Source organism: Chloroflexota bacterium, assembly GCA_020850535.1.
GTDB lineage: Bacteria > Chloroflexota > UBA6077 > UBA6077 > JACCZL01 > JADZEM01.
The window spans coordinates 115,344-171,435 of the sequence record JADZEM010000013.1; the positions used below are offsets into that span (position 1 = coordinate 115,344).

General features: G+C 69.2%; 54 protein-coding genes (2 of these 54 only partly in view). 28 read left to right on the top strand and 26 right to left on the bottom strand.

Translation table 11 applies throughout. The features are described 5' to 3' along the window. Positions 1-138 carry the 3' end of a LysE family translocator gene (locus IT306_02115; GenBank protein ID MCC7367186.1) on the top strand. The gene continues 573 nt to the left of window position 1, outside the view, so the window shows 138 of its 711 coding nt (coding positions 574-711); the start codon falls outside the window, past its left edge; it ends in the stop codon at positions 136-138. Positions 139-245: 107 nt separating this feature from the next. Here IT306_02115 and IT306_02120 read toward each other — a convergent pair whose 3' ends face one another. Together IT306_02120 and IT306_02125 are read right to left on the bottom strand one after the other, a co-directional pair. Further along, positions 246-461 (bottom strand): hypothetical protein, encoded by a 216-nt coding sequence (locus tag IT306_02120; GenBank protein ID MCC7367187.1) that lies wholly within the window; start codon positions 459-461, stop codon positions 246-248. Positions 462-672: 211 nt separating this feature from the next. Then, a complete protein-coding gene (locus tag IT306_02125) occupies positions 673-2,403 on the bottom strand; it encodes a hypothetical protein (protein MCC7367188.1) in 1,731 nt (576 codons plus the stop codon). Between the two features lie 525 nt (positions 2,404-2,928). Between IT306_02125 and IT306_02130 the strand changes: the two genes are divergently transcribed. Next, the gene (locus IT306_02130) at positions 2,929-3,897 is read left to right on the top strand and encodes an HlyD family secretion protein (protein ID MCC7367189.1); all 969 of its coding nucleotides are present in this window, start codon (positions 2,929-2,931) and stop codon (positions 3,895-3,897) included. A gap of 195 nt (positions 3,898-4,092) precedes the next feature. Further along, positions 4,093-5,715 carry a DHA2 family efflux MFS transporter permease subunit gene (locus IT306_02135; protein MCC7367190.1) on the top strand — a complete coding sequence of 541 codons (1,623 nt, stop codon included), beginning with the start codon at positions 4,093-4,095 and terminating at the stop codon, positions 5,713-5,715. 4 nt (positions 5,716-5,719) lie between these two features. Here the strand turns inward: IT306_02135 and IT306_02140 are convergent, their stop codons facing one another. After that, positions 5,720-7,048 (bottom strand): M20/M25/M40 family metallo-hydrolase, encoded by a 1,329-nt coding sequence (locus IT306_02140; GenBank protein ID MCC7367191.1) that lies wholly within the window; start codon positions 7,046-7,048, stop codon positions 5,720-5,722. A 265-nt stretch (positions 7,049-7,313) separates the two neighbouring features. Here IT306_02140 and IT306_02145 point away from each other — a divergent pair, with 265 nt between their 5' ends. From IT306_02145 to IT306_02180, 8 genes are all read left to right on the top strand, one after another. Next, positions 7,314-9,083, top strand: coding sequence for an ABC transporter substrate-binding protein (locus IT306_02145; GenBank protein MCC7367192.1), 1,770 nt, complete (start codon positions 7,314-7,316; stop codon positions 9,081-9,083). A gap of 101 nt (positions 9,084-9,184) precedes the next feature. After that, positions 9,185-9,859: a hypothetical protein gene (locus tag IT306_02150; GenBank protein ID MCC7367193.1), complete on the top strand. Its 675-nt coding sequence runs from the start codon at positions 9,185-9,187 to the stop codon at positions 9,857-9,859. Then, positions 9,856-10,458, top strand: coding sequence for a hypothetical protein (locus tag IT306_02155; protein ID MCC7367194.1), 603 nt, complete (start codon positions 9,856-9,858; stop codon positions 10,456-10,458). The genes IT306_02150 and IT306_02155 overlap by 4 nt, the downstream gene beginning before the upstream one ends. A 70-nt stretch (positions 10,459-10,528) precedes the next feature. After that, positions 10,529-11,509, top strand: a complete 981-nt coding sequence (locus IT306_02160; GenBank protein MCC7367195.1) for an ABC transporter permease — start codon at positions 10,529-10,531, stop codon at positions 11,507-11,509. Next, the gene (locus IT306_02165; protein ID MCC7367196.1) at positions 11,509-13,290 is read left to right on the top strand and encodes a dipeptide/oligopeptide/nickel ABC transporter permease/ATP-binding protein; all 1,782 of its coding nucleotides are present in this window, start codon (positions 11,509-11,511) and stop codon (positions 13,288-13,290) included. Before IT306_02160 ends, IT306_02165 begins: the two co-directional genes overlap by 1 nt. Then, the gene (locus tag IT306_02170) at positions 13,287-14,102 is read left to right on the top strand and encodes an ABC transporter ATP-binding protein (protein MCC7367197.1); all 816 of its coding nucleotides are present in this window, start codon (positions 13,287-13,289) and stop codon (positions 14,100-14,102) included. The genes IT306_02165 and IT306_02170 overlap by 4 nt, the downstream gene beginning before the upstream one ends. A 32-nt stretch (positions 14,103-14,134) precedes the next feature. Then, a complete protein-coding gene (locus tag IT306_02175; protein MCC7367198.1) occupies positions 14,135-14,764 on the top strand; it encodes a phosphate starvation-inducible protein PhoH in 630 nt (209 codons plus the stop codon). A gap of 89 nt (positions 14,765-14,853) precedes the next feature. Further along, complete coding sequence (locus tag IT306_02180) at positions 14,854-15,480, top strand: hypothetical protein (GenBank protein ID MCC7367199.1); 627 nt, start codon at positions 14,854-14,856, stop codon at positions 15,478-15,480. A 68-nt stretch (positions 15,481-15,548) separates the two neighbouring features. Here IT306_02180 and IT306_02185 read toward each other — a convergent pair whose 3' ends face one another. Further along, a complete protein-coding gene (locus tag IT306_02185; protein ID MCC7367200.1) occupies positions 15,549-16,253 on the bottom strand; it encodes a hypothetical protein in 705 nt (234 codons plus the stop codon). 123 nt (positions 16,254-16,376) lie between these two features. On the opposite strand from IT306_02185, the gene IT306_02190 reads away from it, so the two are divergent. Beyond that, on the top strand, positions 16,377-17,516 hold the full coding sequence (locus IT306_02190; GenBank protein MCC7367201.1) for a mandelate racemase/muconate lactonizing enzyme family protein: 1,140 nt from the start codon (positions 16,377-16,379) through the stop codon (positions 17,514-17,516). A 23-nt stretch (positions 17,517-17,539) separates the two neighbouring features. Here the strand turns inward: IT306_02190 and IT306_02195 are convergent, their stop codons facing one another. The 10 genes from IT306_02195 to IT306_02240 all read right to left on the bottom strand — a co-directional run bounded on the left by IT306_02195 (position 17,540) and on the right by IT306_02240 (position 25,565). Continuing rightward, a complete protein-coding gene (locus IT306_02195) occupies positions 17,540-17,923 on the bottom strand; it encodes a DUF5615 family PIN-like protein (protein MCC7367202.1) in 384 nt (127 codons plus the stop codon). Beyond that, positions 17,923-18,366: a ribbon-helix-helix protein, CopG family gene (locus IT306_02200; GenBank protein ID MCC7367203.1), complete on the bottom strand. Its 444-nt coding sequence runs from the start codon at positions 18,364-18,366 to the stop codon at positions 17,923-17,925. The genes IT306_02195 and IT306_02200 overlap by 1 nt, the downstream gene beginning before the upstream one ends. Before the next feature lie 156 nt (positions 18,367-18,522). Next, positions 18,523-19,362: a protein-glutamate O-methyltransferase CheR gene (locus IT306_02205; GenBank protein MCC7367204.1), complete on the bottom strand. Its 840-nt coding sequence runs from the start codon at positions 19,360-19,362 to the stop codon at positions 18,523-18,525. Between the two features lie 4 nt (positions 19,363-19,366). Next, complete coding sequence (locus IT306_02210) at positions 19,367-20,758, bottom strand: chemotaxis response regulator protein-glutamate methylesterase (GenBank protein ID MCC7367205.1); 1,392 nt, start codon at positions 20,756-20,758, stop codon at positions 19,367-19,369. After that, positions 20,755-21,249 (bottom strand): chemotaxis protein CheD, encoded by a 495-nt coding sequence (locus IT306_02215; protein MCC7367206.1) that lies wholly within the window; start codon positions 21,247-21,249, stop codon positions 20,755-20,757. The genes IT306_02210 and IT306_02215 overlap by 4 nt, the downstream gene beginning before the upstream one ends. Beyond that, complete coding sequence (locus IT306_02220) at positions 21,246-21,914, bottom strand: chemotaxis protein CheC (GenBank protein ID MCC7367207.1); 669 nt, start codon at positions 21,912-21,914, stop codon at positions 21,246-21,248. Before IT306_02220 ends, IT306_02215 begins: the two co-directional genes overlap by 4 nt. Then, entirely contained in the window at positions 21,868-23,973 is a 2,106-nt protein-coding gene (locus tag IT306_02225; GenBank protein MCC7367208.1) for a chemotaxis protein CheA, read from the bottom strand. The genes IT306_02220 and IT306_02225 overlap by 47 nt, the downstream gene beginning before the upstream one ends. After that, positions 23,973-24,503 carry a chemotaxis protein CheX gene (locus tag IT306_02230; GenBank protein ID MCC7367209.1) on the bottom strand — a complete coding sequence of 177 codons (531 nt, stop codon included), beginning with the start codon at positions 24,501-24,503 and terminating at the stop codon, positions 23,973-23,975. The genes IT306_02225 and IT306_02230 overlap by 1 nt, the downstream gene beginning before the upstream one ends. A gap of 37 nt (positions 24,504-24,540) precedes the next feature. Next, positions 24,541-24,897, bottom strand: coding sequence for a response regulator (locus IT306_02235; GenBank protein MCC7367210.1), 357 nt, complete (start codon positions 24,895-24,897; stop codon positions 24,541-24,543). A gap of 200 nt (positions 24,898-25,097) precedes the next feature. Then, entirely contained in the window at positions 25,098-25,565 is a 468-nt protein-coding gene (locus IT306_02240) for a chemotaxis protein CheW (GenBank protein MCC7367211.1), read from the bottom strand. A 726-nt stretch (positions 25,566-26,291) separates the two neighbouring features. Between IT306_02240 and IT306_02245 the strand changes: the two genes are divergently transcribed. The 9 genes from IT306_02245 to thiD all read left to right on the top strand — a co-directional run bounded on the left by IT306_02245 (position 26,292) and on the right by thiD (position 32,990). Beyond that, positions 26,292-26,501: a flagellar FlbD family protein gene (locus tag IT306_02245; GenBank protein MCC7367212.1), complete on the top strand. Its 210-nt coding sequence runs from the start codon at positions 26,292-26,294 to the stop codon at positions 26,499-26,501. A 20-nt stretch (positions 26,502-26,521) separates the two neighbouring features. After that, positions 26,522-27,325, top strand: a complete 804-nt coding sequence (locus IT306_02250; protein ID MCC7367213.1) for a flagellar motor protein — start codon at positions 26,522-26,524, stop codon at positions 27,323-27,325. A gap of 187 nt (positions 27,326-27,512) precedes the next feature. Next, entirely contained in the window at positions 27,513-28,379 is an 867-nt protein-coding gene (locus IT306_02255) for an OmpA family protein (GenBank protein MCC7367214.1), read from the top strand. Continuing rightward, positions 28,376-28,903: a flagellar basal body-associated FliL family protein gene (locus tag IT306_02260; protein MCC7367215.1), complete on the top strand. Its 528-nt coding sequence runs from the start codon at positions 28,376-28,378 to the stop codon at positions 28,901-28,903. The genes IT306_02255 and IT306_02260 overlap by 4 nt, the downstream gene beginning before the upstream one ends. A 227-nt stretch (positions 28,904-29,130) precedes the next feature. After that, on the top strand, positions 29,131-30,198 hold the full coding sequence (fliM, locus tag IT306_02265) for a flagellar motor switch protein FliM (GenBank protein MCC7367216.1): 1,068 nt from the start codon (positions 29,131-29,133) through the stop codon (positions 30,196-30,198). A 20-nt stretch (positions 30,199-30,218) separates the two neighbouring features. Next, positions 30,219-30,677, top strand: coding sequence for a flagellar motor switch protein FliN (gene fliN, locus IT306_02270; protein MCC7367217.1), 459 nt, complete (start codon positions 30,219-30,221; stop codon positions 30,675-30,677). 20 nt (positions 30,678-30,697) lie between these two features. Next, positions 30,698-31,255, top strand: coding sequence for a flagellar biosynthetic protein FliO (fliO, locus tag IT306_02275; protein MCC7367218.1), 558 nt, complete (start codon positions 30,698-30,700; stop codon positions 31,253-31,255). Positions 31,256-31,393: 138 nt separating this feature from the next. Further along, a complete protein-coding gene (locus tag IT306_02280) occupies positions 31,394-32,068 on the top strand; it encodes a hypothetical protein (GenBank protein MCC7367219.1) in 675 nt (224 codons plus the stop codon). 127 nt (positions 32,069-32,195) lie between these two features. After that, entirely contained in the window at positions 32,196-32,990 is a 795-nt protein-coding gene (gene thiD, locus IT306_02285) for a bifunctional hydroxymethylpyrimidine kinase/phosphomethylpyrimidine kinase (GenBank protein MCC7367220.1), read from the top strand. 71 nt (positions 32,991-33,061) lie between these two features. On the opposite strand, the gene IT306_02290 is transcribed toward thiD, so the two are convergent. Both IT306_02290 and IT306_02295 read right to left on the bottom strand, forming a co-directional pair. Continuing rightward, positions 33,062-34,681, bottom strand: coding sequence for an MFS transporter (locus IT306_02290; protein ID MCC7367221.1), 1,620 nt, complete (start codon positions 34,679-34,681; stop codon positions 33,062-33,064). Next, complete coding sequence (locus IT306_02295) at positions 34,678-34,899, bottom strand: hypothetical protein (protein MCC7367222.1); 222 nt, start codon at positions 34,897-34,899, stop codon at positions 34,678-34,680. The genes IT306_02290 and IT306_02295 overlap by 4 nt, the downstream gene beginning before the upstream one ends. A gap of 387 nt (positions 34,900-35,286) precedes the next feature. On the opposite strand from IT306_02295, the gene IT306_02300 reads away from it, so the two are divergent. Beyond that, on the top strand, positions 35,287-36,993 hold the full coding sequence (locus IT306_02300; GenBank protein MCC7367223.1) for an ABC transporter substrate-binding protein: 1,707 nt from the start codon (positions 35,287-35,289) through the stop codon (positions 36,991-36,993). Between the two features lie 51 nt (positions 36,994-37,044). Here IT306_02300 and IT306_02305 read toward each other — a convergent pair whose 3' ends face one another. Continuing rightward, complete coding sequence (locus IT306_02305; GenBank protein ID MCC7367224.1) at positions 37,045-37,839, bottom strand: DUF5612 domain-containing protein; 795 nt, start codon at positions 37,837-37,839, stop codon at positions 37,045-37,047. Positions 37,840-38,202: 363 nt separating this feature from the next. Here IT306_02305 and IT306_02310 point away from each other — a divergent pair, with 363 nt between their 5' ends. After that, complete coding sequence (locus IT306_02310; protein ID MCC7367225.1) at positions 38,203-38,823, top strand: sigma-70 family RNA polymerase sigma factor; 621 nt, start codon at positions 38,203-38,205, stop codon at positions 38,821-38,823. Positions 38,824-39,431: 608 nt separating this feature from the next. On the opposite strand, the gene IT306_02315 is transcribed toward IT306_02310, so the two are convergent. Both IT306_02315 and IT306_02320 read right to left on the bottom strand, forming a co-directional pair. Beyond that, positions 39,432-40,319, bottom strand: a complete 888-nt coding sequence (locus IT306_02315; GenBank protein MCC7367226.1) for a hypothetical protein — start codon at positions 40,317-40,319, stop codon at positions 39,432-39,434. Between the two features lie 186 nt (positions 40,320-40,505). Further along, positions 40,506-40,907, bottom strand: coding sequence for a hypothetical protein (locus IT306_02320; GenBank protein ID MCC7367227.1), 402 nt, complete (start codon positions 40,905-40,907; stop codon positions 40,506-40,508). Between the two features lie 434 nt (positions 40,908-41,341). Between IT306_02320 and IT306_02325 the strand changes: the two genes are divergently transcribed. After that, positions 41,342-42,451, top strand: coding sequence for a zinc-binding dehydrogenase (locus tag IT306_02325; GenBank protein MCC7367228.1), 1,110 nt, complete (start codon positions 41,342-41,344; stop codon positions 42,449-42,451). A gap of 126 nt (positions 42,452-42,577) precedes the next feature. Here the strand turns inward: IT306_02325 and IT306_02330 are convergent, their stop codons facing one another. Further along, positions 42,578-43,063 (bottom strand): cupin domain-containing protein, encoded by a 486-nt coding sequence (locus tag IT306_02330; protein ID MCC7367229.1) that lies wholly within the window; start codon positions 43,061-43,063, stop codon positions 42,578-42,580. A 128-nt stretch (positions 43,064-43,191) separates the two neighbouring features. Next, complete coding sequence (locus IT306_02335; GenBank protein MCC7367230.1) at positions 43,192-44,757, bottom strand: trypsin-like peptidase domain-containing protein; 1,566 nt, start codon at positions 44,755-44,757, stop codon at positions 43,192-43,194. A gap of 407 nt (positions 44,758-45,164) precedes the next feature. Here IT306_02335 and IT306_02340 point away from each other — a divergent pair, with 407 nt between their 5' ends. Continuing rightward, entirely contained in the window at positions 45,165-45,335 is a 171-nt protein-coding gene (locus IT306_02340; protein ID MCC7367231.1) for a type II toxin-antitoxin system HicA family toxin, read from the top strand. Position 45,336: 1 nt separating this feature from the next. Further along, positions 45,337-45,837, top strand: coding sequence for a type II toxin-antitoxin system HicB family antitoxin (locus IT306_02345; protein MCC7367232.1), 501 nt, complete (start codon positions 45,337-45,339; stop codon positions 45,835-45,837). Between the two features lie 106 nt (positions 45,838-45,943). Here IT306_02345 and IT306_02350 read toward each other — a convergent pair whose 3' ends face one another. The 3 genes from IT306_02350 to IT306_02360 all read right to left on the bottom strand — a co-directional run bounded on the left by IT306_02350 (position 45,944) and on the right by IT306_02360 (position 51,509). Further along, the gene (locus IT306_02350) at positions 45,944-47,686 is read right to left on the bottom strand and encodes an AAA family ATPase (protein ID MCC7367233.1); all 1,743 of its coding nucleotides are present in this window, start codon (positions 47,684-47,686) and stop codon (positions 45,944-45,946) included. A 58-nt stretch (positions 47,687-47,744) separates the two neighbouring features. Further along, complete coding sequence (locus IT306_02355) at positions 47,745-48,854, bottom strand: metallophosphoesterase (protein MCC7367234.1); 1,110 nt, start codon at positions 48,852-48,854, stop codon at positions 47,745-47,747. Positions 48,855-49,013: 159 nt separating this feature from the next. Continuing rightward, positions 49,014-51,509, bottom strand: a complete 2,496-nt coding sequence (locus IT306_02360; GenBank protein MCC7367235.1) for a UvrD-helicase domain-containing protein — start codon at positions 51,507-51,509, stop codon at positions 49,014-49,016. A 267-nt stretch (positions 51,510-51,776) separates the two neighbouring features. Between IT306_02360 and IT306_02365 the strand changes: the two genes are divergently transcribed. After that, a complete protein-coding gene (locus tag IT306_02365; protein ID MCC7367236.1) occupies positions 51,777-53,039 on the top strand; it encodes a CoA transferase in 1,263 nt (420 codons plus the stop codon). Between the two features lie 16 nt (positions 53,040-53,055). Here the strand turns inward: IT306_02365 and IT306_02370 are convergent, their stop codons facing one another. Further along, positions 53,056-53,610 (bottom strand): hypothetical protein, encoded by a 555-nt coding sequence (locus tag IT306_02370; GenBank protein MCC7367237.1) that lies wholly within the window; start codon positions 53,608-53,610, stop codon positions 53,056-53,058. Then, a complete protein-coding gene (locus IT306_02375; GenBank protein ID MCC7367238.1) occupies positions 53,610-54,131 on the bottom strand; it encodes a decarboxylase in 522 nt (173 codons plus the stop codon). Before IT306_02375 ends, IT306_02370 begins: the two co-directional genes overlap by 1 nt. 252 nt (positions 54,132-54,383) lie before the next feature. Here IT306_02375 and IT306_02380 point away from each other — a divergent pair, with 252 nt between their 5' ends. After that, a protein-coding gene (locus IT306_02380) for a hypothetical protein (GenBank protein ID MCC7367239.1) crosses the window boundary here: on the top strand, positions 54,384-56,092 show its 5' portion. 106 nt of this gene lie beyond the right edge of the window; 1,709 of the gene's 1,815 nt are visible here — the first part of the coding sequence; the start codon lies at positions 54,384-54,386; its stop codon lies off the right edge, out of view.

Here is a 56,092-nt window from a genome sequence, read left to right on the forward strand (position 1 = left end):
CTCGGGTACTTCGGGCTGCGTCTACTCTGGGAGACGCTCGTCACCGTGTTGGAGCGGCCGGGCACGGCAGCAGGATGGTTGCGGCGCACCGTTGCGTTTGCGGTCAGCCTCCGCGAGACGCGGCGGCTCGTCGTGTAGACCACCCGTGCCGTCGTCAGGGCCTTGACGCGGATGCACCCGTACACGCAGAGACGCGGCCCGCGGCCATGGCCGCGGGCCGCGTCTGTTGCTGTCGCCGTCAGTCGCTACGGGAAGCCGAACGTGAAGCTCGAGTTTTCCTCGTCGGGAGCGGTCCCGTTGAAGCGGTACGCATCGAGCGGGGTGCTCGGGTCGTAGTTCTGCGCCTCGACCATGATGCCTCGCAGGCTCGACGCCTCTGCGATGAAGATGCCAACCCCGCCAAGGATGATGAGCAGCGCCGTCAAGAGCGCCAGAATCAGTGTTTGCGTCTGTCGGAACATCCCTGAGCCTCTACCTGTGCACGCGCCGTCTCTGCAGGTGGCCGCCGTCATCGTGAGGGCTGCATGGCCACGGGCGCGACTGCGTCTTCTCTCTGTACTACGTTCCTTGTAACAGGAAGGACGCACCAGGGATTCCCGCGGGGACCGAACTGTCTCCAGATGGACACGCTCAGGGCGGGCGAAACGGCAGGCGACGAAGCTGCCGGCGGCGTTACCGCCGAGCGCCCGCCGTCGACGCGGTCTCAGGCGGACCGATCCGGTACGCGCGGTAGCTCGGGCTGTCCTTGCCGTTCGCACGCTTGCCGTCGAGCGGCTCCAGGCGCAGCGTGTCGTCCAGGCGGTCCGCCGTCGAACGGTGCAGGATCGCCAGCCGCCCGGGCAGGCTCGTGGCGGCCGTCGCGGGGTCCAGTTGCTCGGCCGGCACGTCCCCCAGCGCCAGCAGGAACGTGAAGCTCGACGACGCCTTGCCGCCGCCCGTGCTCTTGACCGTGACGAGCTGTGGATCGAGCAGGACCGCCTCGTCTCCCACGCGGGCCGCCTCGACCTGCCGCACCGTGCGGAAGTAGAGCGCGTTGCTGAAGCCGTCCTCCTGGCTCTCCTCGTAGAAGGTGTCCAGCAGCGAGAGCGGGTGCACCGCCAGCATCGCCACGCCGCCACCTATCGCCAGCAGGACGACCGCCTGTGCCAGCCGCGTGACGACCCCCTCCGTCGGCGCGGTTCGTGCGATGGCGCGGGCCGCGGCCGCCACCGCCAGCCCGAGTGCCACGAACAGCACCGGCACCAGCGGCATCAGGTAGCGGCCGTCCAGCATCGGGCGGTACTTGCCGCTGAAGGCCGGCGGCAGCGCGACGGCCAGCAGGACGCCGCCCACCAGCCACCAGGATCGCTGCCTGATCGCCACGCCCAGGCCAGCCAGCACCAGACCCGCCGTCAACGCGATCCACGGGTCGGCCAGGTAGGCGATGGTCTGGTGGCGGTCTTCCAGCGCGCCGCTCACCAGGCGCACCGTCGAGATGCCGAGCTGCTCCAGGTTATTCACGTAGACGCCGTGGTCTGCCGCTTCGCCAGCGTCCTGATCGGCGTCGAGGTAGCGCTTCTGCTTGCTCTCGACATCGGCGATCACCTCGAAGCGGCTGGTGACGTGGTAGTACAGCAGGCTGCTGTACCCGACCAGTACCAGGGCCACGGCCATGACCGGCCAGCGGGTCCGGAGCCATGCCGGCCGCATCAGCAGCGCGCCGAGCGCCGCGCCAACCAGCAACGGAGCAGCGGTCGGGTGGGTCTGGAGCGCCAGCCCCGAGAGCAGCCCGCCAGCCGCCAGCAGCCGCCCACCCCGGGCCAGCCCATCGAGCGTCAGCCCATCGAGCGTCAGCCCATCCCGCCCGGAGACGCGCACCGCCCGCGCCACCAGCCAGAGCGCCGTGGTCGAGACCAGCGGCGTCAGCGAGTGCGACAGCGCGACGTGGCTGGTGATCACCGTGTGCGCGCCAGAGGTCGCCAGGAACCCGGCTGCCGCCAGCCCGGCGAGCCGCCCACCGACCTCGCGGCCTAGCAGGTAGGTCGGCACGATGGTCAGCGTGCCCAACGCCCAGACCAGGATCTGCGTCGCCTCCAGGCTCGGCCCAAAGACCTTGTAGACCAGCGCCAGCAGCCAGAGGAACGGTCCGCCCAGGTACGGCGCGGAGTCCGCGAAGTAGAACGCCCGCCCCTGCGCCATGTCGAGCGCCATCATGATGGTGTCGCCGACGGACGGGAACTGCGGCGAGAGCAGCAGGTGCGGCCAGCGGACCGAGCCTGCCAGCCCCGCCAGCATGCCGATCAGCAGCACGTCGGCCCAGACGCCGACAGCAGTCAGGCCAGCTACCCGCCCGAGCAGCCGTTCCAGAGGAGACGTCGCCAGCGCCGGGCGTGCCGTCACCGAGCGTGCGGGAGAGATCGCCATGCCGATGTACTCCAGGCGTCCTGAGTCTCGACCCGGCAGTGCTCTCGACAGTGCGAGCATCACTGGATCGGACGCGACGGCTCAGCCGGTGCTGACGGGGGTGGGCATGACGAGCCGCAAGCTGCCGTCTGTCGATGACGGTGCAGGAGTAGAACGGACGAGCAGCGACAGCCGCAAGACTTTCGCGACGAAATGGCCGTCCCGGCGCCGCGCAAACAGGATGAGTTCGCGTGCTTCTTACCAGCATCACCGCCGCGCCACTCGAAGGGGCTTGACGAAACACGGCCAACATGAACGGACGATGAAGGATCAAGGTGTCAATCTGCCGACATTTCGGCCAACCTGACCCTGGCAGCCTCGATGTTGGGGGGAAAGCGTCGCATGCGCGTGGTGATGCGGCCGCCGGTGTGCTGTCGTTGCGCGACAGTGCTACTATCGGGCTGCGCGCACTGCCGCCCGCATCAGTTGCACTCTGGCGTGGTTGGCGCGGCGGTGTTGCCGGCACCTCACTGGGGAGTAGCCCGGATGGCGACACCGACGTCGAACCCGCCCACAGACGCGCAGGCCGCGCGTGTCGGTGTTGCTCCTGAACCGGCCCCCACCGCGACCAATGGCCATGCGACGGGTGCACCGACGGCCAGTCCGCCTCCCGCGGCCGGCGCTGCGTCCGCCCGGCCAGCCGGCCCGGCTGTCGCGCCGACCCTGCACGGACGCGGTGGCCCGGAGATCGAGTCGGCAGCCGCCTTCCGCGCGAAGACCCGCGCCCGCCGCAAGCGCTTCCTGCTCCTGCTCCCGATCCTGGCCATCGCGCTCTGCGCCGTCGTCGTGTTTGGCTACCGCTACTGGTACCAGCACACCTACTTCGTCTGGACCGAGAACGCTTCGGTGACCGGCGATCTGGTGCAGGTCGGCTCGCTCAACGCCGGGCGCATCGTGGCGACTCGCGTGGACGTCGGGCGGCCGGTCCAGGCGGGTCAAGAGATCGCCGTCGTGGCGATGCCCCAGGATGTCGGAAGCGGTGGCATGGGCGCGGCTCCGCGCCTGGGGATCACTGGCTCGACTGACACGCTGGTGCCCGTCTACTCGCCGCTGACAGGCGTCGTGGCGGCGCGGACCGGGTTCGTGGGCGGGACGGTCACCGCCGGCCAGCCGATCTACTCGCTGGTGGATCCGCGCCAGGTCTGGATTCGCGCCAACATCGAGGAGGCGATGGCCTGGCGGGTGGAGGTCGGGCAGGTCGCCGAGATCCACGTGGACGCCCTCAACCGCGACTTCATCGGGCAGGTGGACGCGATCACGCCGGCCAGCGCGGCCACGTTCTCGCTGCTCCCCACGAACAACGCCTCTGGCAACTTCACCAAGGTCACCCAGTACGTGCCGGTCAAGATCGTGGTGGACACGCGCGGCGTGATGCTGCCGCTGGGCACGTCCGTCGAGGTCACGATCCGCGTCCGCGAGCCCCGCAGCGAGTATCCGCTGCCCTGGGAGCCGTAATCCCGTGGGGCGTCACACGCCTGACCTTCTGGTCGGGTCGGGGGTTGAAACCCCCGCCTACCGTGCACCGTCGCGCTGCGACGGGGCGGGTGGGCGACGTGTGGCTCGATGTACTGAAGGCGTCGCGAAGCGACAGCATGATGGTAGGCGAGGGTTTCAACCCCCGACGCTCTGCCCTGGCGTCAGGCCACGCTGATGGCGACCGTCGCGCAGCCGCTCGGCGGGCCGCCTCTGCTCGGTGCGCGGGGCCGCGTCGCCCACCTGACCAGCGTCGTTCCGTACCACTGGCAGGTGCTGCTGGTCATCTCGGTCGGCGCGTTCATGGTGATCCTCGACACCACCATCGTGAACGTGGCGCTGCCGCGCATCATCACTGTCTTCCAGACCAACATCAGCACCGGGCAGCTGGTGCTGGCAGGCTACCTGCTGGCGCTTGCCGTGGTCGTCCCGACCTCCGGCTACCTCTCGGACCGCTTCGGCGCGAAGCAGACCTACCTGATGACGATCATCCTCTTCACGCTCGGCTCGGCGCTGTGCGGCCTCTCGCCGAACGTCGAGGGGCTGATCATCTTTCGGGTGATCCAGGGCCTCGGTGGCGGCATGCTGATGCCGCTCGGGATGAGCCTGCTGTTCCAGGTGGCCCCGCCAGAACAGCGCGGCCGGATGATGGGCATCTTCGGGCTGCCGCTGCTGGTGGCTCCGATGATCGGGCCGACGCTCGGCGGCTACCTCGTCGAGTACGTGGACTGGCGGCCGATCTTCACCCTCAACGTGCCGTTCGGCATCCTGGCCACGGTCATGGGCGCCGTGATCCTGCGGGAGACGCCGAAGCGGCCGGGTGCGCGCTTTGACTGGGCCGGCTTCGTCCTCTCGGCGCTCTCGTTCTCCACGGCGATGCTGGCCCTGGAGCAAGCGCCCCACGAGGGCTGGGATGCCCCGCACGTCATGGTGCTGTTGCTGGTGGCCGCCGTCTCGTTCCCCTGCTGGATCGTGGTCGAGCTGGCGCAGGAGCAGCCCCTGCTCGACCTGACCATTCTCCGCCACCGGACCTACGCCGTGGCGATGCTGGTCAACTTCGTGGCGACCACGGCGATGTTCTCGTCGATGTTCCTGCTGCCGCTCTTTCTCCAGGGCGTGCGCGGCCTCGGCGCGATGGAGGCCGGCATGCTGCTGCTGCCGCAGGCCATCGCCGCCTCGCTGATGATGCAGGTGTCCGGGCGGCTGCTCGACCGTTTCGGCCCGAAGCCGGTGGTGATCCCGGGGCTCTGTCTCCTGGCCTACGCCACCTGGCGACTCAGCAGCCTGGATCTCTACACGCCCGACAACACCATCCGGCTGACGCTGCTCCTGCGCGGCCTGGCGATGGGCATGGTCATGATGCCGGTCACGGCGGTCTCGATGGATGCCATCCCGCGCCACCTGATCCCACGGGCCACGGCCCTCCAGAACGTGCTGCGGCAGTTGTACGCGGCCTTTGGTACGGGCATGTTCGCCACGGTGCTGACGTTCCGCGAGACGTACCACACCGCCAACCTGATGCAGGACGTGACGCCTGCCAACCTGGCGGCTGTCCGCATCCTGACCACCGCCCAGGCGATGCTGATGGAGCGCGGTATGTCGGAGCCGGCGGCGTACGTCAACGCGCTCAATACGGTGATGAAGCAAGTCGTCCAGATGTCGAAGGTGATGAGCTTCAACGACTGCTTCACCATCGCGACGTACATCGCGCTCCTGGGCGTCATCCCGGCCCTGTTCCTGAAGCGGGAGCACAAGCCAGCCGCCGGCGCACCCGCCCGCCACGCGCCCGCCGAGGAGTAGCGGGTCACGCCCGCGCAGCCGCGCGCAGCGTCAGGTCCAGCATGATCCTGGTCCCGAGCAGCAGGTTCTCCACCGCCAGCCGCTCATCCAGGCCGTGGAACCCCTTGCGATCCTCGGCGGTCAGCATCGTCGGGACCAGCCCGTAGGCCGGGACGCCCTTCTCGCGGAAGAAGCGGGCATCCGTCCCGCCCACGCAGATGGTCGGGACCGGCAGGCTGCGCGGCATGTGCGCCTTGCAGGCCGCCTCCAGCGCCGTGAACAGGCCGCCATCGGTCGGTGCGAAGGCGACGTCGGCGTCCGGCCACTCCACGTCGAAGGTGATGCCAGGGTCGTTCACCAGTTGTTCCAGGTTGGAGACGAACGCCCGGGCGTCGGTGTCTGGCAGCAGGCGGCAGTCGAAGCTCATCTCCGCCTTCTCGGGGATGATGTTGATCTTGTAGCCGGCCTCTACCAGCGTCAGCGCGATGGTGTCGTGGAGCAGCGGCCGGGTGGCCCGGTGCGAGGCCATCTCCTGACGCGCCGCGTCCCCGCCCAGTCGGCGGATCAGCTCGGCAACGGGTGGGCACTCGCGGTCCTCCGTCCCGACGGTCAGCACCCGGTCCACCGCCCGCACCAGCCGATGCGTGGCCGAGTCATCCCAGGGCTGCGAGCCGTGCCCTGGCTCGGCCCGCGCGATCATGGTGACGCGGCAGATCTTCTTCTCGCCCACGGCGATGCCGTAGACGTCGCCGGCGCTGTAGAACCCACGCTGGCCGCCGCCGCCCTCGTCCAGCACGAACGCCGGGTCCATATCCGCGAAGTGGTTGTCCACCATGAACTTCGCGCCGAGCGTGCTGCCGATCTCCTCGTCGCAGGTCGCCAGCATGACGACATCGCGGTCCAGCTCGACGCCGTGCCGCTTCAGGAGCAGCATCGTCAGCAGCACCATGACGCCCATGCCCTTGTCGTCCAGGCTGCCGCGCCCGTAGACGTACCCGTTCGCCACCTCGCCGGAGTACGGGTCAAACGTCCAGTCCGAGGCGACGGCCGGCACCACGTCCATGTGGTGGCTGAGCACCAGGGCCTTGCCGGATGGGTTGGCGGCCTGCAGCCGGGCCAGCAGGTTGACCTTGTTCGGGTCCGGCGTGGTGTAGATCCTGGCCTCGATGCCCTCGGTGGCGAGGTGATCGGCCAGGAGCCGGGCGGTCTCCACCGTCCGGCCGACCGGGTGCGAGCTGTCGAGCTTGACGTACGCGGAGAGGATGCTTGTCGCCTCGTTCTGGATGGCGCTCCAGTCGATGCGCTCGAGCAGGGCATGCGGCGTGGGTGCTGGGGCTGACGGCTGACTGCTCACGGAAGGTGCTCCAGGTGGGCTGGCCGCGTGGGTGCGACCACCCAGGATCGCCGGAACCGGTCAGGGCGCATGCCGTGAAGGCACTGGCAAGGGCAGTGGCATGATGCGCTCACCTGCACTGACACGTCTGGCCAGGATGATACTGCGCCGCCCTTGACCATCTGATCTGATTATCCTATCCTTCGCCTGAGTATTAGGACGGACTAATACATTGCTTACGCACTCACTACGGCGAGTGCCGCTTCCGCGCCCCGGAGGGTCTCCTATGGTCCATCGTCCCCTGGCGTTCCTCTTTGCCAGCCTGCTGGGTGCGTCCACCGTGCTGGCGGCCTGTGCTCCGCAGGCGCCGCGGCCCGGCCCGGCCCCGACGGCCGCGCCCAGCAAGCCTGCCGCCCAGCCGACGACCGCTGCAAAGCCGGCCGAGGCCGCGAAGCCAGCGGCAGCCGAAGCCGCGAAGCCAGCCGCCGCGAAGCCAGCCGCCGCGAAGCCAGCGGCCACCGCGCCCATCGCCGATAAGCGCGCCCAGAAGCTCACCGTTGCCATTCCGGCAGACACCGGCCCGCTCAACATCTACAGCAGTGACAGCAAGTTTGACTGGATGGTCGAGCTGGTCTTCGACAAGCTGCTCTCGCCGTCCCCGTACGCCGAGAAGCCGCTGCCCGCCCTCGCCGAGAGCGCCACGCAGATCGACCAGAGCACCTGGGTGGTGAAGGTCCGCGATGGCGTCACCTGGCACGACGGCAAGCCGTTCACCGCCGAGGACGTGGTCTTCACCTACACCTCGTTCCGCGATGGCTCGCCGAACCGCCACACCCACCACGTCAACGACGTGCCGAAGATCGACCGGATTGTTGCTGAGGATGCGCGGACGGTCCGCTTTGACTGCGGCTACCCGTGTCCATCCCTCGGCACCGTGACCTTCGCCGATCTGCCGATCCTCCCAAAGCACATCTGGGAGAAGGTTGACAAGCCGCAGACGTTCCAGGATCTCCCCATCGGTACGGGGCCGTACAAGCTCGTGGAGCTGCGCCCGGACCAGCAGTATCGCTTCGTTGCCAACGAGTCGTACTTCCTGGGCAAGCCGCTCGTGGACGAGCTGGTGATGCCGATCATCAAGGATCCGACCACCACCTTCACGGCGCTTCGGACGGGCGAGATCGACGTGGCCGCGCGCGACGTGCCGCCGGAGCTGCTGGCTGAGCTGGGGCGGCTGCCGGGCGTCGCGCTGGCCCAGACAACGCCGCTCTCCCTGGTTGAGCTGCGCGTCAACTACGAGCGCCCGCCCTTCGACAAGCCCGAGTTCCGCCGCGCCTTCTCGCAGTTCATTGACCGCAAGGCCATCGTAGACACCGTGCTGCTTGGGCACGGCGAGCCGGGGCTGAAGGGGTACACCCACCCGAACTCACCCTGGACCCGGCCGGGCGAGGCCACTCCGTTTGACCGCGATGGTGCGAAGAAGCTGCTGGACGACCTCCAGTTCACCGACCGCAACGGCGACGGCGTCCGGGAGACGCCTGATGGACAGGCGCTCGAATTCGGGCTGATCGTGCCCTCGAACGAGCCGGTCTGGATGCGCGTCGCCGAGCTGATCTCGAAGCAGGCCACCGAGGTTGGCATCACCCTGACGGTGCAGCCTCTTGACGCGGGCACCGTTCGGCGGATCGGCTCCACGCGCCAGTTCGACGTGTATGTCAGCGAGATCGGCCCGCACGGCGTGGCGGACCCGGACCAGTTCATCATGTCGCACCGCTCGGGCTATCTCTGGAAGGCGGGCCTGCCGTACCCCGCGTTCGACGCCCTCTGGGAGGAGTGGAAGAGCACCGCCAGCATCGACGCCCGCAAGCAGGTCTCCTTCAAGATGCAGGAGCTGCACAACAAGCAGCCGGTCAGCGTGCCGCTCTACTACCCGCAGACGACCACGGCGTACCGGACGGCCAACTTCGATCAGTGGCAGGAGTCCCGTGGGTACGGCATCGTCCACAAGTGGTCGCTGCTGCCAGCCGCCGCCCGCAACGGGGCGGTCGTGACGCCGTAGTCGTCAGGCTGCCGCGCGCCGCCGAGCCGCATGTTCGGCGGCGCCCTGCTCTGCTGCCCCCCGAAACCGCCGTCTGCGCCTGCCACAAAGGACCGCTGCTGATGACCTGTTACCAGCGCATGCACGAGGTGCTGCTCGGCGTCTCCAGCCCGGGCGCGCCGCTCGACTGGGACGCCATCCTCTGGGATTGGATGGACGTCACCGATGTCCACGACCGCGACCACATGTTGGGGCGCATGGGCGTGGACCCCATCGACATCTACGAGCTGCCGGCCGCCGATCTCTCGCGGTTCTCGGGTTTGATCGTCTCGGGGCGCGTCGATCAGGAGCTGCTGTACCGGCACCGCGACCGGCTGCGCCGTTTCCTCGACGAGGGCAAGGTGATCGTCTACAGCGGCCAGATGTTCCGCCCCTGGCTGCCTGGGGCCGGGCAGGCTGAGCTGGTGAGCCTGGCGGCTCTGGGCGGCCTCAAGGCCGTCACCTTCGCGCCGCACCCGATCTTCGGTGCGCTGACGCCGGCTGACTTCGGCTCGCCGTTTATTCAGGGCGTGCATCCGCTCCCGGCCGGCGCGGAGCCCCTGATCGGCCTCGCAGATGGACGGGCCGTGGCCTACGTCGACCGTGTCAGCAGCGGCGGCACCATCGTGGTGCACACCGGCATCAACTTCATGAACTTCATCGTCCAGGATACCGCCGTGCGTGACGTCATCCCGCGGCTTGTCGCCTGGATCAACGCCGAGGCTGAGGCCCGTGCGGTGGCCGGGGTCGGCGCGTGAGCGAGTCGGGTGCTGTTCGCAAGCGGCTCGGGCTGCTCTACGGCGGGACGTTTCCAGAGCGCCGCGTCCTCGACGATCCGCGCTTCGCGCCCTGGTTCTCGCAGACGATCTACCTGCCAGACCTCGACGCCGCCGCCCTGGCCGATCTCGACGGGTTGTACGTCCCGGAGGGCACGAACCATCGGCGCCTGCAGGCGGCGTCGGCGCCGGTGTCGGGCTTCCTGGAGCGCGGCGGGACGGTGCTCGTCTTTGGTGACCATCCGGTCTCCTGGATACCGAACATCCGCTGGGAGTTTCGCCCGGCCCTGGCCGATCCGCGGCTCAAAGCTGGCGGGCCAGACCTGGGGTATCACGAGGCCGTTCCCCTCATCGATCAGATCTGGCACCACCACGGGATTCTGCGCGCACCGGCCGGCGCGCAGACGCTGTTGGCGACGGAGGATGGCGCCGACGTGCTGTATCTGGATCGGGTCAGCACCAGGGGGACGATCCTGGCGACGACGCTCGATCCGCTGCGCCACACCGGCGAGACCCTCCAGCCGCTCGCGACGCGCTACCTGGAGCGGTTCCTCCCGTGGGTCGTCAACGTGCTGCTGTAACCAGCCCCGTCGGACACGACAGTCACTGGTGTGCATTCGCTCAGACGTACTGTGAATCGGGTGATGGCTCATGCTCCGTGAAGGTGGCGCCAGGCTGGTGCAGTACGCACTGGTGCTCTGGATCGCCCTGACCCTCAACTTTGCTCTGCCGCGCCTGGCCCCGGGCGATCCGCTGGATTACCTGTTCGGCCAGGAGGTCAATACGCTCACCGAGGCGCAGAAGCAGCAGGTGCTGCGTGAGCTTCGGCTCGACCGTCCGGTCCTCGAACAGTACGTCGGCTATTTCACCGGCATCGTGCAGGGCGACTTCGGCCGCTCGGTGCGGTACCGCGCGCCGGTCGCCGAGGTGTTGGCGGATCGTGTCCGCTGGACGCTCCTGCTGATCGTCCCCGCTCTGATCCTGAAAGCGGTGATCGGGACCGTCCTCGGCGCCGTGGCGGCATGGCGGCGCGGCTCCGGGCAGGATCTCGGGCTGCTGACGGCGATGCTTTCCCTGGACTCGATGCCGGCCTTCTGGACCGGGATGATCCTGATCTCGGTGTTTGCCGTGCAGTTGGGCTGGCTGCCCTCCTTCGGCGCGATGCCGCTGGGCGCGAGCAGTGACCCGGCGACGCTCGCGCTGGAGATCGGGCGACGGCTGATCTTGCCGGTCACCACCATCACCCTGGCGACGGTCGGCGCCGTCTTCCTGCTGGCCCGCGCCTCGATGCTGACCACGCTCGGCGAAGATTACGTGATGATGGCGCAGGCGAAGGGCTTGCCCGAGCGCACCGTCCTGCTGCGACACGTCCTGCGGAATGCGCTGCTGCCCGTCTATACCAGCCTGACGCTCAGCCTGGGCGTGCTGGCGAGTGGGGCTGTCGTCGTCGAGACCGTGTTCTCGTACCCGGGGCTCGGGCGCGTGATCTACGAGGGCGTTCTTGCACGGGACTATCCGCTGCTGCAGGGGGCCTTCCTGCTGGTGACCGTTGGCGTCGTCGCCGCCAACCTGCTTGCCGATCTGACGTACCCGCTGCTCGACCCACGGGTGAGACACGCCGGAGCCGCCTGATGAGAACTGCGACCGATACGCTGGCTGTTGAAGAGCCATCCGGCGACAGGCCTGGCGGCTGGCTCTCGCGGGTGGGCGTCACGGGATCCCCCGGCGACACCGTGGGCGTCGTGGGGGTCGGCCTGCTGCTGCTCGTTGCGCTGCCGGCCATCCTGGCGCCGCTGATCGCCCCATACAACCCAGCGACGCAAGTCGTCGCCCCGTTCTCGCCACCGACCTGGGGGCATCCGCTCGGCGGCAACGACATCGGCCAGGATCTCCTGAGCGAGCTGATCTACGGGGCGCGGGTCTCGCTCCTGATCGGCGTGTTGGCGGCGGTCATCGCGACGGTGGTCGGGACGGCTGTCGGGCTGGTGGCCGGCTTCTTCCGGGGCCTGACTGATGCCGCCCTGATGCGCTTCGTGGACGTGCTGTTGGCCCTGCCGTTCCTGCCGCTGATGATCGTGCTCGGCGTCTATGTCGGCCCCGGGCTGGTCACGGAGATCGCCGTCATCGGGGCGGTGATCTGGGCCAGGACCGCCCGCGAGATTCGCTCGCAGGTGCTCTCGCTGCGCGAGCGCAGCTTCGTCATGGCTGCCCGCTCGATGGGCGCTTCGAACGGCTATCTGCTCGTGCGACACCTCGCGCCGGCCGTCGCGCCACTGGTGATCCCGCAGCTGGTGCGCGCCGCGAACGTCGCGATTCTGCTCGAAGCCTCGCTCAGCTTCCTGGGCCTTGGCGATCCGGCCGCCAAGAGCTGGGGCACCATGCTCTACTACGCGAACGCCCGCGGCGCGTTCCTGATGGATGCCTGGCTCTGGTGGGTCGTGCCACCGGGCCTCTGCATCGGAGCGGTCGTGCTCGGGTTTGCGTTCGTCGGGTACGCCCTGGAAGAGCGGGTGCGTCCGCGCCTGCAGACGGTGCAGAACCGTGGCGCGATCGCACCACCGGTCGTCGATACCGAGTCTTCGGAGGCCGAGACCACGTGGCCGGACGTTCCGCTGGTGGTCGACGGGCTGACCGTGGAGTACGCGACTGCCGTCGGGACGGTTCGGGCCGTTGACGACGTGAGCCTGACGATTCGGCCCGGCGAAGCGCTGGGGATCGTCGGCGAATCTGGGAGCGGCAAGACCACGCTGGTGACCACCGTGCTCGGGCTGCTGCGCCCGCCGGCCCGAATTGCCACCGGGCGGGTGCTCCTGGCGGGGGAGGATCTGGCCAGGGCGCGGCCGTCCGACCTGCAGCGACTCCGTGGCAAGGCCGTGGCGCTGGTGCCGCAGAGCGCCATGAACGCGCTCAACCCGGTCATCACCATCGGCGATCAAGTTGCCGAGGCGATTGCCGTGCATCAGGCGCTGCCGCGCCCCACGCTGCGTGCGCGCGTCTCGGAGCTGCTGGCGCTGGTCGGCATCCCGGCGTCGCGGGCAGGGGCGTACCCGCACGAGCTGAGCGGCGGGATGCGGCAGCGGGTCGTGATCGCGATGGCGCTGGCGAACGATCCGGCCCTGATCGTCGCGGATGAGCCGACGACGGGCCTCGACGTGCTGGTGCAGGCCGAGATTCTGACTCTGCTGGCCGATCTCCGGAGACGGCTCGGCCTGTCGATCCTGTTCATCTCGCACGATCTTCCAGTCGTCCTGCGCGTCGTGGATCGGCTGGCGGTGATGTACCAGGGTGAGATCGTGGAGCAGGGCGATGCGCGGGAGATCGTGGCCCACCCGACCAATCCGTACACCCGCCGCCTGCTGGTGTCGGTGCCGCGCCTGCACGACGCTCACGGGGCGGAAGGAGCCGTCTCATGACGGTTGAGGCGCAGCCTGTCCTGCACCTGCTGGACGTGCGGAAGTCGTTTCGGGGGCGGGGCTGGCGCGCTTCCTCCCATGTGGTGCTGGACGGCGTGAGCTTCCGTGTCGAGCCAGGTGAGGCCGTCGGGCTGGTCGGTGGGAGCGGTGCCGGCAAGAGCACTATCGCCCGCCTGGTGGCCGGGCTGGAGCCGGCCGACAGCGGCGAGATCCTTTTCGAGGGAACGGCCATCGCTGGCCTGCGCGGCGATGCGCTACGGGCGATGCGGCGGCGGCTGCATCTGGTCTTTCAGGATCCGTACGACGCCCTGCCGCCGACCATGCACATCCGCGACGTGGTGGCCGAGCCGCTGACGATCCACGGCATCGGCACACCTGCCGAACGGTTGGTGCGCGTCTGCGAGGCGCTCGACGCGGTGTCGCTGACGCCGGCCGACCGGTTCCTGAACCGCTTCCCCCATCAGTTGTCCGGAGGGGAGCGGCAGCGTGTGGCGCTGGCGCGGGCCGTGATTCTGCATCCGCGCCTGATCGTCGCCGACGAGCCGACGACCATGCTGGATGTCTCGCTCCGCCTGGAGCTGCTTGCGCTGATGACCCGCCTCGGCCGCGAGCAGGGCATCAGCTACCTCTACATCACCCATGACCTCGCCCTGGCGCGGGCGTTTTGCGACCGTCTGCTGATCCTCGACCAGGGTCAGATCGTCGAGGCCGGACCGTCCGGCCAGATTATCGAACAGCCCGAGCACCCCTACACCCAGCGGCTGGTGGGGGCCGCCGTCTCCCTGCCCGACGAGGCCTGGCGGCCGACGTGAAGACGCGGCCGACGTTCAGACAAGGTGCGTGCATGTCCGGAATCGCGCTGCTCCACCCCTCCCGAAGCTACACCCATGCACAGGTGTCAGACTCGGACCTCCGCGACGCCATCGTCGCCCACGACATCTACGATCTGCCCGCGCTCGACCTCAGCGCCTACGGCGGCCTGATCGTCTCCAGCGGCTGTGACCAGGAGTTTCTGCTGCTGCACCGCGACCGGGTGCGCGCCTTCCTCGACGCCGGCAAGGTGCTGGCGTTCAGCGGCCACCTGTTCCGCCCCTGGCTGCCGGGCGCCGGTATGTTCCATCCGAAGACGATCCGCTCGTACCACGACTACGTGGTGTCGCTGGTCGCTGACCACCCGGTGTTCGAGGGTGTCCGCGCCGAGGATCTGACGTTCCGTAAGGGGGTGGCTGGCTTCTTTGCACGCGGTCACCACGAGCCGCCGGCCGGCGCGGAGATCATCGCGATGCTGCCCGGCGGCGAGCCCATCGTCTACGTGGATCGCGTCTCCACGCGTGGGGTCATCCTGGTGCACGCTGGCAACGATCTGCTGGCATCGGTGGACCGCGACTCGACCGCTGGACGGATCGCAGGGCAGTTGTTGCGCTGGATGCTCGCCGAGGCCGACGCCCTTACGCGCGTGGAGGTGCCCGCATGAGCGGCCAGCCCGACCAGCCTGGGACGGTTCAGCCGAGCACGCCGATGGTGGCGACGGCGCCCGACGCGACCGCGCGGAAAGCACCGGCGATGCGTCGTCCGAAGCGGCTCGCGGCGGTCTACGGCGGCACCCCGTTCCAGAACCGCACGCTCAACGAGCCGAAGTACCGCAAGCACATCGACGAGATCATCTACCTGCTCGATCTGCCGACCGTCGACCTGTCCCAGTACGACGCGGTCATCATCCCCGACCGCATGCACCCCGACCGGCTGATGGCAGGCCAGGAGGGGATTCTGCAGTACCTGGATCAGGGCGGCACGGTGATCGCCTTCGGCGAGCAGCCGACGCCACTCCTGCCCGGTGTGGACTGGGAGTACCGCCCCACCAACTTCTGGTGGTGGCTGGAGCCGAACGCCAGGAGCGGGCTGGTACTGAAGAAGCCAGAGCACAGCCTGTTCAACTACCTCACGCTGGCCGACTGCACCTGGCATCAGCACGGCGTGTTCACCCCGCCCGTGGGGGCCGAGACACTCGTTGCGATGGAAGACGGCGGCGTCGTGATGTACATGGACGAGGTCAGCACGCCCGGCCGGCTGCTCGTGACCTGCCTCGACCCGATTGCCCACTACGGCTCGTACTTTATGCCGGCCACCGAGCGTTTCCTGGATGGATTCCTGCCCTGGGTGAGCGCGGAGCTGCTCGGCAAGCGCCAGTAGGCGCGAGACGCGGGCGTCGGCGTCCGGGCTGCACGGTCCGGACGCCGACGCACGCCGCGCCACGCCGGTCAGCGGGCGGCCCGAAGCTGGCTCGGGGAGCTGACGGCGATCTGCGGGCGCTGCTGGAACAGCTCGACCGGCCCCGTCACGCACAGGCTCCTGCCCTGCCAGCTCTCGGGCGGCGGCTGGAACTGCCGCCGGTCCGTGCCCCAGATCACGGCGGTGAAGACGTGGTTCGGATAGGGGGCGTCGTTGAGGAACGTCGGCTGGCCGCGCGTGTTCGGCTGGTACGACGCGGCCACGCGCGGGATCGCGATGGTTGCCTGCTTCCCCGCGAGTTGCCCGGCCCGCGTGGCCAGGACCGCGCCCGGCCCGCACAGCGCCACGGCCTCCTGGTCTGTCGCGTTGGCCTCCGCCACTGCGACGGCCGAGGTCGCCACGCCGAGGATGTCCGGCTGCGCGTTGGCACGGGCGTCCGTGCTGACGGCCGGCGAGGCGACGGCCCCCGGCAGCCCGGCCACCGAGGTCGCGATGACCGCCACCGGGCTGGCTGCTGTGGCCGCGCCGTTGGCCGCCGGCGACGGTCTGGTCGTCGGCCTGGCGGCTGCCGCGACAACGGTTGGCGGCGCGGCCGGCTTCGCCGGAGCGGACGTCGGTCTGGCGGCAGCCGCGCCGTTCGGCTTCTCGGGGGAGGACGCTGTCGAGCGGGGAGCGGCCGTCGCAGCGGTCGCCGTGGGGGCTGGCGCGATGGCCGCCGGTGGCTGCGATTGCACGACCGGCCAGCAGCCTACCAGCACCGCGACCCCCGCCACCACGAGCCCTAAAAGCACAAGTGTTCTATTCACGAGGGCATGGTACTACGGCTACCCTCCCTCGGCAGGGAGCACTGAATCACGATGCCGTACCAGCAGCCGATCCGTTGCGCCGCGTTGGCGGTGAGCCGCATACCTGTCAACCACCGTGGTGACTGGGTCTTCGTCGCCCTCACGGATGCGGCCGGCCGCGTGGGGTATGGCGAGGCGTCCCACAGCGGCGACGATGCCGCCACCATCGCCCTGCTGACGGGGCCGCTCCAGCAGCACGTGCTCGGCGTCGTCTGGGACGACCCCGCGGCAGCCTGGGCGGTGCTGGATCAGGCGGCTCCCGCTGGCACGCCGCGCCGGGTGGCGGCCACCGCTGCCAGTGCCGTCGAGCAGGCGTTGTGGGATCTCCGCGCCCAGGTGGAGGGCGTGCCGCTTCCCCACCTGCTCGGCGCGCGTCCCGATCAGCGGACGGTGCCGCTCTACGCCAACATCAACCGCGCCACCGTGGAGCGGATGCCGGCTGGCTTCGCGGCCAACGCCGCGCGGGCCGTCCGCGAGGGGTTTCGCGCCATCAAGCTCGCGCCGTTCGACGAGGTCGTGTACGGCTCGCTGCCCGGTGAGCGCCGCCGCCTCGCCGAGCCTGGGCTGGCGCGCGTCGCGGCCGTTCGTGAGGCCGTCGGGCCAGAGATCCGGGTGCAGGTGGACTGCCACTGGCGCTTCGACGTGGCGAGCGCCCTGGAGGTAGCCTCGGAGCTGGCGGCGCTCAACGTCGGCTGGCTCGAAGACCCCGTCCCGTACGAGGATGGCCCCGAGGACACGCTGGCCGTCAGGCTGAGAGCGCCGCTGCCGGTGGCCACCGGCGAGCGACTCATCAGCGCGGCGGCCTTCGAGCCGTTCCTCGCAGCCGGCGCGGCGGAGTTCTACCTGCCGGATGTGAAGCACATCGGCGGTATCGGCGAGTTATTGAAACTGGCCGCTGCCAGCAAGGATCGGGGCGTCTGGATCACGCCGCACAACCCGAGCGGGCCGATCAGCACCCTGGCGAGCGCGTCGGCCCTGGCGAGCGTGCCGCACGCCGCGCCGCTGGAGTTCGCGTGGGGCGAGGCCGACTGGCGGCCCACCGTCCTCGATCCTGCCGAGCGCATCGAGGGCGGCGCACTGGTGCTGCCGTTGGGCCGCCCGGGCCTCGGCGCGGCTCTGGCCCCCCAATTCACGAGTTCCGGAATAGCCTGATGCTGGCGTGCCTCGGCGTTGCGCTAATAGTGCGAAGGGACGCGGAGGAAGTCGATGCGCTCGGTCCAGTCCGCGTGACATTCCTGGTCCCAGAACAGCTCAAGTGCGCGAACGAGGCGACCGAAATTGTTGGTGTGGGTCAGATCCCGCCGAACAAGGATGACGCCGGCATGGGCCTGCCCAAGTGCCCCCATCTCCCTGACGATCGCCGGAATAGTGTTCACGTCACTGGAGACAAGCGTGAGTCTGTCCTCGGCCGCGGCGAGGAGTACCACATCATCAGGCATGCCAGAAAGCTGGCCGCCGCGCCATTGCTGTACCGTGGTGATGCTGATCTCCGGACGCCGCCGTGCCAGCGTATCAGCGATGACGTGCGAGATGTGCTCGTCGAGAAGCAGGCGCAGCATCAAGGCGTCAGCGGATCAGCATCGTCCTGCACGACGATGGTCGTCAACCGAATACTCGGCAGGACACGCTGCAAGTCCTCAAAGGTGACTGCGTCGTTCTCAGCAATCATTCGGTCGATCTCTTCAGGATAGGCTGCGTAGTAGTTGAGGGCCGCCTGAACCCGGTGCACCGGTAGTTGAAGGTGTTCAGCAGTCCTCGCAGGGTCGAGGTCATAGTCCTGGGCGGCCATGATGAGCTTCCAGAGCCGGATACTGCCCTTCAGGCAGGCGAGGCGCTGCCCCTGGAACTCGCGGAACTCGATGTCGGCGAACTCCTGCTGCCGCAGCCACTCCTCGATCGAGCGCGCGCCGGTCTCGCTCACCGAGCGGCCAGCCCGCCGGGCGACCTTCTTGAGGCGCTCGGCCGTCGCCTCAGGCAGACGCAGCGTCACCACTTTCGACATCCGCGGGCACCTCATACGTCCGGGTGATGCGGGTGTATACACCCGCATCAGAAGTATACCCGTGTCTCCACACACAGAGAGGCCGCCGGGCACATGCCCGGCGGCCTCTTCGATCTACCCTGATGGCTGGCGCCTGAAAGCTGATCGCTCCCAGTCCTACCGCATCCCGGCGGCCATCCGCAGGCGCGGCCGGCCGGCCACCCCGGCCTGCTCTTCCTTCCGGTAGAACGACGGCCCGATGGACGACAGCCCCAGCTGGTGCGCGGCAGCCACCATCTCGGTGCCGCCCACGAACAGCACGCCACCCGGCCGCAGCGCCCCGACGAGATGATCGTAGAGGGTTGCCTTGGCCTCGTCGGTGAAGTAGATCACCACGTTCCGGCAGAGGATCAGGTCGTAGCCCTGGGCCGGCGGCGCGGTCAGCAGGTTGTGGAGCTTGATGTCCACCAGCTGCCGCACATCTGACTTCACCGTGTAGGTGCCGTCTGGCATCTTGGTGAACGCCTTCTCCAGCCGGGCCGGCGCGACGTTCTTCAGCTCGGCCTGGACGTACTTGTTGGCGCGGCGAGCCCGGTCGACAATCGTCACGTCCACGTCGGTGGCCGTGATCTTGTGTGAGAGCGTCGGGGCCAGCTCCTTGAGGAGGATCGCCACGGAGTACGGCTCCGCACCGATGGAGCAGGCCGCGCTCCAGACCTTCAACGCTGTCCGCCCGGCCAGCAGCTCCGGCAGCACCTTGCTCTCCAGGTAGCGGAAGCGGTCCGGATCCCGGAAGAACTCGGTGACGTTGATGGTGAAGTAGTCGCGGAACTCCTGCAGCCGGGACTGATCGCGCTCCAGCAGCTTGGCGTACTCGGCAAAGCCGTTGACGCCGACACGTGCGACCAGTGCGTCAAGCCGCCGTCGCATCTGCCCCTGCCGGTAAGACGCCAGATCGACGCCGATCAGCCGCTGTACAGTCTTCTGGAATTGTGCATAGCCAAGGTCGTCGATCATCGGATCACCTCTTGGAGAAGCGCGGTTTGAGTGTTGGGAGGCGGCGTACGATGGCAGCCGCCATGTGATCCAGCGGGACGACTTCGTCTGACAGGCCGTGCTCGACGACGGAGCGCGGCATCCCGTAGACCACGCAGGTGGACTCGTCTTCGGCCAGCACCTGGCCGCCAGCGTCCTTGACGGCGCGAGCGCCCTCGGTGCCGTCCTCGCCCATGCCCGTGAGGATCGCGGTCAGGACAGCCGGGCCGAACGTGGCCGCCGCGGTTTCGAGCGTCGTATCGACCGCCGGGCGCACGCCGTGCCGGCGCGGTCCCATCTCCAGCTGCACGCGGCGGCCAGAGACCTTCATGTGGAAATCGCCTGGGGCCACCAGCACCCGCCCGACGCTGAGCTGGTCGCCATCCTTCGCTTCGGAGACCTCCAGCGGGCAGATCTGGTTCAGCCGCTCCGCCAGCGACTTCGTGAAGCCAGCCGGCAGGTGCTGGACGATGACGACCGCTGCCGGCAGGTCAGCCGGCAGGCCGGAAACGACTTCCGCCAGCGCGCGCGGCCCGCCCGTGGACGAGCCGATGACCAGCAGCCGGTCTGGCTCGCGGATCGGCTGCGGTGCGGCAGCTCCGCCACCGGCCAGCCCGGTCCCGTTGGCCGTGCCCAGGGCGCTGCCCGGGCGCGGCGCGGCCGAGGCCGTCGCCGAAGACGTGCTCGGCGTGGGCAACGTTGCGTGGAGCAGCGGTCGGCGCACCCGGGCCTGGGAGGCCCGCTTGACCTTGGCGATCAGCTCGTCGCCGAGAGCAGCCAGGCCGCCGGGCACGTTGGCGGACGGCTTCTGCATGAAGTCCACCGCGCCGAGCGCCAGGGCCTTGACCGTGGCCTCCGCGCCGGCCGCCGTCAGGCTGCTGAGCATGACGACGGGGCGCGGGTAGTGCTCCATCAGCATCTTGAGCGCGGAGAGGCCGTCCATGTGCGGCATCTCCACGTCCATCGTCAGGACGTCCGGCTGGAGCTTCTCGACCTTCGCGAGCGCCTCCAGCCCATCCCGCGCGACGTCCACCACCTCGATACCTGTATCGGCAGTCAGCAGCCGCCGGACGGCCTGGCGCATCAGCACCGAGTCATCCACGATCAGGACGCGAATCGGCCGGTCGCTCGCCGGGGTGGGCGTCGGCTGGGCGGGCCGAGGGGCTGGCCCGGTGACGCCAGCGGGGCGAGCCACCGGTGCGGGCGGCGCGCTCGGGCGGAGCGGGGCCGCTGGCCGGTTGGGCAATCCAAACGAAGAGCCGGGCGTCCCAGCCGGGCGGGCTGGCTCGAACCGGGAGGCTGGCCGAAGAGGTGGGCGGGCCGGCGGCTGGCCGGGGCTGCCGGCGCCAGGGTCGCGCGGGGGGAGGCGATCAGTCATAGCTCTGTCTCGGTTCCACGGACGGTCCGCACCAGGACGCGCCCGGTCGACGGCTCAAGGCGCACGGTACGCCCCATGTTGCCGCCGGTCTGCTCGCCGAGAATGCGGATGTTGACGGACGCGAGCGCCTTCTTCACCGCCTCGATGTTGCGCTCGCCGATCTTTGGGAGGCTGCCGCCGCCGCCGATTGCCAGGACGGCAGCGCCGCCGGCGATCTTGCACTGCAGGCGAAACTTCTGCGCGCCAGCTTTGGCGAGGGCGTCGAGCATCGCTGGCACGGCGGTGTCGCCGAACTTGCCTGGCAGTGCCACGGAGCCGCCCGCAGGCGCAGCCGGCAAGACGACGTGGGCCATGGCGGCCACTTTGGTGCCGGGATCCCACAGGCAGATCCCGATGCATGAGCCGAGGCTATAGGCCACCAGATCTTCAGATCGACTCAGGAAGAGATCACCTAGCCCGACAGCAATGACAGATGTAGCTGTAGCAATCATGCAAGGGCCGCCTCGGCTGGTCGAGCATGGCCAACCTTCTCGATCATCTGATCGCCGGGGAACATGAAGAACGAGGCGTCGACCACTTGCCCGTCGCAGGTGAACTGCGCGTCAATGACCATGGCCTGATCGTGCGCCTGGAGGGCCAGCTCGCCGGCCAACGTCCCGAGGATTGCACCGCACATCTCGTGGATGACGACCGGGGGCGTCGGGGGGAGCGTCAGGCCGGACCAGTCCGCGATGGTGGTCAGGAAGAACGAGCCGCCGACGTTGCCGGCTTCGGCCAGCGCCGAGATCTCCAGCTCGCCAAGCTCCGAGGTGGTTCCCTCTGGCTCGCCCAGCAGCATGTCGACCAGCCCCAGCGCCATCGCCTCGCTGAAGGCCATCAGGATGTGCCCCTGGATGTCGCCCTCGATCCCGAGGTAGACGGCCACGACGGATCGTTCGGGGTCACCAGCCACCATCGTCAGATGGGACAGGTCCACCATCCTGACCTCTGGCGAGACCGCCGTGATCTCACGCAGGGCCATCTCAGACAGGGCGTTCGCGGCGCTCTGGACCGCCGAGGCGGCCACGACTGCCATCGTGGCCAGCTCGGCGCTCAGCTCGGCGCTCAGCTCAGGCGTGGGCGAGGGCGCGAGCGGACTCGTCAGCGTCTCGTGCATCGGACCACCTCCACTCGGCCCGGTCCATCGTAGCGAGTCGCTGGACCAGCGCCGGAACGTCGACGATGAGGGCGACCGTGCCGTCGCCAAGGATGGCCGCGCTGGAGAGGCCCGGCACGTCGCCGATCAGGTCGCCCAGCGACTTGATCACGACTTCCTGCTCGCCCAGCAGCCGATCCACGGCCAGGCCGATCTGTCGCTCGCCGACCTTGACGGCGACGACGAGAATGTCACGCGCGTTGGGCGGCAGCTCGGACTCGCACTGGAACAGCGCGGAGCACCGCACGATCGGCAGGACCTTCCCGCGCAGGAGGATCGCCTCCTGCTGCTGCAGCCGCTGGATGTCGGCCACGGGGACGCGCAGCGTCTCGGTGACGCTTGAGAGCGGCAGTGCGTAGATGCCGCCGCCCACGCGCACCAGCAGCGCCTGGACAATCGCCAGGGTCAGCGGGAGGCGCAGGAAGAACCGGCTGCCCTCGCCGAGCTTCGACTGCACCTCGACGGTGCCGCCCAGCCGCTCGACGTTCGTCCGCACGATGTCCATACCGACACCGCGCCCAGAGATGTCCGTGACGGCGGCGGCCGTCGAGAAGCCCGGGGCGAAGATCAGCTCCAGCGCTTCGGCGTCCGACATACGCTGGGCGACTTCTGCCGTGATGAGCCCGCGCTCGACCGACTTCGCCTTGATCTTGGCCGGGTCGATGCCTCGCCCGTTGTCCTCGACGGTGATCACGATGGAGCTTTCGACGTGTTCCGCCGTCAGCTTCACGATGGCCATCTCGGGCTTGCCAGCGGCGATGCGGTCGGCCGGCTGCTCCACGCCGTGATCGATGGCGTTTCGCAGCAGGTGCACCAGCGGATCGCCGATCTCTTCGATGACCGACCGGTCCAGCTCGGTCTCTTGCCCCTCGATCACCAGCTCGACCTTCTTGCCCTGGCGGGTTGACAGGTCACGGGTGACGCGCGGGAAGCGGCTGAAGACGGTGCCGATCGGCAGCATCCGGCTCTTCATCACCTCGGCCTGCATCTCGTCGGTGACGCGGCCCAGGTGAAAGACCGTCTCGGTGATCTCGGAGAGCATCGCGTGCTCGCCCAGCTGATCCTGCAAGGCGCGGCCCAGCCCCAGCAAACGGGTCCGGTCGATGACCAGCTCGCCCACCAGGTTGAGCAACCGATCCAGCCGCTCCACGTCGATGCGGACGGTGGCCGTGGCTGGGCGTGCTGCCCCCTTCTTGTTGGCGGCGCCAGCCGCGCCGGCCGGGCCGTGATCGCTGCTCTGGGCAGCGGCGGCGGCGTCCGTCTGTGGCGCCTGGTGGACGTCTCCCATGGCCGCCGAATCTTCAAAGGCCATGTCTTCGACGTCGAGCAGGCGCAGGATGGTGATGTCCTGCACGCCGCCGAGCTTCTCGCGGATCTGGTCGATGGTCTTCGTCGAGCGGACGTAGATCTCCAGCCGCTTGTTGACGAGCTGCTGGATGACCTCCGTGCGCGACGGCCGGCTCAGGAGAATCTCGCCGCACTCGTCCACCGCGAGCAGCGTCTGGAACGCGCGGACCGACTTCCACTCCTCGGAGTCGAGCTGCACCAGCATGTGGTGCGTTGCGCCCTCCGGCGGCTCGATGACGCTCGGGCGCACGCCGCGCGAGGACGCCGTCGAGGCGCCCTTGTTGGCAGCATGGGCTTCGAGCTTCGAGACCAGGTTGGTGACGTCCAGGTCGGTCATCTCACCAGTCTGGACCTCGGCGGCCAGGGCCTTGAGCATGTCAAGGGCCTGGAACAGCAGCTCCGTCAGGGCCGGCGTCGTGGCGATCTCGCCGTGCCGGACCTTGTCGAGGAGACTCTCGGTGGCATGGGTGAGCTTGGCCATGCGGAGATGGCCGATTGCCGCCGACGAGCCTTTGATGGTGTGCGCGGCCCGAAAGACCTCCTGAAGGAGCTCCGGGCTCGGGCCATCCTGCTCGAGGCGAACAAGCTGCTCGTCGAGCATCTGGAGCATCTCATCCGTCTCCGCAATGAAGATCGGAAGCTCCTCAGGGGTCGCGTCGAGCCGCAGCTCCATTACCGCCGCTCCTTGATCGCCAGCTGGGCCTCGACTGTGCCGAGCGCCGTCACCAGCGGAACGACGAGCCGCTGGATGCCAGCGGTGCTCATGCGGCTGCCAGCACCCTGCAACAGGACTGGCGGGGCGATGTCCACTTCGAGGCCGAGCTGGGCCAGCAGGGTGGTTGCGCAGCCGGTGATGACGTTTGCCAGCTCGCCGATACCCGAAAGGGCCAGCTCGTCCAGCTCGTCGCACGGGCAGCCCATCAACTGCCCGACAATCGCCAGGGCGGTCTCCTCGCTCATGCCGTACATCGCCATGCCAGTCAGCTGGCCGGTGATGCCGACGATGGCGGTCACTTCGTGGGTCGTGCAGGTGCCGTTGGCCAGCGCCAGCTTGCCAGACTGCACCTCGGAGGCCAGCTCCTGCTCGAGCACGTCGCGCGCAGCGGCCACAAACGGCTCCAGGTGCTCGGCCTTGGGGATCGTGCGCGACGGCTGCGCGAGCACCTGCTCGATGGCGGGATCGACGACGGTCCGCGTCTCCATCCGATGTGTCTCCTTTGTCAGACTGTCCGTCGTGCCCCTACTTGAGGAGCTTCTCCACGGCCGCGAGCACGCGCTCCGGCTGGAACGGCTTGACCACGAAGTCGCGCGCGCCCGACTGGAGCGCTTCCATCACGACCTGCTGCTGACCAATGGCCGTCACCATCGCCACGCGGGCGTTCGGGTCCGCCTTCTTGATCTCCTTGAGGGCCGTCAGGCCGTCCATCTCGGGCATGGTGATGTCCAGCAGGACGACGTCCACGTTCTCGCTGTTGAACTTGTCCACGGCCTCGCGGCCGTTCTCGGCTTCAATGACGGTGTGCCCGTGGGACTGCAGCATCTTGCCGCAGCGCATCCGCATGAAGGCGGCGTCGTCGGCGATCAGAATCTTTGCCACCGTTCTCCTCGCTCCTGTCCGTGCTCTACTTGGGCCTGGGCTTCCGATGGTGAGGACCGCCGTCCCGGACGGCGGCTCTGGTGTGGCGGGTGTTCGCGTTCTCGATCCGCCACGCGCTGCGCTGTGGTAGGGTTGGCGCTGTGGTAGGGTGGGTGCCTGCGCTCAACGGGTGCTGGGGCGCAGACGGCTGCACACGACGATCAGGCTGCCAGATCCTCCTGCTCGGCCCGGGTCAGGATGCGAGAGAGGTCGAGCAGCAGGATGAGCCGCTCCTCCAGCTTCGCAACCCCCCGGAGGAAGGCTGAATCCGCGGATGTGACCAGGGTCGACGGCGGCTCGACGGCGTCGGAGCCGACCAGCAGCACCTCGGACACCCCGTCGACCACCAGGCCCACCGTGTGCTCGCCCAGCTCGCCGACGACGATCCGGCTGCGCCGTGTCGCCTCGGTGGCCGGCAGCCCGAATCGCTTGCGAAGGTCGAGCACGGGGATCACCCGGCCGCGCAGGTTCGTCACGCCCTCGATGAAGGCCGGGCCGTTCGGAATCCGTGTGATGGCCTGCATCCGGATGATCTCCTCGACGCGACCGATCTCCACGCCGTACGCCTCGCCCGCAAGCTCGAGCACTACGACCTGCTCATCCCCGATCGCCAAGGCAGTGCCCTGCATGTTGTGTCCTCCTCAACCAGCGCCGGGCGTGCCCGGCCAGTCGACCGTCCTCACGGTCTCGGGATCGTTCTCAGAGCCACCCCTGGCCTGGCAAGCAACGTTGCGATGCTGGGACGGCGGCTACACGGTCTAACGTTCATCAGAACAGAGGCGGGATGCTTATTGACGCGGATTCTCGACATTTCGTCATGGCTCTCGCAGACCATGGAGGGGGATCCATGAGGACAGCGCCGGGGCCGTCGCGCACGGGGCCGTGGCGCTCATGGCCGTGGGCCCGTGGTTGAGGCGAGGGCGGGGGCGGTGCAGGCGACGGGTGCCGTCGGCGGATTCCGTCACGCTCGCGTGGCCGCTCCGACGAACCGTAACGATGGCCGAGGCTGCCAGGAGGACAGGTCTTGAGAAAATTGGGTTGTGCTCGACTCTGCCGCTTCGCCTGCTCGACTCTGCCGCTTGGCTTGCTCGACTCTGCCGCTTCGCGCCTGCGCGACTCTTCCCCTTCGCGCCTGCGCGACTCTTCCCATTAATGCCTGTACACCCACGCGAAACCCGCCGATGATTCTGGTGGCGAGTCGTGGACAGCCAGGGCGTCCCATGCGGGATGCGCTCCTGCTGGGCATGGGTTCGTGTCGACTCGGGGCCGTGCTCGCAGCCTCTTGAGCCGAGGCGCCTATCAAGGAAACGCGGGCCACGGCGCCGCTCTGGCCCGTGGGAAAGGACGGCCAGCTGATGATCTCTGTGACCCGGCTCGATGGTACCGAGCTGGTCGTGAACGCCGAGCTGATCGAGCTCGTCGAGGCCACCCCGGATACCCATCTGACCCTGGTCGATGGTCGCAACCTGATCGTGCAGGAAGCGCCGGCGGAAGTCGTGGCGCGTGTCATCGCGTATCGGCGGGCCGCCTACGGTCCGCAGAGCGCCGTTCGGCTTGCCAGCTAGGGGACCAGGAGCACACGTCTATGGATAAAACAACGCTTCCTGGTCTGATCCTCGCCCTTGTCGCGCTGCTGGGCGGCGCGATGATGGAGGGGACGACCCCGGACAAGCTGGTCATGCTGCCGGCGTTCATCATCGTGATTGGGGGGACTTTCGGGGCCGCCCTGATCTCGTTCCCGCTGTCGGTCGCGACGTCCCTCGGGAAGCTGATGACCATCGCCATCAAGGACGCCCCGCACGACTTGACCCACGTGGTGGACACGTTCGTCAAGCTTGCGGACCGCGCCCGCCGCGAGGGTCTGCTGGCGCTTGAACAGGAAGCTGGATCGCTCGAGCCGTTCACGCGGCGCGGCATCCAGATGGTGGTCGATGGCAGCGACCCGGCGCTGGTGCGGGAGATCCTTGAAGCGGACATCGAGGCGATGAAGGAGCGCCACAAGCCTGGCGCGGGCTTCTTCGAGGCGATGGGCGGGTACGCGCCGACGATGGGCATCATCGGTACGGTGATGGGCCTTGTCCACGTGCTCGAGAACCTGTCCGAGCCGGACAAGCTCGGCCCACTGATCGCCTCGGCCTTCCTGGCAACGCTGTACGGGATCTTCTTCGCGAACGCCTGCTTCCTGCCGCTCGCCAGCAAGCTCAAGGTAAAGAGTGCACACGAGGCCCACTCGAAGGAGCTGGTCGTCGAGGGCGTGATGGCCGTCCAGGCGGGAGACAACCCCCGCGTGGTCCGTGAGAAGCTGGAAGCGTACCTGCCGCCCGCCCTGCGCGGACACGGTCAGGGTGGCGCGAAGGGTAGCGCGGCAGCCGAGAAGAAGGCGGCCTGATGACCCGTCCCCAGACCACCGTTCGCTGAGACTCACACAAGACTGACGCAGACAGGCGGCCCCTGAGCAGGCGCGGAGACGTTCACCTCCTCAGTGGGCCGTCCTCACCGGCGGGGCAGCCGCTGCAAGGCGGCCTGGCGCGCGGCAGCGCTCCCACTGAGGACATCCGAGGCACGGACGCGCAGCGATGGCGAAGAAGAAGAAGCACCACGAAGAAGGTCACGTCAACCACGAACGGTGGCTGGTCAGCTACGCCGACATGATCACGCTGCTGATGGTGCTGTTCGTGGTGCTCTTCGCGATGGGCCAGACCGACAAGGCGAAGATGGACGCTCTGCGGACGTCACTGCAGCGCGCCTTTGCCGTGGAGGTGCTGCGAGGCGCCGAGCCCACCAGCCTGAAGGGCTCGAGCGGCTCGGCGATGATCCCGCCGGTCATGCCGGCCGCGCTCAGCCAGGAGGTCGCCGCGATGACCGGCGGCTCCTCGCAGGACGGACCCATCGCCCAGGCGCTCGCAGAAGTTCGTCAGGCAGTCAACGATGTCCCCGTCCCCCCGGACACGTCCGGCCGCGTTGAAGTAGGTGTGTCGCGAGAGGGGATCGTGATCAGTCTGGCTGGGAATCTTCTGTTCGATTCTGGCAAGTCTGATCTCAAACCGCGTGGCATGACCCTGCTGGACACGCTCGCGGAGCGGTTGAGGACCATGCCAAACGAGATTCGGGTGGAAGGCCATACCGACAATATCCCGATCGCGACGGCACTGTATCCCTCGAACTGGGAGCTGTCCTCGGCCCGCGCGACGACGGTGAGCCGGTACTTCGCCGAGCACGCCGACATCGCCCCGATCCGCCTGAGTGCCGCCGGCTTCGGGGAGTTCCGCCCCGTCGCCCCGAACGACAGCCGTGAGGGCCGCGCCAGGAACCGCCGCGTCGACCTGGTCGTGCTCTTCCCGCAGTCCCCTGGGAACGGGACACAGGCTGTCGCTGGCGCCCGCCCCGCCGCGCCCGCCGGGCTCCCCGGAGCACCTGTCGCCAACCGAGGTACACAACCATGAAAGCGCTGTCCAAAGGCAAAATCATCCTGATGATCCTCGGGCTTCTGCTCGGAGCCGGGGCCGCGCTGGGCGCTACCCTCGCCTTTGGCGAGTCGCTGGGGATCACCAAGCCGGCCCAGACGACCATCAAGTACGTCGAGAAGCCGAAAGTCGGCATGATGCTCCCGATGCGCGAGCGCATCGTGAATCTGGCAGACCCTGGCGTGATGCGCTACCTCAAGGTGTCCATTACGCTGGAGATGGCGGACCACTCTGGCAAGGCCCTGCCCGCGGGTGAGAAGTACAAGGAGGCGCAGAACGAGCTGAAGCTCGAGCTGGCCGGCACGCTCCCCCTCATCGAGGATGAGCTGACCGCGATGCTGACCGCCCGGACGTCCGCCGAGCTGATGGCCCCTGAGGGTAAGCAGCGGCTGCGCGACGAGATCAAGGCCAAGCTCAACCGCGCGTTTGAGAAGCAGGCGCACGATCCGAAAGAGCGGCAGGAGGTCCTGTCCGTCTACTTCAGCGACTTCATCATCCAGTAGGCAGTAGGCAGTAGGCAGTAGGCAGTAGGCCAACCTGTCATCCTGAGCGTAGCGAGCCTGCGAGCGCAGCGCAGGATCTCACACCCAGCAATCGCAGCTCCTGTGGGTGAGATCCTGCGCCGCGCGGACGGGTACGATGCACGGCACCCGCTCCAGGCGAATCTGTGGTTTCCAGGCCACGGCGGTGAGGGTAGGACGCTGCTCACCGGAACGGACAAGAGCAAGGAATGCGCGACAACAAGATCCTCTCCCAGTCAGAGATCGAGGCGCTGCTCTCTGGCGATCTGAACCTCGGCGGCGACGACGAGGACGCGGGTCTGCCGCCGGTGGATGGCGACTCGGATCAGCCAGAGCTCGCACAGAGCGCAGCTCCTGTTGCCGTTGCAGCGCCGCCGCTGGCCCCACAGAAGCCAGCCAAGCTGTACGACTTCCGCCGCCCCGACAAGTTCTCGAAGGAGCACTTGCGCTCGCTGCGGATCCTCCACGAGTCGTTTGCCCGGATGCTCGGCTCGTCGCTCACGTCGTACCTCAGCGCGGGCGTGCAGGTCCGGCTCACCATGCTGGAGCAGGGCACCTACGACGAGTACATCCAGTCCCTGCCCACGCCGACGGTCATCTACGTCGTCGGGCTGGCGCCGCTGCCGGGGCAGGCTGTTGTCGAGTTGAACCTGCCGGTCGCCCGCGTGCTGATCGACCGGCTGCTCGGCGGGACTGGCACCCCGACGCCCCGTACGGGTGAGATGACCGAGATCGAGATGGCCTTGCTCAAGACCATCGGGCAGTTCATCTTGAGCAGCTTGCGCGAGGCCTGGGCGAACGTCGTGCCGCTCCGCCCGACGATGCAAGAGCCAGTGCTCAGCCCGGAGCTGGCCCAGTTCGCCACGGTGGCCGAGGCCACCGTGATGCTGGTGCTGGAAGTCTGCGTCTTCAAGGTGACAGGCACCATCAGCATGTGTCTGCCCTACCAGGTGCTCCAGCCGGTGCTGGACAGCCTCACCTCGCAGGTCTGGACCTCGACCACCCCCTCGCGCAGCTCCGACCAGGACAGCCGCGAGCAGATGGGCGAGCGCATCAGCCAGGTGACGCTGCCGGTCACCGTCGAGCTGGGCGCGATGGGCATGACCGTTGAGGGGCTGCTGTCCCTGCAGAAGGGCAACGTGCTGCGGCTGAACACGAGTGCGAACGGACCGCTTCCGATTCGCATTGACGACCGCGTCAAGTTTGTCGGTCAGGCCGGCTTGAGCGGGAAGCACCTCGCGGTGCAGATCGTCCGCGCTGTCGAATCGGAGAGCTGAGCCAGGAGGGCTGATCGCGCATGGAAGACCCAACGAAGCAAGGTGGCCTGGACGACGAGTCCTGGATGGATGAGATGGGCTGGGGTGAAGACCCGGCCCCAGAACCGGTGGCCGCCGCGGCTGCCGTCCCGTCGATGCCGGCCGTGATGGCCTCGCCGGTCTCGGCGCCGGCCGCCACGGCGTTCGCGCCGCTGTCGGAGGGCATCTCCGAGGCCGACCGCACCCAGATCGATCTGCTGCTGGATATCAACCTGCAAGTGACGGTGGAGCTGGGGCGCACGCGGATGAAGATCGCCGAGATCCTGGCGCTGCGGAACGGCTCGGTCATCGAGCTGGACCGGCTGGCCGGCGAGCCGGCGGACATCCTGGTCAACGGCACGCTGATCGCCAGGGGCGAGGTCGTGGTGGTGGACGAGAAGTTTGGCGTCCGCGTCATCGAGGTCGTGTCGCGCGCCAAGCGGATCGCGTCGCTCGGCTAGGCCCGGGGATACCACGCATCATGCCTGTCACGCACGAACAGCCTGCTGATCCCGCCGCCCCGCCGGCCGTTTCGGGCGAGCCGGCGGCCCAACCGAACGGTGCTTCGGCCGGTGTTTCGGCCGCTCGTGCTGCTGGCGCGCTGGCCCCGGCCGCCGAGTTCTGGCGGTCCGTCTCCTGGCGTGAGCCGCGCACGGCCGGCGCGCAGATCGTGGCGCAGTTCGGCATGGCGAAGCTGGCGGTGGCGGGCGCTCTCCTGGTGCTGGTGCTCGGGGCGTTCCTGTTGCCGGGCAGTGTCGAGCGCGGCGACCCGTTCGACGGCCCGGGCGCGGCGATGGATCTGGTGCTCAAGCTCGGCGCGGTGCTGGCGCTGGCCTACGTCTCGATGGCCGCCCTCAAGCGGTACACTGCCGGCAGCATCAGCCAGCGCGGGACGCTCCTGGAAGTGTTGGACTCCACCACGCTCGGCCCGAACCGGTCCGTCTACGTGGTGCGGGCCGGCGGCAAACGGCTGGTGCTGGGGGTAACCCAGAACCAGATCACGCCCCTGGGCGAGCTGGACGAGACGCCGCCCGCCTGACGCAGTGCACCCCGACTACCTCAGCACGCCCTCCGCTGAACGTCGCCTGCCCGCCTGACCGGTACAATCCCTTCGATGCCGCCTGGCTGCCTATCCTGGCCGCGTTCGGCTGACCGCTTCGAAGGGGAGACGACGACGATGACGAAGGTGGTGCTGATCCACACCGTCGAGGGCAACGTCAAGGTGTTCGGCGATCTGGTGCAGGAGATCGCGCCGGGCCTGCCAGCCGAGCATGTGGTGGACGAGAGCCTGCTGGGCGACACCATCGCGGCGGGCGCCCTGACCGACGAGGTCCGCCAGCGGTTCCGCGCGCGCGCCGAGGCTGCCCGTAGGGATGGCGCTGACGTGATCATGCTGACCTGCTCCTCGGTGGGGCCGTCTGCCGATGGTCTGGGCGACGAGCTTGGCGTCACGGTGCTGCGGGTAGACGAGGCGATGGCCGAGCGAGCCGTGGAGCAGGGGCCGCGCGTGGGCGTTGCCGCCACCCTGCCGACGACGCTCGGCCCGACAGCCGACCTGATCTACCGGGCCGCCTCGCGGCTCGACCGCTCGGTTGAGGTGACGACCCGGCTGGCCGAGGGAGCTTTCCAGGCCCTGCGCGCCGGCGACGGTGTGCGTCACGACACCCTGGTGGTCGAGGCGCTGCGCGAGCTGGCGGCCGGCGTGGACGTCATCGTGCTGGCGCAGGCGAGCATGGCGCGGGCGGTGAATGGCGCGGACACCATTGAGGCGGGTGGGCGCGTGGTGCCGATCCTGACCAGCCCTCGGCTCGGCGTGGAGCGGCTGCGCGACGTGGTGGCCGCCGCTCGATAGACCAGCACTACGATGGTTGAGGTCATCGGAAGCCGTGGGCGCATCGTTCCCGTAGCGCGGGCGCGAGCAGCCGTCTCTGGCTCTGGCGCACCCTGAATCACCGGCAAGGACTCGTAGAGGGGCACACATGGACCGCGTGCGGACGGCGCTGACCATTGCAGGCTCGGACTCCGGCGGCGGCGCCGGCATCCAGGCTGACTTGAAGACGTTCTCCGCACTCGGCGTCTTCGGCGCCTCGGCGATCACGGCGATCACCGCCCAGAACACGCTGGGGGTGACCGCCGTCTTCGAGCTGCCCACGGACCTGATCGCCGCGCAGATCGACGCCGTGGTGTCGGACATCGGCGCGGACGCCGTCAAGACGGGGATGCTCTCCAGCTCGGAGATCATCCGGGTGGTGGCGGCAAAGGTCCGCGAGCACCGCCTCGCAACCCTCGTCGTCGATCCGGTGATGGTGGCGACCAGCGGTGACCGGCTGCTGCGCGAGGACGCGGTGACGGCCCTCCGCACCGAGCTGCTGCCCCTGGCGACGGTCGCCACGCCCAACCTGCCTGAGGCCGGTGTGCTGCTTGGACGAGAGATCACCACCGTCGAGGAGATGCGCCAGGCCGCCCGCGAGATCGTGGGGCTGGGCGCGCGCAGCGTGCTGGTGAAGGGCGGCCACCTGGCCGGCGATGCGGTGGACGTGCTCTACGACGGCGCGGCGTTCCTGGAGCTGCCGGCCCCCCGCATCGACACGACGAGCACCCACGGGACGGGCTGCACGCTGGCCTCGGCTATCGCGGCGCTGCTGGCGCGTGGCGAGTCATTGGAGGGGGCCATCAGGGGCGCGAAGGCGTACGTGACGAGTGCCATCGAGCGGGCGTTCCCGGTCGGGCACGGGCACGGGCCAGTCAACCACTTCCACCAGTGGTGGGGGTAGCCTGCTGCCCGCATGGCGTCGTTGAGCACGCCTGTGAGAACGCCCCTGCGCCGTAGCCGACGCCTGCGCGGCTACTCGGCGGCATAGCTTGCGGGCAGGCCGCCGCGCTCGCCGGCCGCGCGGGCGTCAGATGCCGCGTGCGCGGGCGCGCCAGGCTCATGCTGCCCCAGCCAGAACGCCGCCAGCACCGCCAGCCCCAACACCAGCACCACCGCGCAGACCGCCACCAGCTGCAGGCCGTCCACGAACGCCTCTCGCGAAACCTGCAGCAGCATCGGGCCGACCGTGTCCGAGAGGTGCGCCGCCACGTTGACGGCCCCGCCGAGCGTGTCCCGCGCCGTCTCCGCGGCCTCCGGCGAGATCCCGGACGGCAGCAGCGCCGCCACCTGTCGCCGGTAGATCGCCACCCCAAGGCTTCCCAGCACCGCGATCCCCAGCGCCCCGCCAAGCTCCGAGCCGGTCTCGGAGATCGCCGAGGCTGCGCCCGCGCGCTCCGGCGGCGCGGCCCCGACCACCACGTCCACCGTCAGCGTGAACACCACGCCGAACCCGAGTGAGATGATGACCAGCCCGGCGACGACCATCCCGAGCGAGGACACGCTCACCTGCGTCAGCAGCAGCAGCCCCGCCACCGCCACCACCAGCCCGCCGAAGATCAGCGGGCGCGGGCGGAACCAGCGCAGCAGCGCCGGTGCGCCCAGCGAGCCGGCAATCGAGACGAGAGACCCTGGCACCGTCCACAGCCCGGCCTCGAGCGGCGTCAGCCCGATCACCAGCTGCAAGTACTGCGGGATGAACAGGTACACGCCGAACATCGCGAAGATGCCGACCGTGTTCACCGCCAGCGCCGCCGTGAACGCCCGGTTGAGAAAGAGGCGGAGGTCGATCAGCGGATCGGCCAGCCCACGCTGTCGCTGCACGAAGACGAAGCCCGTGACCAGCCCCGCCGCGATGGCCGTCAGCGCCAGGGCCGTCAGCCCGTGCTCGGCAGTCTGCTTCACGCCGAAGATCAGCGCCAGAACGCTTGCCAGCGAGAGCGCTGCGCTGGGGATGTCGAGGCGGCCGGCCCGCGGATCGCGGAACTCCGGCAGCAGCAGTGGTCCCAACGCCAGCAGCAACGCCATCACCGGCACCGCCAGCAGGAACACCGACCCCCACCAGAAGAACTGGAGCATGAACCCGCCCACCAGCGGACCCACCGCCGCCCCCACCGAGAAGCTGGAGATCCAGACGCCGATGGCGAACGTCCGCTGCTCCGGATCGTGGAACATGTTGCGGATCAGGGACATCGTGGACGGCATCAGCGTTGCGCCGGCCACCCCCAGGATCGCCCGGGTCAGAATCAGGATCTCCGCGCTCGGGGAGAAGGCCGCCAGGATCGAGGCGCACGCGAACGCTGCCGCCCCGATCATCAGCAGCTTGCGCCGTCCGATGCGATCCCCGAGCGTCCCCATCGTGATCAGCGAGCCAGCGATCAAGAAGCCGTAGATGTCCACGATCCACAGCAACTGCGCGCTGCCCGGCTTCAAGTCAGCGCTCAACGACGGCACCGCCAGGTGCAGGACCGTCATGTCCATCGCGATCAGCATCGCCGGCAGCATCAGGACGAACAGCCCGATCCACTCACGCTGGCCGGCGCGGGGCGCCGCGGCCTGCGATGGGGTCTGGTTGTACGTCTCGACCGAACTCATGATCGTTGTGGCTCCCCTACCTGAACGGACACCGCCGGCAGGCCAGTGTCCGCCACGTCCGTACCCATCCCGTCCGTTCCCGCCGCCTCGCCAACCAGCTCCGAGACGGCCCGCAGCATCTGCAGCCAGCCCACGAACGGCACCGGCCCGCGATGCTCGCAGAACGCCGACCCCGTCAGCGGCTCCGTCGTGTCAATCGACACCTGGATCACCACCATGTCGGCCCCCCACGCGCGCAGCCGGCCCGCCACAACACACTGCGCCAGCGTGATGAACTGCCACGTGCTCTGAGCGTCCGCCCGCCAGTCATGCCGCCGCCTCCGTCAGAAGATCCTCGCTGACAGAGGGGCGTTCACCGGTACTGCACCGTTGTTCACCGGTGAGGATGACAGATCCGGGGGCCGCCGCGGCGAAATGGGGCCGCCGTGACGCCCGATTGAGACGGACGCACCGTGCGCCCCCGATGTACGGCTGCCCAATGTACGGCTCAGGGAAGCACGCGGCGTATACTGGCGATGCTCAGGCGTCCCCCTGGGAGCGCGGCGGCACTGCTGACGGAGGCGCGCACCATGCCGATGGCGGGCGGTCGTCTCACACGACGGGCCATGCTCAAACAGGCAGCCCTCTTCGGCAGACGAGCCGCCCTGCTCGGCGTCGTCGGCCTCCTGGTCGCCTGCCAGCAGCCGACCAGCCCGCCCAAGCCGTCAGACGCCACCCCGGTCCCGCCCCGCCCGACTCCCCAGCCAACCGCGACCCTGATTCGCCCCGTCGGCGATCCGAAGCCGGCTGCCAGGGCCACCCCGCAGGCCGGCCCGCCCAGACCCGGTGGCGCGCTCGTCTGGGCCACCGACAGCGACCCGCTCGACCTCGATCCCCACGCTGGCGGCAGCGTGACCGGCGCTGCCGCCTGGGCCGATCTGACCTATCAGAGCCTCGTCATGTTCGACGAGCAGATGCGGCTCGCGCCCGCGCTGGCCGAAGCCTGGGTCATGACCGACCCGACCACCTGGACGTTCACCCTGCGTCAGGGCGTCCGCTTCCACGATGGCTCGGAGCTTGAGGCTGAGGATGTCCGTGCCTGGTTCGACCGTCTCCGCGCGCCCGAGACGAACTCGCCGCACCGTGGCTGGTACAGCCAGGTCGTCAAGGTCGAGCCGCGCGGCCGCTACGAGGTCACGTTCACCCTCAACGCGCCCTACGCGCCGCTGCTGGCCACCCTCGCCTCGCTGCGCGGCTCGGCCATCGCGCCGCGTCGCTGGCTGAGCCGCGCGCCTGACACGAAGCTGCGGGCGGTGGGCAGCGGGCCGTACCGGATCGTCGCGTATGTCCCTGGCAGCCACGTGGCGTACGAGAAGCACGCCGACTACTGGGAGCGTGGCCTGCCGCTGCTGGACCGGCTGACCATGCGGATCGTGCCCGCCGAGGCGGCGCGAATCGAACAGCTACGGGCGGCAGCGGCTGACCGGGCGGCAGCGGTTGACCGGGCGGCAGCGGCTGACGACGCGGTCACCGGCGCCGGCGGCCTCTCCGAAGACACGGCGAAGCGCCTCCGCACGGACCGCACCCTGACGGTCCTCGCCAGCGCCAGCGCCAGTCAGACCATCACCACCCTGAACACCCGCCGCGCCCCCTTTGACGACCTGCGCGTGCGGCAGGCGCTGGCGCTGGCCGCCGACCGGCGCGCTGCGCTCAGCCGGCTGCTCGGCGAGGATGGGCAACTGACCGGCCCGATCCCGACCGGCTTCGGCTCCTGGGCGCTCGCGCTGGAGGACTTGCCGACGCGCCGGGACGTGCCCCAGGCCCGCCGGCTGCTGGCCGAGGCCGGCCACGCCGACGGCTTCGAGGCGGCCATCCGCACGGGTGAGGATGCCCTCTCGAAGGGCGTCTCGGCGCTGCTCGCGGATCAACTGCGCGAGGTTGGCATCACCCTGCGCGTCGAGCCGCTGCCGGCCGCCGAGTTTGCCCGCGCCGTCCAGGCCCGTGACTTCGAGCTGGTGACGGGCAAGCTCGGGTTCCTGCCAGACCCAGACGCCTACCTGTCCGGGCTGTACCACAGCCACGGCGGGCAGAACGCCGCCGGCTGGTCGAGCAAGGCGTTCGACGATCTGGTGAACGCGGCGCGGACCGTGATGGACCCCGGCCAGCGCAAAGCCCTCTACGACGAGGCATCCAACCTCCTCCTCGCCGAGGCCCCGGCCATCTGGTGGTTCACCGAGCACACGCTGGAAGCCGTCAGCAGCACGCTGCGGGGCTACGCGCCGGCATTCAGTGGCCGCCGCGCAGCGCTCAAAGGGGCCTGGATCGCCCGGTAGCTCCCCCTGAGGGCGCGGACATCCGACTGCCCCGGGCGGTCAGGGCCGCCGTCAGTAGCGCCGGCCGCGCTGCCGCCGGATGTCGAACCTGGCCGTGCGGGCCACCGCCATCACCGTCATCACGCCGGCCTGGACCGGGTCCGTCACCACCAGGTCTGCCTCGTCCGGGACGCTGCCGGCCATGTTCAGCGAGACGACGATGATCCCCTGCTGGCGCACCTCGCGGACGGCCTGGGCCACCTCGCCGCCCATGATCGAGCCGGCCATCACCAGCGCCACCGCGCGCGGCAGGCGGGCGACGGCACGCACCGCCCCCGCCAGATCCTCCTCGCCCACCAGGGGGATGGTGTCCACCGAGATGCGCTCGCCGCGAATGTTGTGGCGGTCAGCCTCGGTGACCGCCCCGAGCACCACCTGCCCGACCTGCGCGCCGCCGCCGATGACGATGATCCTCTTGCCGTAGATCCGCCCGAACGACGGCTCCCGCTCGACCGCTTTCACGATCGGCAGCGCTTCCAGATCGGCTGCCAGCCCGTCGAGATCCTCGACATCCGACAGCTCGAAGTAGGTGGCGATGCCCTGAGCGCGGCGCTCGGAGATATCTACATAGGTGATGTTCGCACGGTGCTCGAAGATCACCCGCGTGAGCGTGAACAGGACGCCCGGCTGATCGGGCACGTTCACGCGGACGAGCACCGCTATGACGCCGTCGTCGTGCAGCCCGACGCTCTTCGGATCGACGAACGCCTCAACAGACGCCTGGGCGGCCTCCTCGGAGTGCGACGGGCTGCTGGCTGGGCGCGACGGGGCCTTGAGCGACCTGTCCTCGCCGCGCCGATCCCCCATCCGGACTGCCTGCGCGTCGGCGTCACCGTCGGCCATCGTCGAATCGTTCATGCGTCAAGTGTACTCGCCCCGTCTTCCCACTCAACAGAAAGGTGTGCATAGTCCGTGTGGGGGATGGACTGGCCCATCGGAGCCACACTTGCGTGGTGTTTCACCCCACGTGGGGGAGTGTTTCAGACCGAACGGGCCATGAACTTTATCGAACCGCAGCCGATTATCTATGCAGCGAGCCAACGTGTCGGCTCCTGACCGTTCGGAACGCCTCACCACGGTGCACGGTGGGCGCCAGGGCTAGCCCAGACGGGCCATCCGACGAGCGGCACAGTAGGCACAGCGGCCGAGATGAAGGGAAGGCAAGACACCATGGGCGACGAGGTTCAGAGCCTGGTCGAAAGGGCCCAGGCCGGCGATGGCGGGGCATTTGGCGAGCTTTACGAGCAGTTCTCGCCGGAGATCTTCCGGTACCTGCTCCGCCACCTGAACGGCCGCCGCGAGTCGGCTGAGGATCTGACCGAGGAAGTGTTCGTCAAGGTGCTGGAGCGCCTCGGCAGCTACCAGTTCCGCGGACTCCCGTTCTCGGCGTGGCTGTACCGCATCGCGCGGAACCACATGATCGACCACCTCCGCTCGCGCCCGCGCCAGGTCATCAGCTCGCTGGACTTCGCGCCGGAGATCCCTGAGAAGAAGGCCGAGCTGGTCATGGACCGCTCCCTGGACCGCCACGAGCTGTCGTATGCGCTGGAGCGACTGACCAGCGATCAGCGGCACGTCGTGACGCTGCGGTTCCTGGACGGCTTCACCACCGCCGAGACCGCCGAGATCATGGGCAAGACTGAAGACGCCGTGAAGAAGCTCCAGGCGCGCGGCCTGGTGCAGCTGCGGCGCATCATCGAACATGCGCGCCGTGCGGAGGAGACCCCGCCCGCTGCCGCCCCGGTGGCCCCGCCAAGCGGGCGCCGGCTCTCGATCCTGGGAGCGGCCTGACGCCACCACCGAACGCGAGGTCGGCAGTGCACCCTGCCTGACCCCGGCGTAGCCTTCCCGGAGGGGCGCGTCCCGTGTGGGCGCGCCCCTCTTCGCGCCCGCCGCCGGGGCTGCACGCTGCCTCCCGCCCCCGCCATTGTGCGAACTGTACAACGGCGGCGACCGGTAATCTGTAACGTCGCCCAATGCGTCGTGGCGGATTCAGCGGTACCTTTATGGACGGAACACGAACGTCCAACAGCGCGGTGACACAGTCCCTCCCACGTGAGACGGACCCGGCCACCACGCGAACCCCTGGAGGCACGTCGCTGTGGACATGATGATTGTCGATGTCTCGCTGGTCGCCTTTGTCGCGATGATCCTGGGCCTGCTCGTGATGCCGGAGCGCAAGGCTTCTGCTTCGACGACCGCCGCCCCGGTCCCCGCTGGCGCCTGAGGCCGACGCTCGCACCTGACGGCAGCCAGGGATCGCTCACAAGCGGCCTGGACCGTCACTCCACGAAGCGCACAAGGACACCCCAGGAACCTCAAGATCCTGGGGTGTTTTGCCGCGGTGCGGCGGCCGAGCGCACGCCGCTCGCCCGTCCTCCCCACACCGTTTGTGGATGCTACTGCTGGAAGCCCGACAGCCGCGCCAGCTCGCGGACGGGGATCTCCCCCTCGATCTTCTGCCCGTTGATGACCCAGGTGGGGTACGCCCGCACCCCGGCGGCAGTGCAGGCGGCGGGCCGGGCATTCTTCCCGCGCGCATCACACTCGACGTAGGGCAGGCGGTCAGCGGCATCCCCGAACATCTTCTTCTGGTTCTGGCAGTGTGGGCACCAGTACGCGCCGTAGAAGACCGCGCCGCTGGCCGTAAGGTGATCTGCAAGGGCCGTCAGCTCGTCAGTCTCGGGGTTTGAGGCGATGCTGGCCGCTGCCGGGGCGGCGGCCGGGCCAGCGGCGTAGCCGAGCAGCAAGACGGCTACGGCGAGCGTTGCGCCGAGCAGGGCCGGCGCGAGCCGCCCACCCTGCCACACCTGAGCGGGGCTGCCCCACGGCCAGAGGGTGCGTACGCCGATGGTCAGCGCCGCCACGTCTGCGACGACGCAGTACGGGCACCAGGTGTTGAGCACCAGCCCCTGCAAACCCACGAACAGGATGGCCGCTCCCAGCCCGACGCCGCCGAGCAGGCGCAGCGCCCTCAGCTGCCACGGCGCACGCAGCAGCGCCACGAGCGCCACGCTCAGGAAGTAGCCAACGCCGAGCAGGGCCATCGGCAGGCCGAAGACCTTGCCGTAGGCGCTCGCGCGGACGACGTCGCAGTCTGTGCCAGGGAGGCAGAGCGTGCTGCCGCCGGCCAGATCGACGAGCAAAAGGTATGCGGACACGAGCACGCCGATGGCTGCCGCGCCCAGCATGACGCGGTCCAGCGTCCAGGTCGGCACGGCGGGCGCAGCGGAGCGGCGGCCGCGTCGCTCGCGGCGTGTCGATCGGTCAAGCGAGGAAGTTGCCATGAAGCGTGAGCCTTCTCGGGAACGCCCTCAGGCTGCACGGCAGCCGAGGGGGATGAATCCGAAGGACCGGCATGGGCCGGTGCCGGCGCGCCCGTCGCGCAACGAGGCTGCGCGGCACGATCCCATGCACGGGCAGCCCCACCAGCGTGGGACGCCCGGAGCGCACCTGGATCTGGTGCGCGGAGGCTACGCTGCCTGCGGTGGGGGCGCGGTGGGCGGCCAGACCAGCCCGAGCAGCGCGGCCTCCGTGGGCAGCGCGATGTGGGCGGCAAGGGCTGGCTCTGGCAACTGCCAGGGGGCTGCTGACGGGATGCCGGCCGCCGTTGGCACCACCGACGAGATGGCGGCGGCCGCGGCGCTGGCGGCCAGCAGGTTCGGGGCCGCTGAGTCCGGCGCCTGCTCAGCCGTCTCGCGCGGCTGCTCCAGGCCCAGGCTGCTGCCCGCGGCCGGCACGGGCAGACGAGATGTTGCCGGCGGGGACATCAGCCCGACGATGCCATCCTCGGCGCACAGGCAGACGACCGGCGTGGCCGTCGCCAGACCGATCAGCAGCAACAGGACGGCAAACGTGCGGAGGGTCCGAAACATCGCTCTCTGCTTGCAGGGTAGCCAGCCGTACGCCGCGCCGGCAACCATTCAGGATGCCGCGCGCTCCACTCTCTACAACGTGACGGGGGGACCTGCGCAGGGCGATTGCACATTGGGCGGGTCGTGCACTGTCGTCGGGGCTTGAAAGCCCCGCCTACTATCCTGCAGTCGCTTCGCGACGCTCCAGTCTCGCCTGTTGCTGCTGTTCCCGGCGTCCGTCGCGCAGCGACGGCATGACTGTAGGCGGGGGTTTCAACCCCCGCCTGCGCGTCTCGCCATGTTATGGGAACACCAACAAACATGCAATTGCCCTGGGGACCTGCGCGCCGAGGTTGGCGGGCCGCCGCCGGCAAAACTATGATCGCGCATGGAGCGGCGGACGGGTTCGATGCTGGTAGGGCGTTGTACCCTGGCGGCCGCCTGGAGGATCGCTGATGGCTGACACCGGACGGCTGGTCGCGTTTTATGGCGCGGGCGAGCCGATGCGTATCGAGGAGTACCCGGTTCCCGAGCCGGAGCCGGGCGCAATCGTCGTGCGGACGACGCTGGCGAACATCTGCGGGTCAGACCTGCACGTCTGGCGCGGGGACCAGGATCTCAAGAAGATGGGCCGCGCGCTGCCTCGTCACCTCGGCCACGAGCAGTGCGGACAGGTGCATGCGCTCGGGGAGGGCGTCACGACGGACTCAGCCGGCGCGCCGCTGGCCATCGGCGACCGGGTCATCTTCCGCTACGCCTTCGCCTGCGGGCGCTGCCGGGCCTGCTTGATCGGCACGTCCCGCTGCTGCCCGAACCAGATGCGGCACACGGCCACGCCCTGCAACGTCTGGCCGTACTTCAAGGGTGCCTGGGGAGATTACAGCTACCTGCCGGCCGGGCACGTTGTGCTGAAGGTGCCGGACGTCCTGACGGATGGTATGGTGGCCGGGATCAACTGCGCCTTCGCCACGGTGATGTGCGGCGTGGACGTGGCCAACATCGCGCTGGGTGAGACAGTCGTGGTGCAGGGGGCCGGCGGCCTCGGGATCTTCGCCACGGCAGCAGCGCGCGAGCTGGGGGCGGGCAAGGTCATCGTGGTGGACGGCATCCAGGAGCGGCTCGACCTGGCGGCGGCGTTCGGGGCCGACGAGCTGATCGACCTGCGCGCGCTGAAGACTCCGGAGCAGCGTGTCCAGCGCGTCCGCGAGCTGACGGACGGCTGGGGCGCGGATGTGGTGGTCGAAGTGGCCGGCGTCATCGGCGCGATGAACGAGGCGCTCCAGATGCTCGGCAACGGCGGGCGGCTGGTGGAGATCGGCAACATCGTGGCCGGCACCAGCTTCGACCTTGCCCCCACCACGCTGAACCAGCGGAACGTCAGCATCCTCGGCGTCGGTTACTACGAGGCGGCGCACTTGCAGCGGTCGCTCGACCTGATGCTGCGGCGGCGGGAGCAGTACCCGTTCCACAAGATCGTCTCGGACATCTTCCCGCTGGAAGAGGTCGAGAACGTGCTGGCCGAGCAGAACAAGGGGCACATCACGCGGGCGGCCCTCAAGCCGTAGCCCGTATCGAGCGTTGCCTGGACGCGTTGCCTGGACGCGTTGCCTGGACGCTTTCATGAACGCCGCCATCGTCCGCGCGGCGTTCATCCGGGCGAAGCGGGTCCGCCTGGAGTAGTGGTCGAACCACTACCGCATGTCCCACTCGGGCGGGCCGTCCTGCTGGTACCCGCACTGCTCGCACTCGTGGTAGACGTGGACGCCCGGCGGCATCGCTACGGCCAGCCGCAGCGTCATCTCGTCGCCCACCGCGCGGATGTGGTGGACCGTCCCCCGTGGCACCCACACGATGTCGCCTTTCTGGGCCTTGACCACCGTGCCGCCCGTGAACTCCCACTCGAGCTGGCCGGCCATCACGACCCACCACTCGTCAAAGTCGCGGTGCCAGTGCGGGCGGTTACCACTGCCCGGGTTCGTGGCGATGAGCGTGACGAGGTTGCGCTCGTCGGCAATCACCAGTTGCGCCCACGGCGCAGCCCCACGCTTCGCGACGATGTCGTCGACGCGGGTGTGGAAGATGTTCGGCCAGGTTGCGTTCACCACGCGCGGCGGGATCGGGCCGTCCGTCACCACGTCGGCGATGTTGAGCGCCGGTGACGCCTGCGAATCAGTCATGTCGGAGTACCCCTGCGTCGTCCGTTTTGGATGGAGGGACTGTACCGTACTGGCCCAGCGCGGATGACCCGGCGCAGCGCGGATGCCCGGCCGCCGGTCCGCGCCACGCTGCCAGACGCCAGCGTTCGCTAGCGGGTGGCCTTCTCGATCAACGGCTTGGCCTCGTCGATGGGGCGCACCAGCCCGATCTTCCCGGGCGCTTCCCGGTCGAAGCGGCCGGCCGTCGGGATGCCGATTAACTCGCCGGCGGCGTTGATGGCCGTGCCGCCGGAGTTCCCCCGGTTGATCTCGGTGTCCGTCTTGATGAACGAGCCTGGATCGTCCGAGAACCGCGCGATGCCGGAGTGGATGCCCCGGGTGACGGTCAGGCTGGAGCCGCCCAGGCCCGGGAAGCCGATGATGATGATCGTGTCGCCGATCTGGACGCTCTGCGAGCTGCCAATCGGGATCGGGTTGAGCCCGAGGTTGCCGGGCAGCGGCGAACCATCTGACATCGCGGTGAGCTGAATGATGGCCAGGTCGAGCTTCGCATCAAACTCAGACACGCGGGCACGGTACTTCGGAGCGGCGGCGTCGCCCTCGTTCGGCGGCACCGCGATGATGACGTTCTGCCCGTTGTTGATGAGCTTTCCGGCATCGTCGCTGACCACATGGTAGTTGGTCAGGATGTGGCCCTTCGGGGTGAGGATCGAGCCCGAGCCGGTGCTGGCCGAGCTTGGCCCGGTCGGCACGATCACCCGCACCGAGGCGTTGAGCGCCCGCACGAAGTTGGGGTCTCGGCCCCCTGGTGGCTTGGCGACCTCCGTGGGCTTCGCTGGCGGCTCTGTGGGTTTGGGCGCAGCCGTGGGCTTGGCAGGCGGCTCGGTGGGCTTCGGCGCAGCCGTGGCCGTGGCGGGCGCGCTCGTCGGCTTCGTTGCGATGGTGGCTGTCGCAGCAACGGCCACCGGGCGCGAGGTCGGCGTGGGCGTCGCCCTACTCTCGCGGCTGTTCGCCACCCAGTTCAGGGCCAGCACCCCGACCCCGAGGAATGCTACGACCAGGATGGCGATGGCGCCGCCGACGATCAGGCCGGTGTTGCTCCCGCCGCTGGCCGGGGCCGGGCGCGCCCCGTACGCGCCCGCTGCGAGGCCGCCACCGGGGCCAACCTGGGGTCCCACCTGGGGGCCAACCTGGGGTCCCACCTGGGGGCCAGCACCCGGGCCGCCGAAGGGCGATCCGCCCGGCCCCCCGGCTGCCCCGCCGCCGTACGGCCCTGGCTGGCCGCCGGGGCTGCCGTAGGGGCCGCCTGCCCCGACACCACCGCCGTAGGCCGGGCCGGAGGCCGGGCCGCGGCCGGCTGCGCCAGACGGGCCGGCCGCCGGGCCTGCGTACGGGGCCATCGGGCTGGTCGGCCCGGTGGTGCTCGTGTCGCCGGTCACCTCAACGTGCAGGTCCGTGACGCCGATGCGAACGTGCGTGCCGGCCGGGATCGATTCGGGGCCGGACCCGACGCGCCGCCCCCCGATGAACGTCCCGTTCTGACTGCCCAGATCGCGCAGGAACGCGCCACGATCCGAGATCCAGATGACGAGATGCTGACGCGAGACGTTCGGGTCTGGCAGGACGACGTCGTTTTCAGGCGCGCGCCCGATCCGCAGGCCCTGTTGCGGCACCTGATACTGCATCCCGTTGACGATGACGACCGCCTGGATCATCGTCGTGTTGCCCCGGTCAGGATCGCATGCGCCAGCGCCATTGGTCGTCCCCTGTAGCAGAGCCGCGTGACACCACGGCTCCAGCCTGCGTATGACTCCGCTGCCCTCATCGGCCGCCCCGTGAGCCGCGCACAGATGATAGCGTCGAGGCGCAGGTTGTCGTGCAAGATGAACCCACGATGACGCCCTGGTGTGTCATACGGGCCGGACAGTGGCATCTCGCAGGGGCGGAGTGTACTCGGATGCCCTTGAGGGACCAGGGCATCCCTGGATTCAGACTACTTGAGGAACGCTATTGACCCCTGTAGATAGTACCGCATACAGTACTAAGAGAGGGCAAGCTTGACCCAGCGAGCAGACTCGTTGCGCGCATTCGTGCCCGTCCACCTACGGCGCTCTTTCGGGACGTGCGGCGACTTCTGCTGGATTTCGGTTGGCAGGAAGCGAGGCAGGAAGGGAGCCACGTGAGCTTCACCAAGGCTGGTGAGGGCACGATCACCGTACCCATTCTGGACGGTCGCCGTGTAAAGCGCGTCTACCTTGGCATGATTTGTGAACGTCTCGGATTGGACGGTTGAGATGACGGTCGAAACTCGTCGCCCGCTCGAAGAGTACCTGGCTCTGGATTACCCATTTGAGGTGCTCGCCGATCCAGAGGGGGGCTACGTGATTCGATTCCCCGATCTCCCTGGCTGCATGTCACAGGTTGAGACGTTGGACGAACTGCCCCGGGTGGTGGACGAAGTACGCAGTTTGTGGATCGAAACGGAGTATGAACTCGGCAATCATATTCCGCTGCCTACCTATCCGGAGGAGTACAGCGGCAAGTTCAACGTGCGCATCTCAAGAACCCTTCATCGCAGTCTGGCCGATGCGGCGAAGCGCAACAGTGTCAGCCTCAACCACTACGTATCAGAGCTACTAGCTCGGGGTGATGCCCAGGCGCGCCTTGAGCATGCGCTTCAGGGGCTGAGGGGCGACATGGTCGGGCCTGGACGGAGTGTCCAGGGGCCGCGAGGTACGGCAGCATCAGGTGCGAAGGCGCGTGCTCCACGAAAGTCGTCTGGCCGATCCACCTGAGGCATATCAGGATCACGCTCCTGCAAACATGGCGTGAGTCGACTGGCCGGCGTTGTCTGCCTCGTTGCGTTTCACAACACGGTAGCGCGCCGCTCTGGACCTGCGCTCAGATGATGGGAGCGGGGCCGTCCAGCAGCGCCAGCCGGTGCCGGCCGGCTGCTTCTGACTGCTCCAGGTGGCACTGGGCCCAGGTCAGAATCTCCGGCTCCTGGCTGAACAGGATCACTTGCCGGTCTTTGGCCACCTTCAGCAGCAGATCCAGCACCGCCAGCGTCCGCTCGGTGTCGAAGTGGGGAGTGGGGTCGTCGAGGATCAGCGGGCAGAGCTCGCCGTGCCGGGTCAGCTGATCCGCCAGCGCGATGCGGAGCAGCAGGTAGATCTGTTCGGCGGTCCCGTGCGAGAGCAGCCCGGCGTCTCGCCAGATGCCATTCTCGGCGCGGACGCCGACAGCCAGCGAGGCCGGATCGACAATCGCCTCGGTGTAGCGGCCGGCCGTGACCAGCGGCAGCCAGGCGGTCACCTGCTCCGCGAGGCGCGGCGCGATGCTCCGGTGGACACGCTCCTGCGCCCGCAGCAGGAACGAGCGCGTCAGCTCCAGGGTGTGGTCGAGGGCGTCGATGCGCGCCAGCTCAGCCTCGGCCGTCGCCAACTGCTCCTCGGCCTCGGCAACAATCGTCAGGTTCCGCTTGCGCTCGGCGATCTGCGTCCGCAGCTCCGTCGCCGCCTTCGTCGCCGTCTCATAGGATCGCATGGCCGCCGTCTCGGCCTCGAAGGCTGCGCGAATCCGGGCCTCGCGGTCTGCTGAGACGGCCATCTCCGCCGAGCGCAGATCGTCCAGCGCGGCGGCCATCGTCTCCTCGTCGCGCCGGCCGACGCCCAGCACGGTCATCCCCAGGCCGATCAGCACCATCGCGCCGCCGGCGAACGGCTGGAGCACCACGCCGACGCCGATGCCCAGCACGGCCAGGATCAGGCCGGCCATCACCAGCCGCTGGGAGACCTTCCGGGCTGAGGCGGCGGCCACCCGTCGCTGGGCCTCTTCGGCGCGCTCCTGCAGCACCCGTGAGGGTGGTGAGGCCTCCACTTTGGCCCTGGCGATCTGGGTCCGGTCGAGCACGGCCCGCGCGGCGGACTCTGCGAGATCCCGTCCGTGCAGGCGCGACTGCAGCTCGGCGAACGCTTCGTGGTCGGCGCGGGCCGTCTGGAGCACCTCATGCGCGCGGTCGACGGCCACGGTGGCCCGGCGGCGCGGCCCCACGGCTGCCCGATGGCTCGCGCCCACCTGCTCCTTGCGGAACTGGTCGATCCGCTCCAGGGCCACCGCAGCCGTCTCGTCAGCGCCGCCCGTGGCCGCGCCTCGCTGCAGATGATCCTGGATCAGCCGTCCGTTCTGGCGCACCAGCAGCAGATCGCCCTGGCGCACGCAGGCGACCGCCAGGAACGTGCGTCGGTCCAACCCGAGCCAGCGAGCGCCGTCTGGGGCGTCGTTGCCGATGGTGATCTCGTCGGCGCAGCTGCGGCCCAGGCCCACGTCGATGGCGGTGCAGTTGGTCAGCTCGCGCAGGTCGTAGCGCAGCTCGATGGTCCGCTCGTCTTCCAGCCGGATCCGCGTGCCGGCTTCCCATTGCGCGCCGTCCCACGGCTCGTGTCGGGCGCGCATCTCGCGCTCTTCGCGGCTGGGCTGCCCCGCGCCGCGCCGCCGGCCGCACAACCCGAAGTAGAGGGCTGCGTGCCACGTTGACTTGCCGGCCTCGTTCGGCCCCCAGATGACGCTCATGCCGGGCGCGAGATCCAGCCGCTCGCCGACGAACGGCCCGAATGCACGTGCGAAAACTGATTCGATCCTCACGGCTGCGCCCGCCGTCGCTGCCCGGCTGGCCGTCGCTGCCCGGCTGGCCGTGTCCCGGTCATGCCAGCGGCTCCAGGTCGCCCCGCCCTTCGAGCGCGCGCAACCCTACCAGGAGCACGCGGCGACGGTCCTCCTCGTCCAGGACGGCGTCCATCACGTCCCGCACGAACTGCCCGCGCACCGTCGGCTCGTCCACGATGCGATCCAGGTCGTAGGCCGGCTGCAGCCGCCCGAGCCGCACCTGGATGCCTTCCAGCACGTGCGGAACCTCCAGCAGGTCGTTCACATGGAGATCCACGCGCGGGTCAAGCTCGCCTTCGACGGTCACGCGGGCCACACCGGTCCGCTCGTCCAGCAGCGCCGTCAACCGGTCGCGGATGTCCTGCTGGGTGATGCAGCCGCTGATGCTGAGGGTGAGATCGTGCGCCTCGGTGATGCCGACGCGCCGCCGCTCCCGCGCGACGGTCCCATCAGACGCGACGCTCAGGATGACTGCGCCGCGCTCGCCGTCCTCCCCGAACGTCAGGAAGTCGGGATTGCCGGGGTAGGTGTAGCGCTCGGCGTCGCGCGGGCGGTGGTAATGGCCCACCAGCGCGTGGTGCAAGCCGGCCGCTTCGATCTGAGGCGCGTAGAACGGGGCGTGCGGCTCGTGGCCCGGCTCACCCTCTGGGAATGCGCCCCGCTCCGCCCCGTGGAACAGGGCGATGTGCGCTCCCTTCCCCTTGGCCTGGAACCCGTCGAAGAAGTTCAGCGTGCGGGCGGGCGCGGTGTGCGCGCCACCCCAGAGGGTGACTCCACCCTTCAGCGGGACAGCCGACAGCCGGTCGTCGTGGAAGACGTGGACGTTGCTGCTCCAGTCGGCGTGGCGGTACGGGCTTTCCGGACCGTACCAGTCATGGTTGCCGGGCGCCAGGAAGACCTGAATCGGGTCCAGCTCCTGGAAGGTCCGCTCCAGAAAGCCGACGGTGTCCGGCGTGAAGCGCGCCTGCTCGAAGAGGTCGCCGCCGCACAACAGCGCGTCGGCCTCAACCTCCCGCGTCAGGCGCACGATGTTGCGGAGCGTCTCGCGGAGCGCCTGCCGCCGCCTGCGCGCCGCAAGCTGGCTCCCCCCGAGCCAGGCGAACGGGGCGTCCAGGTGCAGATCCGCGAAGAAGACAAGCTTCACCATGAGGAAAATGGTACGCCCCGGCTGCGCTTCACTGGAGGAAATGGGCGTCTTTGTGAGGGGTCTGTGTGACAGGTCGAGGGTCGTAGATCGTGGGGCGTGGGGGCAGCGGCGCGCGGATGACGGCGCGAGCAGCCGGCTGCGGACGAGGTGGGGAATCGCTCACTCAAGTGCGGGCGTCAACGACCCGCGCAGCGCTGCCAGGAACGGGCTGGGCGCTTTCGGCCGGCCGGCGTTGCTGTAGGCCGGCCGGCTGAGGATCAGCTGCCGGCGCGCCCGCGTCAGCGCGACGTAGAACAGGCGGCGCTCCTCCTCGTCGCGGCGGTCGGCCACCGCACGCCGGCGCGGCAGATCGCCGTCTGCGCAGCCGGCCACAAAGACGATGTCGAACTCCAGCCCCTTCGCCTGGTGAATGGTCAGGACCGGCACGCGCTGCTCGGCGGTTGCCAGCAGGTCGACCTGTGTCGCCAGGGCCGCCCGTTCGAGGGCGGACCGGAGCGCCGCCGTCGGGGCCTCGTCCAGATCGTCCTCGGCCTCGAAGATGCGGATCAGCTCATCCAGGGCGTGGCGGCGGGCGGGCTCGCTGGCCACCCGCTCCCGCAGTCCGGATTCGGCCAGCACGCGTTGCAGCAGGGTGGCCGGGCGGGTAGTGGGCAGGAGGGCGCGCCAGCCGTCGAGCTGCCGCGCCAGCACCTCGAAGTCGGCCCCGCACTCCCGAATGATCCGCTGCCGCTCGGCCTGCCCGCGCGTGGCCCGGTCCACCGTCCAGGCCAGCAGATCGACGGTCGTTGCCACGTCGTCAGCAGCGCGGTGGCTGGGGCGGTGCGCCAGCCGCAAGCTGACCGAGAGCGCCGCCAGGGTGTGCGGCTCCTGGGGGTGGAAGCGCCGTGCGAGGTCGAGCGTGTCGAAGCTGGCTGTCGGCGCGAAGGTCAGCCCCAATCGCCCGGCCTGGGCCGCCAGCATCCTGATGTCGAACGCGACGTTGTGCCCGACGAGCAGCGCCCCTTCCGTGGCCTTCAACAGCCTCCCGATGGCCTCCTCCGGCGGGCGGCCCTCTGCGGCCAGCTTCGCGTCGGAGAGGCCGTGGACGCCCACGGACTCGCCCACGGGGATCGAGGGCCGCACCAGCGCCGTGTACGACGCCGAGCGTCGGCCGGCCTCCAGCCGCATCGCCGCGATCTCGACGATCTCGTCGCGCCGTTCGTCCAGGCCGGTCGTCTCCAGGTCGAAGACGACGACACGGCCCCGGTCGTGGGCGTCCAGCAGCGGCGCGAGCGGGTCGCCGTGGACGAACGTCCCCAACTGGAAGAAGTCCACCAGCCGCAGCCCGACCGGCTGGCCGTCCCGTGCGATACGCCGCAGCACCTCGTGCCCGATGCCGCGCGTGGAGCACTCCCAGACCCGCAGCGCCTCGCCCGGCGCTTCGGGGTTGAGGATCAGCTTGAGATAGGCCAGGGCATCTCCGACCTCCGGCCGGCGGAAGAACAGCATCCTGGCCGCCGTGACGTGCGGAACGCCCCGCCGGGCCAGCGCCCCGGCGATCTCCTCGCAGTACCAGTTGGTCGGCGCGAGGACGCCGATGGACGGCAGCGGCACACCGTCCCGCGTGGACAGGGTCTTGACCCGCTCGGCGATCCACCCGGCCTCGCCGCTGACGCTCTCCGCGACGTGCTCCTGGACCGGCTCGCCGTCCGGGAGCGATGGCGCGGCTGTCAGCCGTGTCACCCGCTGACGCAGCGTGCCAGCGAAGGCGTCGGCAGCGTGGATCAGGGCGCGGGTGGCGCGGTGGTTGTCAGTCAGCCCGACTTCGAGGACGCCGCCGAACTCGCGGCGGAAGCGCGCCATCAGGCGGTCTGGCGTGGCGCCGCGCCACTCATAGATGGTCTGGTCGAGATCCCCGAACAGGGCCAGGTTGCGAGACCGCCCGGCCAGCGTCGCCACCACCTCGTACTCGGAGAGGTGGGTATCCTGGATCTCGTCCACCTGGACGAGGTCGTAGCGGCTGGCCCAGCGCTCGCGGATCTCCGGGATGGCGGCGAAGAAGGCGCGGACGTACAGCACCAGATCCGCGAAGTCGATGCGCTGCCACTGGCTCAAACCGCGCTCGTACTTGCGGGCGGCCTCCTGGTGGCGTGCTTCCCCGAAGCCGGCCCGCGCCCAGGCCTGCCCGATGGGCCACCGGAGATCGGCGGTCTGCCAGTGGGTCTTGACGTCCTGCAGCCGGCGGTAGATCTGCTGGGCCTCTTTGTCGTCGTCCTCGGGAGAAGCCAGGATCCGCTTGAGCATGGCGATGCTGTCGTGATCCGGGCACACGGCGAATTCGACGGGCAGGCCGACGCGCTTCGCCTCGCGCCGCACGATGTCGGCGCACAACTGGTGGAAGGTGCGCGGGGCCAGCCGCGTGACCAGATCCGGGAAGCGGCTGGCGATGCGCGTCCGCAGCTCGCGGGCGGCGCGGTTGGTGAACGTGACGCAGAGGATGCGCTCGGGCGGGATGCCGGCGTCGAGCGCCCGCGCCACGCGCTCGGTCAGGACGGTGGTCTTGCCGGTGCCAGCCGGGGCCAGCGCCAGCACTGCGCCATCCAGCTGCTCGACGATGGCGCGTTGCTCGGAACTGAGCGCGGCCAGGCTGGGGGCGACGCGCGCAGGCAGGGGCAAGACGGCGGCTGCTTCGGGCACGCTCCGAGGATACGAGGCTGTGGCGCACCCTGTACAGCGGCAGCGCGTCACAAGTGGGGGACAGAGACGGTGTCAGCCGGCCGCCGCGTCTGGGGGCCGACGGGTGCAGGACCGGGCCTGACCGTGCTGATCCCCCTGACCGAGGCGATGCTGGACGCCGTATCCGCCGCGGCTGTTCCGGGTAGAATCCGCCTCGCAGGCGACAGCTGTTGCCGTCGCTGCGTGTCAGACGGAGGGGAAGCGCCCATGAGCGAGTCGGCCGACCAGCGCCGGTCAGGTGAGGTAGGAGCAGCGCAGCAGACCGGTGGCACAGCCCCGCGCCGAGGGCCACTCGCCGGCGTGCGGGTGCTGGAGCTTGGCTCGCTGATCGCCGGGCCGTTCTGCGGGCGCATCCTGGCCGACTTCGGCGCGGAGGTGCTGAAGATCGAGCCGCCGGGCGCTGGCGACCCGCTGCGGACCTGGAGCCTCGTCACCGAGCACGGCTCGCTGTGGGCCATGACCCAGTCACGCAACAAGGAGAGCGTGACCGTCGATCTCCGCACGGCCGAGGGGCGGGAGATCGTCTGCGGGCTGGCGCTTGAGAGCCAGGTGGTCATCGAGAATTTTCGGCCCGGCCGCATGGAGGAGTGGGGCCTCGGCTGGGAGCAGCTTGCCCAGGAGAACCCGGCCCTGGTGATGGTCCGCATCTCGGGCTTCGGGCAGACCGGGCCGTACAGCCACCGGCCGGGCTTCGGGAACATCGCCGAGTCGATGGGGGGCATCCGCTACATCACCGGCTGGCCGGACCGGCCGCCGATGCGGGTCGGCCTGAGCATCGGCGACAGCATCGCCGCGCTCTACGCGGTGATCGGCACGATGATGGCGCTGCGCGAGGCCGAGCGGACCGGCCACGGGCAGGTGGTGGACGTGGCGCTCTCGGAGTCGGTCTTCTCGATGCTGGAGGCCATCGTCCCCGAGTACGGCTACGACGGCCGCGTGCGCGAGCGGACCGGCAACCTGCTGGGCGGGGCCGCCCCGACTAACATGTACCCCACGGCAGACGAGCGCTGGCTGGCTATCGGGGCCAACGGCGACGGCATCTTCAAGCGGTTCACCGCAGCCATCGGTCAGCCCGAGCTTGCCCACGATCCGCGCTTCTCCTCGAATCAGGCCCGCCGCGCCAACGTCGAGATGCTGGATCAGCTCATCGCGGAGTGGACGCGCGGGCGCACCCTCGACGACGCGATGGTGGTGCTGGACGCCGCCGACGTGCCGGCCGGCCCGGTCTACTCCGTGAAGGACATCGCCGAAGACCCGCAGTACCAGGCCCGCGAGATGCTGGTGGACCTCCCAGACCCACGGCTCGGACATCTGCTGATGCCCGGGGTCGTCCCGAAGCTGAGCCGCACGCCCGGCGAGGTGCGCGCAGCGGGGCCAGAGCTTGGCGCGCAGACGCTGTCGGTGCTCGGAAGCCTGCTGGGCCTGGACGCCGAGCAGTTGGCGGACCTCCAGGGGCGCAAGGTTATCTGACGGCTCGGGGGTGAGGTCAGCCCAGCGCGTCCATGAAGCGCAGCTTGATCCGCACCGGGTCCACCGGCGGCATGTCTCGCACGGAGTCACGCTCCACGCGCGCCACCAGCAGGGCCGGCCCCGGATGCTCCAGGCTGGACCGCACCAGCTCCCGCAGCGCCGCCGGGTCAGCGGCACGGGCCGCCTGCCGGATGCCAGCCCCCTGCGCGATGCCCACCAGATCTGCCGTGTCATGGGTGGAGATCGGCTGGCCGCCCGTCTCCAGGAACGCCCCGTTCTCGAGGATCACCCAGAGCAGGTTGCGCGGCCGGCGTGCGCCCACCGTCACCATGCTGCCCAGGTTCATCATCGCCGCGCCATCGCCGTCGAGCACCACGACCCGCCGGTCGGGCTGCGCCAGCGCCAATCCGAGGCCCGTCGAGGATGCCATGCCCATCGCCGCCCACAGGTAGAAGTTGAACGGGCGGTCGCCGGCCGCGTGCAGCAAGTAGGAGGGCGTCCCCAGGCTCGCGACGACGAGCGCATCGCCGAGGTGCTCGTGCAGGATCTGAACCGCCTCAAGGCTCTTCATCAGCGGCGCTTCCCCCCGGTCAGCAGCGTCGAGGCGATGATGGCGACCGGCTGGCTCGTCGAGAACGCCGTGTAGATCGCCTGATCCACCGTCGTCTCGACCTCGCTCAACCGCTCCAGGGTCACCGTCTCGATCCCGAGCGCATCCAGCACCTTCGGCACGGCCCGCCCGGCCGGCACCTGGCTCGGATTGAACTCGGAGAGCCGGCCTCTCGGCGTGATCAGCATGACGAACGGGATGCGGTACGCCATTGGCAGGCCGCCGAGCGCGTTCACGCAGGTGCCCAGGCCGCTGCTCTGCATCAGGAGCGCCCCGCGCGTCCCGCCGAGGTAGGCGCCGCTGAGCACGCCAACCCCTTCTTCCTCACGGGTCAGCTGGAGCACTTGCAGGTCAGGATCGGCGTCGCACGTGCCGATCAGCCCGACCAATGCCGCATCCGGCACGTGCACCACCAGCCCGATGCCGTGCGCCTTGAAGCGCTCGTAGACGATCTGCCACCACGGGCTTCCTGTGTCAGCCATACCGGGTGAGTGTAGCAGCCAGCCCCTGTGAGATCGACCGCCCGCGCCACTTCCGTCGGGTCCGTACCGTTCTGTCCATCAGCGGGGCGTGCACCCGCGGCCCAGCAGCCGCGAGGGCAACCATCCCGCCCCCCGCTGCGCGATGCGTTCAACATGATGATGAGCCATTGCGTCGGCAGATGACCCCCAGCCACGACTCTGACAGCCGTGATTCGCCGAGCGACACGGCGCGCGTACTCAGGAGGACTCGCCGTGCACCCGATCATGAACGTGCGTCTCCAGACCAAAGTGTTCGGGGCCCTGGCCGGCGTGCTGCTCGCCATGCTGGCCATTGGATGCGGCTCGGCGTGGATGCTCAGCGGCCAGAGCGAGGCGCTGCCGCGGCTGTTCCGGGAGCACGCGGGGGCGGTCGGACCGCAGGGGGTGGCGGCAGCCGAGCGAGCCTCCGCCGATCTGGTGCGCCTGATCTGGACCGTCTCGCTGCTGCCGGCCGTCGTCACCGTCCTGGGTTTCAGCGCAGCGTTCGTCTTCGCCCGGACCATGATCAAGACCGTCGAGGATACGTCGGCCGCCGTCCGGCAGATCGCCACGTCCGATCTGCCGTCCTTCGTCAGCGCCATGGAATCCCTCTCGGCGGGCGACCTGACGCACGGCGTGACGGTGAGCACGCGCCCGCTCGATGCTCCGTATGAGGACGAGTTCGGGCAGATGGCCCGGGCTGTCAACGATCTGGTGAGCGGCCTGGACGCGGCCGGGCAGGCGTTTGCGGAGATGAGCGGCGGCCTGCACGTCCTCGTCGGGCAGGTGCAGATCGAGTCGGAACGGCTGACCGGCGTGGCCCGCCAGTCTGAGGACGCCGCCGGGCAGGCCCGGACCGTCGCCGACCACGTCACCCGCGCCATCGCCGATCTGGCGGAGGGCGCGCAGGAGACCAGCCGCTCGGTGCAGAAGTCGTCGGTCGCCATCCATCAACTCGGCCAGAGCATTGTCGGGATCGCCGATGGCGCGAGCGAGCAGGCGACACAGCTCCAGTCGATGGCCGCGACGGTGGGCGAGATGGCCTCGGACGTGGACACGATGGCCGCCAACGCCAACCATGCCAGCGAGGTGAGCCACGGCGTGCTGCGCGCCGCTCGGGACGGCGAGCAGGCGGTGGGCGAGACGGTCCACGAGATCGACGCGATCCGCGACGTGGTCGAGCAGGTGGCCGGGCGGATCGAGTCGCTCGGGGCGCTGGGCGAGAAGATCGGCGCGGTGGTCGAGACCATCGACGATATCGCTGCCCAGACGAACTTGCTGGCCCTGAACGCCGCTATCGAGGCCGCCCGGGCCGGCGAGCACGGGCGGGGCTTCGCGGTGGTGGCTGACGAGGTTCGCAAGCTGGCCGAGCGCTCCCAGCGCGAGACCAAGGGCATCTCGGAGCTGATCCGCGAGGTGCAGGCCGGCACCCGCGACGCCGTCAATGCGATGGGCGACGGTACCCGCCGCGTCGAGCAGAGCGCCCAGAAGGCCGGTGCGGCCGGCTCGTCGTTGCGGGAGATCCTGCACGCCGTCTCGACGGTGGTGGAGCAGATCTCGGACATCGCCGAGGCTTCGCAGCAGATGACGGTCCGGGTCCACCGGGTGGTCACGGGCATGCAGAACGTGGGAGCGATTGCCGAGTCGAACAGCGCCGCCACCGCCGAGATGGCGCAGCAGTCACGACAGGTGGGGCTGTCCAGCCAGTCGATTGGCGCGGTGATCGAAGAGAGCACGGCGGCGGTTGCCCAGGTCTCGGTGGCTGCTGAGGAGATGAGCGCCCAGGTCAACGAGCTGTCGGCGCAGGCCGAGACGCTGGTGGTCACCGCCGAGCAGCTGGAGCAGGCGACGGCGCACTTCCGGACGCAGCCCGGACAGACGGTCAGGAGCGGTCAGCCCGCCAGGATGGAGCCCGCCAGGATGGAGCCCGTCAGGATGGAGCC

Bases quoted from the DNA above. Each gene is read 5' to 3' on its own strand.
- IT306_02120 (MCC7367187.1), bottom strand. From the start codon at position 461: ATGTTCCGACAGACGCAAACACTGATTCTGGCGCTCTTGACGGCGCTG.
- IT306_02125 (MCC7367188.1), bottom strand. From the start codon at position 2,403: ATGGCGATCTCTCCCGCACGCTCGGTGACGGCACGCCCGGCGCTGGCG.
- IT306_02130 (MCC7367189.1), top strand. From the start codon at position 2,929: ATGGCGACACCGACGTCGAACCCGCCCACAGACGCGCAGGCCGCGCGT.
- IT306_02135 (MCC7367190.1), top strand. From the start codon at position 4,093: ATGGCGACCGTCGCGCAGCCGCTCGGCGGGCCGCCTCTGCTCGGTGCG.
- IT306_02145 (MCC7367192.1), top strand. From the start codon at position 7,314: ATGGTCCATCGTCCCCTGGCGTTCCTCTTTGCCAGCCTGCTGGGTGCG.
- IT306_02150 (MCC7367193.1), top strand. From the start codon at position 9,185: ATGACCTGTTACCAGCGCATGCACGAGGTGCTGCTCGGCGTCTCCAGC.
- IT306_02160 (MCC7367195.1), top strand. From the start codon at position 10,529: ATGCTCCGTGAAGGTGGCGCCAGGCTGGTGCAGTACGCACTGGTGCTC.
- IT306_02165 (MCC7367196.1), top strand. From the start codon at position 11,509: ATGAGAACTGCGACCGATACGCTGGCTGTTGAAGAGCCATCCGGCGAC.
- IT306_02170 (MCC7367197.1), top strand. From the start codon at position 13,287: ATGACGGTTGAGGCGCAGCCTGTCCTGCACCTGCTGGACGTGCGGAAG.
- IT306_02175 (MCC7367198.1), top strand. From the start codon at position 14,135: ATGTCCGGAATCGCGCTGCTCCACCCCTCCCGAAGCTACACCCATGCA.
- IT306_02180 (MCC7367199.1), top strand. From the start codon at position 14,854: ATGCGTCGTCCGAAGCGGCTCGCGGCGGTCTACGGCGGCACCCCGTTC.
- IT306_02190 (MCC7367201.1), top strand. From the start codon at position 16,377: ATGCCGTACCAGCAGCCGATCCGTTGCGCCGCGTTGGCGGTGAGCCGC.
- IT306_02195 (MCC7367202.1), bottom strand. From the start codon at position 17,923: ATGCTGCGCCTGCTTCTCGACGAGCACATCTCGCACGTCATCGCTGAT.
- IT306_02200 (MCC7367203.1), bottom strand. From the start codon at position 18,366: ATGTCGAAAGTGGTGACGCTGCGTCTGCCTGAGGCGACGGCCGAGCGC.
- IT306_02205 (MCC7367204.1), bottom strand. From the start codon at position 19,362: ATGATCGACGACCTTGGCTATGCACAATTCCAGAAGACTGTACAGCGG.
- IT306_02210 (MCC7367205.1), bottom strand. From the start codon at position 20,758: ATGACTGATCGCCTCCCCCCGCGCGACCCTGGCGCCGGCAGCCCCGGC.
- IT306_02215 (MCC7367206.1), bottom strand. From the start codon at position 21,249: ATGATTGCTACAGCTACATCTGTCATTGCTGTCGGGCTAGGTGATCTC.
- IT306_02220 (MCC7367207.1), bottom strand. From the start codon at position 21,914: ATGCACGAGACGCTGACGAGTCCGCTCGCGCCCTCGCCCACGCCTGAG.
- IT306_02225 (MCC7367208.1), bottom strand. From the start codon at position 23,973: ATGGAGCTGCGGCTCGACGCGACCCCTGAGGAGCTTCCGATCTTCATT.
- IT306_02230 (MCC7367209.1), bottom strand. From the start codon at position 24,503: ATGGAGACGCGGACCGTCGTCGATCCCGCCATCGAGCAGGTGCTCGCG.
- IT306_02240 (MCC7367211.1), bottom strand. From the start codon at position 25,565: ATGCAGGGCACTGCCTTGGCGATCGGGGATGAGCAGGTCGTAGTGCTC.
- IT306_02245 (MCC7367212.1), top strand. From the start codon at position 26,292: ATGATCTCTGTGACCCGGCTCGATGGTACCGAGCTGGTCGTGAACGCC.
- IT306_02250 (MCC7367213.1), top strand. From the start codon at position 26,522: ATGGATAAAACAACGCTTCCTGGTCTGATCCTCGCCCTTGTCGCGCTG.
- IT306_02255 (MCC7367214.1), top strand. From the start codon at position 27,513: ATGGCGAAGAAGAAGAAGCACCACGAAGAAGGTCACGTCAACCACGAA.
- IT306_02260 (MCC7367215.1), top strand. From the start codon at position 28,376: ATGAAAGCGCTGTCCAAAGGCAAAATCATCCTGATGATCCTCGGGCTT.
- fliM (MCC7367216.1), top strand. From the start codon at position 29,131: ATGCGCGACAACAAGATCCTCTCCCAGTCAGAGATCGAGGCGCTGCTC.
- fliN (MCC7367217.1), top strand. From the start codon at position 30,219: ATGGAAGACCCAACGAAGCAAGGTGGCCTGGACGACGAGTCCTGGATG.
- fliO (MCC7367218.1), top strand. From the start codon at position 30,698: ATGCCTGTCACGCACGAACAGCCTGCTGATCCCGCCGCCCCGCCGGCC.
- IT306_02280 (MCC7367219.1), top strand. From the start codon at position 31,394: ATGACGAAGGTGGTGCTGATCCACACCGTCGAGGGCAACGTCAAGGTG.
- thiD (MCC7367220.1), top strand. From the start codon at position 32,196: ATGGACCGCGTGCGGACGGCGCTGACCATTGCAGGCTCGGACTCCGGC.
- IT306_02290 (MCC7367221.1), bottom strand. From the start codon at position 34,681: ATGAGTTCGGTCGAGACGTACAACCAGACCCCATCGCAGGCCGCGGCG.
- IT306_02295 (MCC7367222.1), bottom strand. From the start codon at position 34,899: ATGGTGGTGATCCAGGTGTCGATTGACACGACGGAGCCGCTGACGGGG.
- IT306_02300 (MCC7367223.1), top strand. From the start codon at position 35,287: ATGCTCAAACAGGCAGCCCTCTTCGGCAGACGAGCCGCCCTGCTCGGC.
- IT306_02305 (MCC7367224.1), bottom strand. From the start codon at position 37,839: ATGGGGGATCGGCGCGGCGAGGACAGGTCGCTCAAGGCCCCGTCGCGC.
- IT306_02310 (MCC7367225.1), top strand. From the start codon at position 38,203: ATGGGCGACGAGGTTCAGAGCCTGGTCGAAAGGGCCCAGGCCGGCGAT.
- IT306_02315 (MCC7367226.1), bottom strand. From the start codon at position 40,319: ATGGCAACTTCCTCGCTTGACCGATCGACACGCCGCGAGCGACGCGGC.
- IT306_02320 (MCC7367227.1), bottom strand. From the start codon at position 40,907: ATGTTTCGGACCCTCCGCACGTTTGCCGTCCTGTTGCTGCTGATCGGT.
- IT306_02325 (MCC7367228.1), top strand. From the start codon at position 41,342: ATGGCTGACACCGGACGGCTGGTCGCGTTTTATGGCGCGGGCGAGCCG.
- IT306_02330 (MCC7367229.1), bottom strand. From the start codon at position 43,063: ATGACTGATTCGCAGGCGTCACCGGCGCTCAACATCGCCGACGTGGTG.
- IT306_02335 (MCC7367230.1), bottom strand. From the start codon at position 44,757: ATGATCCAGGCGGTCGTCATCGTCAACGGGATGCAGTATCAGGTGCCG.
- IT306_02345 (MCC7367232.1), top strand. From the start codon at position 45,337: ATGACGGTCGAAACTCGTCGCCCGCTCGAAGAGTACCTGGCTCTGGAT.
- IT306_02355 (MCC7367234.1), bottom strand. From the start codon at position 48,854: ATGGTGAAGCTTGTCTTCTTCGCGGATCTGCACCTGGACGCCCCGTTC.
- IT306_02365 (MCC7367236.1), top strand. From the start codon at position 51,777: ATGAGCGAGTCGGCCGACCAGCGCCGGTCAGGTGAGGTAGGAGCAGCG.
- IT306_02370 (MCC7367237.1), bottom strand. From the start codon at position 53,610: ATGAAGAGCCTTGAGGCGGTTCAGATCCTGCACGAGCACCTCGGCGAT.
- IT306_02375 (MCC7367238.1), bottom strand. From the start codon at position 54,131: ATGGCTGACACAGGAAGCCCGTGGTGGCAGATCGTCTACGAGCGCTTC.